The sequence below is a fragment of the Bacteroidales bacterium genome (assembly GCA_017521245.1).
GTDB lineage: Bacteria > Bacteroidota > Bacteroidia > Bacteroidales > G3-4614 > Caccoplasma_A.
In genome coordinates this window covers 57,672-109,233 of sequence record JAFXDI010000048.1, presented here as the reverse complement: position 1 = coordinate 109,233, position 51,562 = coordinate 57,672, and the positions used below count along the sequence as shown (strand labels likewise).

The window sequence follows — 51,562 nt, the reverse complement described above, 5'->3', positions numbered from 1 at the left end:
GTGGGTAGCACCGTACAACCAAAAACTAATAACTGCGGAGAGAGCATTTTTTTGACGGACACAGCATGCTGTGTCCCTACTTGTCTGGTTGCAGAGTTTTGCACATCAGCTTATCTGATTATAAACGTCTTAATGTAGGGACGTACCATGGTACGTCCGAAAAATAATGAATGATAAATAGATGTTAGAGTCTTTCTTGCTAACAACTAAGGTGCGTGGGTAGCACCGTACAACTAAAAACTACCCGTAGGGTGGCGTTAGCCAACAACTAACAACCGGTAATAAGATAAACCGTGTAGGCAATATAACCGAGAGTAAGAACAGCACCTTCCCAGCGGTTAATTATATTTTTTCCACCAAATCGGCTTACAATATAAACCATTAACGAGGTTGCAATAAGTACGTAATAATCAATAAAACTGAAGCCGTTTAATGATATTGGAGTAATAGTAGCACTGCAACCCAATATAAAGAATATATTCAGAATGTTACTTCCTAAAACATTACCCAAAGCTATGCTTGCATTTCCTTTGCGGGCAGCATTTACCGAAACTGCCAACTCAGGCAACGAACTTCCTGCCGATACAATTGTAATACCAATTACTGCCTCCGAAAGCCCAAGCATACGGGCAACATCTGTTGCTCCGCTAACAAATAGTTTGCCTCCAAATATAAGAGAGGCCAAACCAACAATAATATAAAAAACTATTTTCCAATTTGACACACTCTTTATATCCTCGTTACTCTCTTCGCTATCATTTGAAATACTAAAAGTATATCTGATAAATACGGCAAGAAAGCATAAAAGAATTAAACCGCTGTAACGAGAAATCTCTTCATTTTCGCCACCTCCAATAAGCATTGAGCCTGATACCAAAATCAGAACAATAGAAGCCAATAGATTAAAAGGTAACTCACGCGACAACATCTTTGCACTAAACTTAATTGGAGTTATCATTGCTGTAACTCCCAATATAAGCATGGAGTTAAAAATATTGCTGCCAATTACATTACCCAAAGCAATACCCGAACTCCCTTTTATAGCAGAACTAACACTAATAACCAATTCGGGCAACGATGTACCCAAAGCCACAATGGTTAAACCAATAACGAGTTCGCTGATATTAAATTTTCTTGCAAGTGCAGCAGCACCCTTTACAAGAGCATCAGCACCATACAAAACAAGAGTAATTCCTGCTATAAATCCAATAATTGAAAGAATCATTTTTTATTGTAAATTAGTATTAATAAAAATTTTTTTTGCGGTAGTTTTCTACTGCAAAGATAGTGCAAATCGGATAAAAATATTACCTTCGTAAGGCAAAAGGTAAAACAAAATGGCAAAAAGGATAGGGTTATTATCAGATACACACGGATATTGGGACACTCGCTACGAAAAACATTTTGCCGAGTGTGATGAGATATGGCATTGTGGCGATATAGGAGCGGTTGAAGTGCTTGATAAATTAGAGGCACTAAAACCTGTTCGTGCTGTATATGGCAATATTGATGGACAAGATATTCGATTACGAACAGCCAAACATCAAAAATTTGAAATAGAGAATACATCAGTATGGATAACCCATATTGGCGGTTATCCGGGACGCTATGCAAAGGATGTTCTGCCCGATATATTTCGACATCCACCCAAACTCTTTATATCAGGACATTCTCATATTCTAAAAGTAATGTTTGATAAAACTCTTAATCTATTGCATATCAATCCTGGAGCGGCAGGAGTATATGGATTTCATAAAGTAAGAACATTAGTAAGGTTTACAATAGACAACGGAGAGTTTAAAGATTTGGAGGTAATAGAACTCGAAGAGAAATAAAAACTTCTAAAAATAGTAACGATGATAAAGATAAAATACTAATCTTCATTATCGTTATTTTTTCTCTCTCTCCGTTTAATAGTATATCTTAATGCAAAAATAAAAGCCAGACTAATACCAATAAGCGAAAAGTATTCAAAATAGTTACCATAAACTATTATTAAATCTCTTGCCCAATATGCCATTAGAGCGATATATATAACAAGAATAAGAGTAATTATATCGTATAATTTAATCATAAATAATCTCTTATATGCTTTAACAAAACAAAAAAGAGAGTCGAAATGTTTTTCAACTCTCTTTCCTCTATATATAGTATTCTCGTTTACATATTTTGAAGTTTTTCATAAATCCTTAGGGTAGCCCATGCATCTGTTGCAGCATAACGTTTTTGAGCATCTGTTAAAACATCAGCCTCCCAATTTGAAAGACGTTGAGTCTTGGAAATCTTCTTACCAAACAATATTGCATATATCTTTTGTAAACTCTTCTCTCCAATTCCATAATTGCATATAATAGTTTGTATATCAATAAATCCTTTTGGAGTAAAGTTTGCTATATTCTTAAGCATCATAAAATCATCTTTGAGCGACAACCCCACTTTAGTGATATTTTCATTCTCAAAGAAAGCAACAATCTCAGGCGTAAAGCCAATGTTTTTTAGTCTGAATAAAAAGCATGTATCGTTTGTAGATACCTGAAGTAAAGATATTTTATTTCTTTTCCCTTTCTTAAAAGAGGGTTTGCTTTCAGTATCAATACCAACAACATTGAAATCCGAAAGATATGCGATAGCCTTTTTTGCCTCTTCGTTTGATTGAATAACAATTATTCTCCCCTCAAAAAACTCTTTATCAAAGAGAGCAACATCCTCTTTTGAAATGAAAATAAGATTCTCTTCCTCTTCGGTGGTTGACGCTTTAATATTGTTGCTATCAATACTCATTATCGTACTCATCGTTATTGTAGTCCATACCAAACTCTTCACTATCCATATCCTCATTAGAGTTATATAGTAGTAAGTGTAAAGGGCGTAGTACATTAACCAATTTTTGCCCCCAGTACTCTCTAAAAGCCTCTAAACAATCGCTTAGTGCAACCCTTGAGTTATCCTCATTACCCAAACGATATATCTCTAGGAAGTCTCTGATAGGTTGCCAAATGTCAGCTAAATCTTCCGAGATAAATGCGGTAATAGGGGTATCACTATATTGCATACCCTCCATAAATACCTCTAAGTATGTATCGTTATGCCCGAGTAACTGTTCAATACCACCTCTGACACCATTATACATATCTTCGCTGACAAAGCGTTCGGGGTAATCAACAAAACACTCTTCGGGAGTAATAAGAGAAGCTTTAATATATAGTAAAGGTAAAATCTTTGAAGCCTTATTAATAAAATCAACTCTCTCATTTTGGTTTGCACCCTCAACTAAGGCACAATATTCAACGCAAACAGTAACAAATTCTACACTGTTTTTGCCATAAACATATTCATCCATATTGCTACAATATCAAATAAATAAATTCTTCTCAACAATATAATCACTAACCTCCTTAGTTGTGTACGATAACATAGGCTTCCCGCACTTAAAACTATCTCTTATCATTGTTGAAGAGATACCTATCTCAGGAGTATTACATAGAGTAACCCCATTTGGCAGACTATCTTTGTCAATATCATATCCCGGTCGCGGATAAATTATAATTTTAAAATTTTCGAGAATAAAGTCATACTCTCTCCATTTATTAAAAATAACCCAATTATCTGCCCCAATAATCAACGAAAAGTTATGTTCCGGATAACACTTGCATAACTCTCTTAAAGTATTGGCGGTGTAAGAGGGGATAGGTAATGACAATTCAATGTCGCAATATTTAATCTTGTCAAAATGCTCTATTGCGCGCTCCACCATCTCAATACGGTGTTTTTCATCCAATAGGTCGGAGTCTGCTTTCAAAGGATTTTTAGGCGTAACACTAATCCACAATTCGTCAATGTTTGTGTTATTACAAATATATTCAGCAATAACCAAATGGCCTATATGGATAGGATTAAACGAGCCACCAAAGAAACCAATCTCCATTTCTGTTACTTTTCAATAAACTCTTTAATTATACTTAGTGCTTCGCTTTTAGCGCTCTCCAAATCATCGTTGATGACAATCTTGTCAAACTTCTCTGCAAAACTCATCTCATACTCAGCCTTGTCCAAACGCTTCTCAATTGTCTCTATTGAGTCAGTGTTTCTGCCAATAAGTCTTTTTCTAAGTTCCTCAACACTTGGAGGCATTATAAACATTGAAAGGGCTTCATCCCCAAAAATGGATTTAATATTAACTCCTCCAACAACATCAACATCAAAAACAACATTTTTGCCCTCCTCTCTAATTCGTTCAACTTCGCTTTTAAGAGTACCATAAAAGTTATCTTTGTATACCTCTTCGTACTCAATAAAGTCTCCGTTTGCAATTTTTGTTCTAAACTCATCGGGAGTCAAAAAATAGTATTCAACACCATTCTTTTCACTACCACGAGGTAGGCGAGAAGTAGCAGAAATTGAGAATGCCAAGTCTAAATTGCATTCCAATAAATAGTTTATTATAGTAGATTTTCCTGAGCCTGAAGGAGCAGAAAATATAATTAGTTTACCTCTTTTCATAAAAATAAAATCAATCTGTTATAGCACATTAAGAACTTGCTCTTTAATTTGCTCTAATTCATCTTTCATTTGAACAACAATGCGTTGAAGTTCTGCGTTGTTGGCTTTTGAACCCATAGTGTTAATTTCGCGTCCAAGTTCTTGAGCAATAAAGCCAAGTTTTTTACCTTGACCTTGACGAGCGTCCATAGTCTCCTTAAAGTATTTCAAATGGTTGTCAAGGCGAGTCTTCTCTTCGTTAATGTCAAGTTTCTCAATGTAGAATATAAGTTCTTGCTCAAAGCGGTTTTTATCATAATCAACCTCTTTGATTTTCTCTAAGTTTTCAATAAGTCTTGCCTTAATCTTTTCAATACGCTCTTTCTCGTAAGGCTCAACGCTGTTGAGTAATTCTCTTATGTTATTTAATTTGCTTTCAAAGATTGATTGTAACATAACACCCTCTTGTTCTCTGAACTTGCAAAGAGCATCAATTGCCTCAAGCACCCCGCTCATAATAGCCTTTTCCTCTTCTTCGTTAACCTCTTTAACTTCAGTGGTTATAGCCTCAGGCATACGCAAAAGAATTTCAAACCAATTTTCAGGGATAGTAGCCCCAATCTCATTGGCGGCATCAACAATCTGTTCTTTATATTTTTTTATAACAGGAATATTAACGCAAGCACCATTTGCAGATGAGATATTTTCAACTCTCATTGTAAGTTCAACTTTACCGCGTTCAATATGTTGAGCAATTTCACTTCTAATACGGCTATCAATAGAGAAGTAAACAGAAGGGATTCTTACTGATAAATCCAACTGTTTGCTATTTAGCGATTTAATCTCTATGGTAATATCGCGAGAGGGAAGTTTAACAACACTCTTCCCATATCCTGTCATTGAATATAACATAATATTATTTTAAAGTTTAAAAAATTATCTTGCGAAGATACAAATATATCTCGTAAAAATAGTGCTAAATTAACAATAAACTGTTATTAGAAGGTCCATTTTAGAGCAATCTTGAAAAAATTCTATTAAAATCCACACTTTTTTATTATCTTCGCAAAATAATCAGAAACAAGTTAGTTGCTTCGCAACAATTAGAAATTAATAATTAGGAAACTATTTAATTCTTTATTACCAACAACTCAATATGCCTTGTATAATAAATATTGAAACATCAACAAAGGTCTGCTCTGTTGCAGTAACTTGCGACGGAATGGTTGCATTTAATCAAGAACATCACGAAGGTCCATCACATGCATCACTTTTAGGAGGCTATGTTAATGAGGCATTAGAGTTTATAAAGAGTAACAATCTAAAATTAGATGCGGTTGCGGTGAGCGGAGGACCGGGTTCATATACAGGACTGCGTATAGGAGTGTCAATGGCAAAGGGTTTGTGTTTTGGTTATGATGTTCCGTTAATAGCTCTTGATACAACCGAGATAATGGCGTGTTCGGTACTCTTTAATCCTAAAATTGATGAAGAGGCACTCCTTTGTCCAATGATTGATGCTCGCCGAATGGAGGTATATTCTGCCATATACGATAGAGCATTACAACCAGTATTGCCAATAGCCGCCAATATAATTGATGAAAATAGTTTTTCAGAAATATTAAAAGAACGCAAGGTTGTTTTCTTTGGCGACGGAGCAGATAAATGCAAAGAGATAATAAAAAATGAGAATGCGATATTCCTGTCAGGGGTAGTACCATTAGCAAAATCAATGTTGGCACTATCAGAGAGAGCATTGCGAAATCAAGATTTTAAAGATACAGCCTATTATCAACCCTTCTATTTAAAAGAGTTTCAGGCAACAACGCCCAAAAATAAAGTATTAAATAATATATCAAACAAATAATGTTGGAGTATAATACACAGTTAAAAAAATTACTACTGCCAGAGTATGGTAGAAATATACAGAAAATGGTAGAGTATTGCATCACTATTGAGGATCGCGAGGAGCGAACACGTTGTGCAGATTCAATCATAGCAACAATGGGAAATCTTTTTCCGCATCTGCGTGATGTAGAAGACTTTAAACATAAATTGTGGGATCATATAGCAATTATGTCAGACTTTAAACTCGATATTGATTATCCCTATGAAGTATTACGTCCCGATAACTTATATACTCGTCCCAAGCAATTAGAGTATGGTCAATCGGAAATAAAGTATCGCCATTATGGTAAGATAATAGAGATGATGTTGGAGAAATGCAAAGAGTATCCCAAAGGAAGCGAAGAGCAAAAGCAGATGCTCTCTGTAATGGCAAACGTAATGAAAAAGACTCTCTACAATACATCAAAAGAGGCTATAGAGGATGATAAAATATTAAAAGATATAAAGGAGTATATCCCAGAAGTAGCAGAAGAACTTACTCTTGAAGATTTAAATCTAAGATCAATCAAAGAGTTGCAAACTCGAAAAACAACTACAAACAATACCGCTCGCAATACACGTTTTAATAAAAAATAGATAATATGTCATCTTTCATTATAGAAGGCGGATGCCGTTTAAATGGAACTATAACGCCCAAGGGAGCAAAAAACGAAGCCTTACAAGTAATATGTGCAACACTTCTTACCGATGAGGAGGTAACAATAACAAACATTCCAAACATACGAGATGTAAATAACCTTATAGACCTTTTGGCAGATATGGGTGTAAAGGTTACTCGAATGGGAGAGGGGGCATATACATTCAAGGCTGATAATATCAATCTGGCATATCTTGACAGCGAAGCATTTATAAAAAAATGTTCATCATTACGAGGATCAGTAATGATAGTAGGACCATTGGTGGCACGTTTCGGGAAGGCAATAGTTGCCAAACCTGGAGGAGATAAGATAGGTCGTCGTAGATTAGATACTCACTTCTTAGGCATACAAAGACTTGGAGCAAACTTCTCATATAACGATGAGAAACACATATATGAGATAACATCCAAAGGGTTAAAAGGGTGTTATATGCTTTTAGATGAAGCATCGGTAACAGGAACTGCCAATATACTTATGGCAGCAGTTTTGGCAAAAGGAGTAACAACTATCTATAATGCAGCATGTGAACCCTATTTACAACAACTCTCAAAGATGCTGAATCGAATGGGAGCAAAAATCGAAGGAGTAGGCTCAAACCTATTAACCATAACAGGAGTAGAAAAGTTAGGAGGTTGCACTCATAAACTACTCCCTGATATGATTGAGATAGGAAGTTTCATAGGAATGGCGGCGATGACAGGCTCTGAAATACGCATAAAAGATGTCTCAATTAATGATTTGGGAATAATCCCAGATGCCTTCCGCCGATTAGGAATAACCATAAAAGAGGAGGGTGATGATTTATATATCCCTCAACACGACCACTACGAAATAGAGACATTTATGGATGGCTCAATAATGACCTTTGCTGATGCTCCATGGCCGGGATTAACACCAGACCTTATGAGTGTTATATTGGTAGTAGCCACACAGGCAAAAGGCAGTGTGCTTATACATCAGAAAATGTTTGAGAGCCGATTGTTCTTTGTTGATAAACTAATAGATATGGGTGCTCAAATAATCCTCTGTGATCCACACCGAGCAGTAGTAATAGGTCAAGACAAACAACACCCTTTAAGAGCAACCTCAATGGTATCGCCCGATATCAGAGCAGGAATAGCATTGTTGATAGCAGCAATGTCGGCACAAGGAACAAGTAAAATAGACAACATAGATCAAATAGATAGAGGTTACGAATCTATTGATGAGAGATTAAACGCATTAGGAGCATCTATACAACGCATAAGCAATGATTAAACCGCAAGAGGTAATTAAAATAGGAAAGGTAACCAAAACTCATGGCGTTTCGGGAGAGTTATCGTGTACCTTTATAAACGATATATTCGGTGAAGATGATGCCCCTTATTTAGTAGCAGATATTGATGGCATATTTGTCCCTTTCTTTATTGAAGAGTATCGCTTTAAGAGTGATGTAACAGCCCTAATAAAGTTTGAAGATATAGATGATACCGACTCTGCAAGACTTCTATTAGGGAGGGAGCTCTTCTTTCCTGTGAAATATATTACTGAGTCTGAGCCCCTAAATTACGGAGAAGGTATCTTGGGATATAAAATATACTCTACGGGTAAACTTGTAGGAATAATAGAGGGAGTTGATGACTCTACCCAAAATATTCTTTTTTCTGTAAAAACAGAGAGCGGGGAAGAGTTGTTAATTCCTGCGGTAGATGATTTTGTTGAGAACATTGATGATGAAAAAAAGGAAATTCAAATGAACCTTCCCGAAGGTCTTTTGGATATCTAAAAAAATAAATGTTTTTCTCGTAAAAAAACCATAATGTTGATCTTATATAAATCTCCTTTTGATCAGCATTAAGAGCGAATTGTCTCTAAACCACTTCATGTAAAAATTAACCTTTACAAAGATGCAAGAAGATATAAAAATAGAGATATCATCAGTTGATACAGATAATGAATTGATGTTACCATTTGAGGATGCCGGGATAAAAGCCGGATTCCCCTCTCCTGCACAAGACTATATGAATGCAAGTATCGATTTAAATCGTGAGTTGATACGCCATAAGGAGACAACCTTTTATGCACGAGTATCGGGTAATTCATTAATTGATGCAGGAATAGGAGATGGCGATATAATAGTAATAGACAAATCGTTAGAGGCAACAACAGGAGACTATGTAGTAGCCTTTATTGATGGAGAGTTTACTCTCAAAGAGTTCCGCCTCGATGAAGAAAACAAATGTGCGTGGTTAATACCATACAATAAAGACTTTTCACCCATAAAGGTAACACAAGAGAATGATTTTATGATATGGGGAATAGTAACCTATGTCATAAAAAAGATGACCAAGCACTTTTAACTAAAACTATTATGTAGGTGTGACGTTAGCCGATAACTAACAACTAAAAACAAACAACTCTAAATGATAGCTTTAGCCGATTGCAATAACTTTTTTTGTTCGTGTGAGAGGGTGTTTCAACCGCAACTTCGCACCACGCCTGTTGTAGTATTGTCAAACAACGATGGATGTGTAATAGCACGAAGCAATGAGAGTAAAGCATTAGGAATAAAAATGGGACAGCCATTCTATCAAGTAAAAGAGTTGATAGAGAAAAACGGAGTAGCAGTATTCAGTAGTAACTATACCCTGTATAGCGATATGAGTAGCAGAGTAATGTCGCTACTTTCAACCTACTCTCCTAAAATAGATATATACTCTATTGATGAAGCGTTTCTTGATTTTTCGGGAATGATGCAAGGGGATGAGTTAAAACACTATGCAGAGAATATGGTAAGTCAAATAACCAGAGGAACGGGTATACCTATATCATTAGGAATAGCATCAACAAAAACACTCGCAAAGGTAGCCTCAAAATTTGCTAAAAAATATAAGGCATATAATGGGGTGTGTATGATTGATACTGATGAAAAACGACAGAAAGCACTGAAATTAATTGATGTTTCAGATGTATGGGGAATAGGACGTAAAGCATCAAAAAAATTAGAGTATTACGGAGTAAAAACAGCATGGGATCTTGTTTCAAAATCACAAAGTTGGGTGCGTAACATATTAACCATAACAGGCGAAAGAGTTTGGAGAGAGTTGCAAGGCGAAAGTTGTATTGAGGTTGAAGAGTTGCCACATAAAAAGTCGATATGTACCAGTAGAAGTTTTCCTGATAGCGGACTAAAGGAGCTGGCCGATGTAGAGGAGGCAGTTGCAAACTTTGCAGCACAATGTTCTCGCAAATTGCGTGAGCAACATACAGTATGTAGCTCAGTTACAATATTTGCTTATACAAGTCGATTTAGAACAGATGTATTGCAAAATACCATTCATAAAACAATAACACTTCAAGTTCCAACAAATAATCTGCAAGAGTTGGTGTCACTATCAGTCGGGGCAATTCGTAGTGAGTGGCAAAAAGGGGAGTACCTATATAAAAAAGCAGGAGTAATAGTATGGAACATTACTCCCGATAGTGCAATACAAGGTGCATTGTTTGATGAAATTGATCGTACCAAACAAAAAACACTATCAAAAGCCATAGATGAGATTAATAAAAAGAATGGCTACAATACCATTCGTGTAGCTGTACAGGGATATAACAAAAATTGGCATATAAAAAGTGAGCATATATCAAAACAATATACAACAAATATAAATGATATAATTGAAGTAAAGATATAATAATTATATTGTTACAATAAAAAAAAGAGAAGATAAATTGCTTTATCTTCTCTTCTGAAACTTTTGAGCCTCTTGTCGGATTCGAACCAACGACCCCGAGATTACAAATCACGTGCTCTGGCCAACTGAGCTAAAGAGGCAAAAATATTTCAAATTAAAAAACTCTTGTAGAGTTTGTTGTTTATTGGGGCAATCGTTATTGCGCCTTTTTTGAGCCTCTTGTCGGATTCGAACCAACGACCCCGAGATTACAAATCACGTGCTCTGGCCAACTGAGCTAAAGAGGCAAATGGGTAAGCAAACTTCATCGCGTCGCTACAACCGGCTACCCTTGCTGCGGTCAAGCCCTGGGGGGGTTCGCAAGGAGCTGACCGTGGAGGACTTACCCGACTGCAAAAGTAGAACAATTTCTTAAATCTCGCAACATTTTAATCAATTTTTATTTAATAAATTTATATCTATCTCATTTATAGGGTAATAAATTTTGAATATTTTATCTCTAATATTTTTTGTTTGCTATTTAACTGGTAAATATCTCTCCTTTTTTGCTCTTTATGATAATAATATAGTAATATTTTAAACTAAAAATAGTAACTTTGCAAGATATGTAATATGGTTAAATATTAGAACTATTATTAAAAAATGGAACAAAACCAAACAAAAGGATTAAATCAATATGCAATGGAGTATGGTTTATACTTCGGACTTATTTTAATAATTAAATTTGTATTAACCTCATTCTCTCAAACATCTTCAATATTAAATATGTTATCTATGGCATTAGTGGTTGCTGTGCCAATAGTAGTATATTTTTTAGTTAAATCATATAGAGATAAAACTGGTACTGTAATTTTTGGTAAGTTGTGGTTCTTTGGTATTGCACTATATTTTTATTCAGCACTTATAAGCGGTATATTTGAATATGTATATTATCAATATATAAATCCCGAATATCTTTATACAATGCAAGAGTCTATATCAACCCTTGCAAAAGAGTTACTAAGTGCTAACAATGCTCAATCTATTGACGATTTAGATGCACTTATTGGAGAAAATGGGATAATGTCGTCAATACAAATAGTCTATAATGGTATATTAGGAATGTTGATGTTAGGATCAATATATTCGTTGATACTTGCACTTTTATTACGTCGTTCACAAGCAGTAAAATAAATTTAATAAATAAATATAATTATGGATATTTCGGTAGTAGTACCCTTATATAACGAAGCAGAGTCGCTTCCCGAATTACACTCTTGGATAAAGAGAGTAATGGCAGAAAATAATTTTACATACGAAATTATATTTGTAAGTGATGGTAGTACAGACAACTCTTGGGATGTTATAGAAAAGTTGTCGCAAGAAGATAATGCAGTTAAGGGAATAAAATTCCGCAGAAATTACGGAAAGTCTCCAGCACTTCATATGGGATTTGAGAAAGTTCAAGGCAATGTGGTAATCACAATGGATGCCGATTTACAAGACTCTCCCGATGAAATACCTGAGTTGTATAGAATGATAACAGAAGAAGGGTACGATTTGGTGTCAGGATGGAAACAAAAACGCTATGATCCCAAATCGAAAACAATTCCAACAAAACTATTTAATGCAACAGCACGAAAAGTCACAGGAATTAAGTTACATGATTTTAATTGTGGACTGAAAGCATACCGAAAAGAGGTTGTTAAGTCGATTGAGGTTTATGGTGATATGCACCGCTATATGCCATATTTGGCAAAGAATGCAGGTTTTACTAAAATAGGAGAGAAGGTTGTAAAACATCAAGCACGAAAATATGGAGTAACAAAGTTTGGTTTAGATCGCTTTGTTAATGGCTACTTGGATCTTCTAACACTATGGTTCTTTAATAAATTTGCAGTAAAACCAATGCACTTTTTTGGCTTGTTGGGAAGTTTAATGTTTATATTAGGATTTCTATCTGTAATTGTAGTAGGAGCAAATAAACTTATATCAATGTGGATAGGTTCTTCGTACAGATTGGTAACCGAGTCGCCATACTTCTATTTGGCATTAACAGCAATGATTATAGGAACTCTGCTTTTCTTGGCAGGATTTATAGGAGAGTTAATAGCCCGAAATTCACAAGAACGCAACAGATATAATATTGAAAAAGAGATTTAATATGAATATTCAAGAGTTTATAAAATTAGCCCAAGAACGTTCTTCAATCCGAAAATATACAAATAAAGAGGTCTCTTGTGAGGTTATAAATCAAATAATAGAGTCTGCTCGAATAGCTCCATCGGCTGTAAATTTCCAGCCTTGGAAATTTATAATAGTAAAAGGAGAGAAGTCAAAACAAATAGTAAGAGAGTCATACAATAGAGAGTGGTTTGCAACAGCTCCTTTATATATAATAGCTTGTGGAAACCATGAAGAGGCGTGGCATCGTTCATTTGATGGAAAAGATCATACCGATATTGATATAGCCATAGCGGTAGAACATATATGTTTAGGTGCAACATCAGCAGGTCTTGGGACGTGTTGGGTATGTAATTTTGATGCATCAAAACTAAAAACAGATTTGTCATTACCCGAGAACTTGGAGCCAATAGCTATAATCCCTCTGGGATATCCTGAGGGAGATGGCGATGTTCGTCCAAAAAAACGTAAAACAACAGAGGAGATTGTTCAATGGTTAGAGGATTAACATACCTGCCAAAGATATTAATTGTACTCATTATATCACTTATCTTTTTCTCATGTGGCGATAAGTATTGTAATGAGAGCGGTATAGGTATGCCATTGGTTGGAGTATATGCTTTAGGAACACCCCCTATTGAAGCAGAGATAAACTCTGTAACCATTTATGGCGTAGATCAAGTAAAAGACTCTATATTATATAATAATGTATCAGGGTTAAGTTCATTCTATACACCATTAAGTATAACCCACGATATGGTAAAGTATGTTATTCGTTACGATGATCCAAACGTAGGATTACAATTTAAATACGATACATTAACATATACATATAGCAAAAAACTCGAATTTGAGACACCCGAGTGTGGGGCAATGTATATGTTTAAAATAGAAGAGTTTAAATACACAACCCACTCGATAGCGTATGCCGAACTTGTAACTCCGGAGGTGAATAATTTAGAATCACAAACAGTAAAAATATATTATGTTGCAGAAGATTAAAATAATATTGTTTTTGCTTGTGATAATACCATTCGGCGTTCAAGCAAAGAAAAATGTAATAGTTAATGAGCAGGGAGATACAATAAAGTATCTCCATCCTAAGTTTAACGGAATAACTTTAGGCGTTGACATTTTTTCTCCTGTTGCCAATCTGATAGGTCAGAAATATGGAAACTATGAAATGAGTATTGATGCAGGTTTCTATAATAGATTTTATCCCATATATGAATTTGGATTATCGTATGCTAATGAAACCCCTGATGGTGCAAACTATACATACAAAGTCTCGCCATCATTTTATAATAGAGTAGGACTAAACTATAATATACTATATAATAAAGATATACCGGGACTATTATTTGTAGGATTAAGATATGGATTCTCATTTGCAAATTACGAGGTTACAAATATAAAAGTCTCGGCACCCTATTGGGAGGAGACTCTAACAGGTCTTTCAATACCTAAAACAACATCAATAGCGCACTGGGGTGAGTTATTGTTGGGATTGCAAGTGAAGCTGTATAAAGGGTTGATGATGGGGTGGTCTGTTAGATATAAACTACTATTTGCAGCATCACAAAAAGGTGACGCACGTCAGTGGATGATACCGGGATTTGGTAAGAGTAATAGTCCACTTGGTTTTAATTTTACAATAAACTACCGATTCTCGCCTAAAGAGAAAAATAAAATAAAAGAATGAAGGCATCTCTAATAGTATATATAAAAAACAATGCTAAAACATTACCGCTACTTGTTGAGGCATTAAAACAGCAAACAGAAAAAGATTTTGAGGTAATATTTGCTCAAGATGGATGCAATGAGCAAGTCATTAAAATTTTGAGAGAAATTGAAGAGGAACAAACTCTTTCAATAACTCATCTTTTTCATGAAGAAGAGAGCTATAAAAGGGAAGCAATGCTCAATAGAGCAATAGTAGAGGCAAAATCAGACTACCTTATATTTATAGAGGAGGGGGCAATCCCTCATCATAAATTTATAGAAGAGCATATTCGTTTGTCAAGATACGGGAAGGTGGTTGCAGCAAAAACAGTAGAACTCTCCAATGAATTATCCTCAGATGTGACACTTCAAATGGTGTCATCAAAGAGAGTGCATACTTATATGCTTGGTAAAGCAATAAGAGGGAAAGTAAAAAATAGTACTGAATTATTTCGTATAACCAATGGCTTTATGCGTCACTTTATGCTTAGTGATGTTTGGCAGGGACTCTCATCTGCGAATTTTTCACTCTATAAAGAAGATATATTATCAGTAAATGGATTTGACGAAAGATTTGACGCAAAGACAGAGGAATCAGATTTTGATTTAGAGTTACGTTTAATGCGGCAAGGTATATTTACAAAAGAGGAACGACAAATTGCAACATTGTATAAAATATCTTCAGTTGAACCATTAAAAACAACACTTGTTGCAGCATCAATATTAGAAGAGTCAAATACAAAAAATCACTCATGGACCCCCTATGGAATAGAAAAGCGAGAAATATTAAGCAGTGAAGAAGATTAAATATATGTGTGAATAAAATATAAAATGAGGTATGTTGATGAAAATCAGATATCTCATTTTTTTTGTATTAAAAAATCTTTATTGGTGAGAAAAAATAAGTTCAAAAAATAAAGAGTTTATTCCAAAAGAATAGTCTAAAAATTTGTAATTAAAATTAGATTGTATTACTTTTGCAAAGTATATATGGCAAAAACTATGCTTTTTTCATAAGTTAAAAGTGCCAAAAAGTCAAATAATTGCATTAAAGTGTAGCAAATTGTAATTAAAAGATAAAAATATAAAGTAAAAATACATATATATGAGTAATCTATCATTATTAGTTGTAGTATTCCTAACAGGAGTTTCGTTGGTTGCGGCAGCATTAGCGATAGCAAAACTTTTGGCTCCTCGCACATTTAATCCTCAAAAAGGAGAACCCTATGAGTGTGGAATTCCAACACGAGGAGGTTCGTGGATGCAGTTTAGAGTAGGATACTATTTGTTTGCAATTCTGTTTTTAATGTTTGATGTTGAGACTGTCTTCTTGTTCCCATGGGCAATAAAAGTAAGAGATATGGGACCTGAGGCATTAATAAGTGTTTCGTTCTTTTTCGGAGTACTTATTTTAGGATTGGCATACGCTTGGAAGAAAGGAGCTTTAGAATGGAAGTAAAAGTAGATTTGAAGTCGATGAAGCATGAGAACTTCAAAGACAATGAATATATCGAGCAATTAGTAAAAGAGTTGCGCGAAGGAGGAACAAACGTAATAGTTGGAGTTCTTGATGATGTAATCAATTGGGGACGTTCTAACTCACTATGGCCGCTAACATTTGCCACCAGTTGTTGCGGAATAGAATTTATGTCAGTAGGTGCCGCGTCCAATGATATGGCACGATTTGGGTTCGAAGTAACCCGTGCCAGTCCCCGTCAAGCAGACTTCATTATGGTGGCAGGAACAATAGTTCACAAAATGGCTCCGGTTTTAAAACGTCTATATGATCAAATGGCTTCACCCAAATATGTAATTGCGGTAGGAGGATGTGCAATATCAGGCGGACCTTTTAAAAATTCATACCATGTAGTAAAAGGAGTAAATGAGGTAATTCCGGTAGATGTATATGTTCCAGGATGTCCTCCACGTCCTGAGGCAATGTTGTACGGAATGATGCAATTACAAAGAAAAGTAAAAGTAGAACGTTTCTTTGGTGGTGCGAATAAAAAAGAGAAAACCCCTGAAAAAGAAGATAAATAAAACCTATGTCAAGCATATACGAAAAAATAAAAGCAATAGTCCCTGATGTAACAATCGAGGAGAACGGACTTTCGATGATTGTAGTCCCATCGAAAGCAATGCCATTAGTTGCAACTTATTTAAGCGAAAAAGAGTCATTCGACTCGTTAGTGGCTTTAATCGGAAACGATTGGGGCGAGTCTTTAGGAGTAGTCTATATAGTAGATTCAACAAAGACAAACGAGCGAGTAGTCCTAAAAACATCTACAACAGATAAAGAGAATCCAACACTATATAGTGTAGCAAACGTTTGGCAATCTGCAGATTTGAACGAACGCGAGGTTTATGATTTCTTTGGAATACGTTTCATAGGACACCCTGATATGCGTAGAATTTTCTTGCGCGAGGATTGGAAAGGCTATCCATTAAGAAAAGATTATGACGCTTCGCCCGAAGCAAACCCCGTACCCGAAACAAACGAGTATAATGCCGATACAACAATCTCGCTTCAAGAGCAAGAAGATGGTACAATAAAAGAGGAAGAGAGAGTAATATTCTCACCCGAAGATTATGTCGTAAATATAGGTCCTCAACACCCGGCAACACATGGTGTTATGCGTTTTAGAACAGCAATAGAGGGCGAAACTATAAAGAAAATTGATCCCGTATGCGGATATATTCACCGAGGAATAGAAAAATTGGCAGAGGGATTAACCTACCCACAAACACTTCACTTTACCGATCGTTTAGATTATCTGTCGGCACATCAAAATCGTCACGCACTATGTATGTGTATCGAAGAGGCGATGGGTATTGAGGTTCCAGAAAGAGCAAAATATATTCGTACAATAATGGATGAGTTGTCAAGAATTGGTTCACACCTTCTTTTATACTCAACACTATGTATGGACTTAGGATCTATCACAGCTTTCATATATGGATTCCGCGATAGAGATAAAGTGCTTGATATATTTGATGATACGTGTGGTGGACGTTTGATTATGAACTATAACAAAATTGGAGGAGTTATGGCAGACATACATCCCGATTTTGTTACAAAAGTTAAGAACTTCATCAAATATATGCCTAAAGGATTAGAAGAGTATCATGCGCTATTCTCAGGTAATGTAATTGCAAAGAACCGTATGGTTGGAGTAGGAGTATTATCAAAAGAAGACGCAATCAAATACGGAATCTTCGGACCAACAGGAAGGGCATCAGGATGGGCAAATGACGTTCGTAAATTAGAACCCTATGGAGTATATGACAAAGTAGATTTTGAACAAGTAGTCCTTCCCGAAGGAGATACATACGCTCGTTATATGATAAGATTAAAAGAGATAGAGCAATCAATGCACATAATTGAGCAACTAATTGACAACATTCCAGAAGGCGATTACGCAGCAAAAACTAAACCTATCATAAAATTACCCGAAGGAAACTTCTTTAAACGAGTAGAAGGTGCTCGTGGAGCATTTGGTGTATATATCGAAAGTAAAGGCGACAAAACACCATATCGTATGAAGTTTGTTTCACAAGGATTAAACTTAATAGGTGCAGTAGATCACATTACACGAGGCACAAAAATAGCCGATTTGATAGCAATTGGCGGATCGTTAGATTATGTAATTCCAGATATTGACAGATAAAAAAGGATAAATTATGTTTGACTTTTCAACCATAACAAATTGGATAGATGAACTACTGCAAAGTTGTATGGCTCCTTGGGCAGTAGTATTGGTAGAAGGATTAATAATAGGAATATTACTTCTACTCTTATATGCTCTAATAGCATTGGCATTGATATATGCTGAACGTAAAATATGTGCATTCTTTCAATGCCGTTACGGACCAAATCGTGTAGGACCATTAGGTTTAATGCAACCTATTGCCGATATGTTTAAAATGTTGATTAAAGAGATTATATCAATAAAAGATAGTGATAAATTCCTTTACGGATTAGCACCATTCTTAGTAATTTTATCATCAATGTTAACATTTGGTTGTATGCCATTCGGTAAAGGCTTGCTAACACTCGACTTTAATATTGGAGTATTCTTTATTATGGCAGTATCGTCAATAGGAGTTTTAGGAATACTACTTGCTGGATGGTCAAGCAACAACAAATTTACGCTAATTGGAGCAATGCGAAGCGGTGCTCAAATGATAAGTTATGAGTTGTCAATAGGTCTTTCAATACTATCAGTAGTAGTATATGCAGGAACAATGCAAACTTCGCAATTGATTTCAGCACAAGAGAGTGCGTGGTTCTTATTCTCTGGACATATTCCAATGGTAATCGCATTCTTGATATATCTCATTGCGGGAACAGCAGAGACAAATCGTGGACCATTTGACTTGCCAGAGGCAGAATCAGAGTTAACAGCAGGATACCATACTGAGTATTCAGGAATGCACTTTGGATTCTACTATTTAGCAGAATATTTGAATATGTTTATAGTCTCAGGAATAGCATCATTACTATTCTTGGGAGGATGGATGCCTCTACACATATCAGGATGGGAAACATTCAACACAGTAATGGATTATATACCATCTGTAATATGGTTCTTTATGAAGACCGCAGTAATTATGTTTATAATAATGTGGTTTAAGTGGACATTCCCACGATTGAGAATTGACCAACTAATTAAATTTGAGTGGAAATATCTATTACCAATAGGTCTATTCAATCTATTATTAGTAACACTAATGACAGTTTTCGGTTGGCATTTTTAATATAGAAAATAATTAAAAGATATAATATGAAAGACGAATATGGCTATATCTCGCAGGTAATCGGACCGGTAGTCGATGTAACTTTTGATGTAGAAAAGAGTGAATTACCACCTATATACACAGCATTAAAAGTAGAGCGAGCAAATAATACCGATCTATTACTTGAGGTTGAGCAACATATAGGAGAGAACACAGTTCGATGCGTGGCGATGGATACCACAGATGGTTTGGAGAGAGGATTAAAAGTATTAAATATGCGTCGTCCTCTATCAATGCCAATGGGACCACAAGTAAAAGGTCGTCTATTGAATGTGATGGGAGATGCAATTGATCATCTTCCAGAATTATCATACGAAGAGACAGTTCCTATTCACCGCCCAGCACCTAAATTTGAGGATTTATCAATAAGTTCAGAGTTCCTATTTACAGGAATTAAAGTAATTGACTTATTGGAACCATATAGTAAAGGAGGAAAAATCGGATTGTTCGGAGGAGCAGGAGTTGGAAAAACTGTGCTTATCATGGAGATGATTAACAACATCGCCAAAGGACACGATGGATTCTCTGTATTTGCCGGAGTAGGAGAGCGTACTCGTGAAGGAAATGATCTTCTACGTGAGATGCTTGAATCAGGCGTAATCAAATATGGTGATGAGTTCATGAAAGAGATGGAAAAAGGTAACTGGGACGTATCAAAAGTTGATATGAATGAGTTACAAAAATCTCAAGCAACACTTGTGTTCGGACAAATGAACGAGCCTCCAGGAGCACGTCTTCGTGTAGCGCTATCAGGATTGACAGTTGCAGAGCAATTCCGCGATTCAGACGGAGGAGGTAAAGAGGTGTTGCTATTCATTGATAACATATTCCGTTTCACTCAAGCAGGATCAGAGGTATCAGCACTATTAGGACGTATGCCATCAGCAGTAGGATACCAACCCACATTAGCATCAGAGATGGGTATCTTGCAAGAGCGTATTACATCAACAAAATCAGGTTCAATCACATCGGTACAAGCAATCTATGTTCCTGCCGATGACCTTACCGACCCTGCACCAGCAACAACATTTAGTTTCCTTGATGCAACAACAGTATTAAGCCGTAAAATATCAGAGTTAGGAATCTATCCTGCGGTAGATCCATTGGAGTCAACATCACGTATATTGGATCCACTGATAGTAGGAGAAGAGCACTATAATACAGCACAAGCCGTAAAACAACTATTGCAAAAATATAACGACTTACAAGACGTTATAGCAATTATGGGTGTTGAAGAGTTATCAGAGGAGGATAAATTGATAGTTGCACGTGCTCGTAAAGCACAACGTTTCTTATCACAACCATTCCACGTAGCAGAACAATTTACAGGACTCCCCGGAGTAATGGTGCCTCTATCAGAAACAATTCGTGGATTTAAGATGATTTTGTCAGGAGAGGTAGATCAATATCCTGAGCAAGCATTCTTGAATGTAGGAACAATTGATGAAGCAATAGCCAAAGGAGAAAAAATGCTCAAAGAGGCTGCAGAAAAATAGAGATAACAACAATGAAACTCCAAATAATATCGACCGATGGCATAATATTCTCAGGAGAGGTAACAAAAGTAACCCTTCCTGGAACATTAGGTTCTTTCACAATATTAGAAAATCACGCATCGTTGCTATCAACGCTGACACAAGGAGAGTTAGAGTACGAGAGTGATGGAAAATTATCGACCGTAAAAATAAACGGAGGATTTATTGACGTTAACAACAATAATGTATCGGTATGTATAAGTTAACTATTATAAATAAAAGGTTCATAATATTACTTGTAATGTTGTTGGCTTTGCCATTAACAACAATACAAGCATCATCACACGCTGATGATGAGGAAGGCCTCAACGTAAAAGAGTTAATCTTCCACCACCTTTTAGACTCATACGAGTGGGAATTACCATGTACCGATGCAAAATTACCCTTACCCATAATTGTCCGTGACTATCAAGGTGAGTGGCATATCTTCAGTTCTGCAAGATTGGCACATGGAGCAGAATATGAAGGCTTCACAATAACACACGAAGGAGACAATTCAGGCAAAGTAGTTGGAATAGATGCCCAAGGTAAAGAGTATCGTCCGTTAGATTTTTCCATAACTAAGAACGTGTCTGAGATAATGTTGGCAACAGTAATAATACTTACCCTATTACTATCATTAGCACGTTGGTATAAGAAGAATCCAAACAAAGCCCCACGCAAGTTATTTGGGGGTGTAGAGTTATTAATAGAGATGGTATATGTAGAAGTAATAAAACCAATATTAGGTGCAGATGCAAAACGTTTTGCACCCTATCTATTAACAATATTCTTCTTCATATTCACTATTAACCTAATAGGAATGATAACAGTATTCCCGGGAGGCGCAAACCTATCAGGAAATATAGCAGTTACATTAGTATTGGCACTCTTAACATTTTTAGTAGTAAACATCTTTGGAACAAAACACTATTGGAAAGATCTGTTCTGGCCCGAAGTGCCAATGTTTATGAAGTTCCCATTACCCATTATGCCGGTAATTGAGGTATTTGGAGCATTAACAAAACCAGTAGCATTGATGATACGTCTTTTTGCCAATATGATGGGAGGCCACATGATTACCTTAGTATTAATATCTTTGATATTCATATTTGCAGCATTAGGACAAGCCGTACAAACAGGAACAGCAGTATTTTCAATACTATTTGCCCTATTTATGGGAGTGCTTCACCTCTTAATATGTTTAATACAGGCATATGTATTTACAATGCTATCAACCATATTTATAGGATTGGCTCAAATACACGGACATAAAGAAGAACACAAAGAGAAAAAATAATAATATTAATAATCATAAAAAATAAAGAACTATGTTAGAAATGATTTTATTACAAGCTGCAGCAGCAGGTTTAGCAAAAGTAGGTGCATGTATTGGTGCAAGTATAGTAGCAATAGGTGCTGGTTTAGGAATTGGTAAAATTGGTGCTTCAGCAATGGAGTCAATCGCAAGACAACCAGAGTCAGCAAACGACATTCGTGCAAATATGATTGTAATCGCAGCACTAATTGAGGGTGTAGCACTATTCGCAATCATTGTATGTCTATTAACAATATTTATCTAATAATAAAAAATTCAGATGGAACTGTTTAAACCCGAACTCGGACTTTCGTTCTGGCTATTAATCCTGTTCGCACTACTCTTTATAGTTGCGGCCAAATATGTTTGGCCCATAATATTAAAGAGTGTAGATGATCGTGCCGATTTAATAGACAAAGGAGTAGGGTATGCTCAAGAAGCACAAAAACAACTTGAGAGTGCAACAGAAAATGCTCAAAAATTGCTGAATGATGCACATCGTCAACAAGTTGAGATACTTCAAGAGGCCGCTCAGATGAAAACCCGAATAATCGAAGAGGCAAGGAGTGCAGCCAGTGTCGAAGCCAAAAAGGTAATGGACGCGGCAGCTCAATCAATAGAGCAATCACGCCGAGCAGCAGAGGAGCAGTTCCGTGCCGAAGTTAGCGGTTTTGCATTGCAGATAGCCGAGAAACTTGTACGCAAGGAGCTGTCCGATGACAAAAAACAAAAAGAGATAATAGATGAGATGTTGAAACAAATAGAGAAACAAAACTAAAAATAACTATGAGTGAAGGAGTAATACCTGGCAGATACGCAACAGCACTATACAAATATGTGTCGGACAAAGGACTATCTTCAAAGCTATATACAATAGCCAAAGAGGTAGAGAGGGCATATGCATCTACTCCTGAGTTGCGTAAAACACTCATAAATCCTGTTGTCTCAGTCTCAGACAAAATCTCAATAATGAATGCCATTGTTGGTAAAGAAACTGACAAACACTATCAAACCTTTGTAAAATTTGTAATTGAGAGCAAAAGAGAAGAGTATCTAAGGGAGATATTTTTAAAGTATTCACAACTCTATCGCAAGAAAAACAATATCTCATTAGTAGAGGTAACAACAGCAGTAGAGTTGGATGATAAAACCTTAGAGAAAATCACATCTCTAATATCGCAAAAAGTAACAGGCGAGGTAGAGGCAATCTATAAAGTAGATCCCTCTATAATAGGAGGATTTATAATAAAAATCGATTCTCAGCAATTAGATTCATCAATTGACAGAGAATTAAAGAATATGCGTTTAAAATTAGTAAACAGCAGCAAAGTATGATAAAACCAAGTGAAGTATCAGATATCTTGCGACGTCAACTTGAAGAAGTAGATAATCGTGTCAATTTTGAAGAGGTTGGAACAGTCCTCAGTGTGGGAGACGGAGTAGCCCATGTATTTGGATTAGACAACGTACACGCCAGCGAACTAGTAGAGTTTGAAAATGGAGTACGAGGAGTTGCCATGAACCTCGAAGACAGCAATGTCGGAGTAATTTTGATGGGCGAGACTTCAAAAGTTGAAGAGAATATGACCGTTCGTCGTACTGGTTTAATTGCATCAATCCCAGTAGGAGAAGCTCTATTAGGCAGGGTAATAAACACATTAGGTGAGCCAATTGACGGAAAAGGAGCAATAGAAGGAGAGTTAATACCAATGCCACTTGACCGCAAAGCACCCGGAGTAATATACCGTCAACCAGTAAAAGAACCATTGCAAACAGGAATAAAGGCAGTTGATGCAATGATTCCTATCGGACGAGGACAACGCGAGCTTATCATTGGTGACCGCCAAACAGGAAAAACAACCATTGCCGTAGATACAATAATTAACCAACGTAAAAATTACGAGGCAGGAGAGCCTGTATACTGTATATACGTAGCAATCGGACAAAAAGCATCATCAGTTGCGGCATTAGTAAATACACTAAAAGAGCATGGAGCAATGGACTACACAATTGTTTTGGCAGCCAATGCTTCAGATCCCGCATCAATGAGATATTATGCACCCTTTGCAGGAGCCGCAATAGGAGAGTTCTTTAGAGACACAGGTCGCCATGCGTTAGTAGTATATGATGATTTATCAAAACAAGCGGTATCATATCGTGAGATATCATTGATATTACGCCGTCCATCAGGACGAGAGGCATATCCGGGAGACATCTTCTATCTACACTCAAGATTGTTGGAGAGAGCAGCAAAAATCATTGATAATGAGGAGGTAGTAAAAACAATGAACGATGTTCCTGATTCAATGCGTCCAATGTTAAAAGGAGGAGGATCATTAACAGCCCTTCCAGTAATTGAGACACAAGCAGGAGACGTATCAGCATATATTCCAACAAACGTAATTTCAATTACTGACGGACAGATATTCCTTGAGACAAACCTATTCCACCAAGGACAACGTCCTGCAATTAACGTAGGTATATCAGTATCACGTGTAGGAGGAAATGCACAAGTAAAGGCAATGAAAAAAATTGCTGGAACATTAAAAATAGCTCAAGCACAATATCGTGAGTTGGAGGCATTTACAAAGTTCGGAGGAGATGTTGACCCAGTTACAGCAATGGTAATTGACCGAGGACGTAAGAACAGTCAATTGTTGATACAACCTCAATATTCACCAATGCCAGTGGGAGAGGAGATTGCAATAATATATTGTGGAATTAAAGGTCTGTTAAAAGATGTAGCAGTAGAGAATATTAAAGAGTTTGAAAAATCATTCTTAGAACTATTGCGAACTAAACATCAAGCTGATATTTTAGATCAACTTCAAGTAGGAAAACTTGATGAGGAGATCGAAGAGAAATTACGCATAGTAGCAGAAAGCGTAGCAAGCAGATTTTAAAAACAGATAAGATGGCAACAATAAGGGAGATAAAAGGAAGGATAACCTCAACCAAGTCATCAGAGAAGATAACAGGTGCAATGAAGATGATATCTTCTGCCAAACTACGTAAGGCAGAAGGAGCACTTCGTATGATGCATCCGTACCGTAACCAATTAAGTTCGGTAATATCACATCTTCTCTCATCTGACGGAGATTATCCATCACCCCTTACCGAAATACGTTCGGTATCTCGATTTGCATTTGTGATAATAGGTTCAGAGGAGGGATTATGTGGAGCATACAATGTATATCTCTTTAAAAAACTATTAGAGAGAATGGAGTATGTACGTAATACCTATGGAGAGGAGTGTCAGATAACACTCTATCCTTTAGGGAAAAAGATGACCTCAATATTGTCAAAAATGCAAGGAGTAGAGGTAAAAAAATCAGAATACCTCACAGCAAAGAGCCCTTCAACAGTAATACGAGAGTTTACTGATGATTTAATATCGAACTATTTATCAAAGAATTACGATGAAGTTGAGGTGATATACCCCAAATTTAAATCTATGGCATCTCAACCGGTCGAAACACGCACTCTATTGCCAATTGATTCAACTCAATTGTCAACAGAGCAAGAAACAAGTGGACATCAAAATCCATACATATACGAACCAACAAAACAAGAGATATTCTTGTCAATATTGCCACTATTTGTGCGAGTAGATATGCAAGATGCAATATATAACGGAAGAGCATCAGAACAGGCAGCACGAGTAATAGCAATGCAGTCGGCGAGTGATAACGCTAAGAAACTGTTGGAGGAGTTACAATTGGATTACAACAAATTGCGTCAACAAGGAATTACAAACGAATTATTAGATATAGTAGGAGGATCAATGCATTAATAGATTATGAAGAGTTTAGTAGAGTACATAAAATCTATTTTCAAAGGTCTATGGACACTTTTGATAGGTATGAAAATAACACTAAAAGAGTTTTTCACACCTAAGATTACACAATGTTATCCCGAGAATAGAGAAACATTGAAGATTGCCGACAGATTTAGAGCAACACTTGTAATGGTACATGATGAGAACGGAAAAAACAAATGTACTGCATGTGGATTATGTTCAATGAACTGCCCAAATCAAACCATCAAAATAACCTCTCATGTTGAAGAGACCGAAGATGGTAAAAAGAAAAAAGTATTAGATACCTATATGTATGATATAGGCAGTTGTACATTCTGTCAATTATGTGTAGAAGGTTGCCCTACAAAAGCAATAGAGTTTACAAACGATTTTGAACAAGCAGTATTTACACGTTCAAAATTAGTAAAGCAATTAAATAAAAAATAAAACACGATAATATGGAAAACATTGGTAGCGAAGTAATCTTTTACATCATCGCAGCAGTAATGACAATATTCTCTGTGATGGCGGTTACTACAAAACATTTGTTACGTTCTGCAACTTACCTGTTGTTTGTATTATTTGGCACAGCGGCTCTCTATTTTCAACTTGAGTATGAATTTTTAGGAGCAGTACAAGTAGCGGTATATGCAGGAGGTATAGTCGTACTCTTTGTCTTTTCAATACTATTAACACAAGGGTTAGGACAAAACAAAGAGTCAATTAAAAAAAGTAAGTTGATAATGGCATTATCTGCAGCCGTCTTAGGACTAATTGTTTGCGGATATTCATTATTTACACACGTCTTTCCCAATTCGCGATATGCACTTGGCGAAGATATAACAATGAAACGAGTAGGAGAGGATTTATTAGGTTCAGGACAATACCAATATGTATTACCCTTTGAGTTAATAAGTGTACTCTTGTTAGCATGTATAATCGGAGGCATTATGATAGCCCGTAAAAGATAAAAACTATGGAAATACCTTATATATATTACTTAGTAGTAAGCGGTGTTATGTTCTTTGCAGGAGTATATGGATTCATAGCACGACGCAATATGTTGGCTGTCCTCATATCATTAGAGTTGATGCTGAATGCAGTAGATATAAACTTTGCTGTATTTAACCGATATTTATATCCCTCACAACTTGAAGGATTCTTCTTTACCCTATTTGCAATAGCAATAGCAGCAGCAGAAACAGCCATAGCAATTGCCATAATAATAAATATTTATCGAAACATCAAAAACATCAAGTCTGATAACTTAGATAAGATGAAAAACTAAAAGATAAGAGGACATGGATTTTTCATATTCAATTGTAATACTTGCGTTACCATTATTTATGTTCCTAACATTAGCGTTAGGCGGAAATAAAATGTCGCAAAAATTTGCTGGAATCCTTGGAACATTAGGATTGGCAACAATAGCAGTATTGTCATATATGGTAGCATTCCAATACTTTGGAATGGAGAGAGTAGATGGTGTTCGTCAAGCACTAATACCATATAACTTTGAGTGGTTAGGTTTTACCGAAAAACTGACAATCAATTTAGGAATATTGCTTGATCCTATATCAGTAATGATGCTTGTAGTAATAACCACAGTATCATTAATGGTACACATATATAGTATGGGATATATGCACGGTGAGAAAGGATTTCAACGTTACTATGCGTTCTTATCGCTTTTCTCATTCTCAATGTTAGGATTGGTAGTAGCAACAAACATATTCCAAATGTATATCTTTTGGGAGTTGGTAGGAGTATCATCATATCTGTTAATCGGATTCTACTACACAAAACCCTCAGCAGTATCAGCATCTAAAAAAGCGTTCATTGTAACACGTTTTGCTGACTTAGGATTCCTAATAGGAATACTATTACTATCATTCTATACTGAGACATTCTCATTTGATCAACTAACAGCCGACGGAGGATTCTTCTTAACCACAACATCAGGAGCAACATTCATGGGATGTTCAGTAGCATCATGGGCAATGGCATTGATATTTATGGGAGGAGCAGGAAAATCAGCAATGTTCCCACTACATATATGGTTGCCCGATGCAATGGAAGGACCAACACCAGTATCAGCATTGATACACGCAGCAACTATGGTAGTAGCAGGAGTATATCTTGTAGCACGTCTGTTCCCTGTATATCTATCAGTACCCGATGTATTAGAACTAATAACATGGGTAGGAGCAATAACAGCACTATATGCAGCAATAGTAGCGTGTGTACAAAGCGACATAAAACGCGTACTCGCATTCTCAACCATATCACAAATAGCCTTTATGATAGTAGCCTTAGGAGTATGTACATCAATGGTACCATCAGAGGGAGGATTAGGTTATATGGCATCAATGTTCCACCTATTCACACACGCAATGTTTAAAGCGTTGTTATTCTTGGGAGCAGGAGCAGTAATCCATGCAGTACACTCAAACGAAATGAGTCATATGGGAGGATTAAGAAAATATCTGCCCATTACACACATAACATTCCTGATAGCATGTTTGGCAATAGCAGGAATACCTCCATTCTCAGGATTCTTCAGTAAAGATGAAATCCTTGCCGCAGCATTCAATAAGAGCATGTTCTGGGGAGTATGGATGACAATAGTAGCAGCAATCACAGCATTCTATATGTTCCGTCTATACTTTGGAATATTCTGGGGAAAAGAGGCAAAACATGAACACACCCCACACGAGTCACCAGCAACGATGACTATACCCCTAATAATATTAGCAGTTATTACATGTGTAGCAGGATTTATACCATTTGGAGAATTTGTAACCTCAAACGGCGAATCATACCACATACACCTTGATATGACAGTAGCAATAACAAGTGTAGTATGTGCAGTAGTAGCAATACTATTAGCAACATGGTTATTTGCAAAACCCAACAGCAAACCAGAGAAGATGCAGGCAGCATTACCACGTTTGCACAAATGGGCATACAACCGTTTCTATATGGATAACGTATATCAATTTATAACACACAAAATCATTTTTGCAAAAATATCAAAACCAATAGCATGGTTTGATCGTCATATAATTGACGGAACAATGGATATGTTTGCAACAGTAACAAATTCTGTGTCTGAGAAGATAAAAGACTTCCAATCAGGAAAATTACAAATGTATGTGTGGGTATATATCGTAGGAGCCATGATATTAGCAGCGGCAGCAATATATACATTGTGTATTAAGTAGGAAAAAAGAAAAAAACAAACAATATGAGCATTTTATCAATATTCGTAATCATTCCCATATTAATGTTGGGAGGTCTGTTTCTTTCAAAGAATATGAAACAGATACGAACAGTAGCAACCGTAGGTTCGGCGCTACAACTAATAGCAGCCATAGCCTTAGTTGTTCTATTCTGTGGTAAGAGAGCAGCAGGAGATACAGCAGAAATGTTGTTTATGGCAGACCACGTATGGTTTCAAGCATTAAACATACACTATGCAGTAGGAGTTGACGGAGTATCAGTAGCCATGATATTACTATCAGCAATAATTGTATTTGCAGGAGTATTTGCATCATGGAAAATTGATCCACTGCCAAAAGAGTTCTTCATGTGGTTAATACTATTATCAATAGGAGTATATGGCTTCTTCATCTCAATAGACCTATTCACAATGTTTATGTTCTACGAGGTAGCCTTGATACCAATGTACTTGTTGATAGGAATCTGGGGAAGTGGAAAGAAATACTATTCAGCAATGAAACTAACACTGATGTTGATGGGAGGATCAGCACTACTATTGTTAGGAATATTAGGAATATATTTCAACTCATCAGCAGATGGCAATCTGACAATGAACATTTTGGAGATAGCGAAGAACAATGCGATACCTCATTCATTACAAAACATACTATTCCCATTAACATTTGTAGGATTTGGAGTATTAGGAGCAATGTTCCCCTTCCATACATGGTCACCTGACGGACACGCATCAGCCCCCACAGCAGTATCAATGCTACACGCAGGAGTATTGATGAAGTTAGGAGGATACGGATGTTTCAGAGTAGCAATGTACTTGATGCCATATGCAACACAAGAGTTATCATGGATATTCTTGATACTAACAGGAATAAGCGTATTCTATGGAGCATATAGCGCATGTGTACAAACCGACCTTAAATACATTAACGCCTACTCATCAGTAAGCCACTGTGGATTGGTGTTGTTTGCACTCCTAATGTGGAACACCACAGCAATGACAGGAGCAATAATGCAAATGCTATCACACGGATTAATGACAGCACTATTCTTTGCATTAATCGGAATGATATATGGTCGTACACACACACGTGATATTCGAGAGATGGGCGGACTAATGAAAATAATGCCATTCCTGTCAGTATGTTATGTAATAGCAGGTTTGGCATCATTAGGATTACCCGGATTAAGTGGATTTGTTGCAGAGATGACAATCTTTGTAGGAGCATTTGACCATGCAGATACATTCCGCCGAGTATTCACAATATTAGCATGTACATCAATAGTAATAACAGCGGTATATATCTTACGAGTAGTCGGAAAAATACTATATGGACCCGTACAAGACAAACACCATTTAGAGTTAACCGATGCAGTATGGTATGAGAAATTCTCAACAATAGTACTTATAATAGCAGTAGCCGGAATAGGAATATTCCCATTATGGGTATCAGACCTAATACGCGAAAGTATAAAAGTGATAAGTGAAAGAATAATACAATAATATAATAAGAAAGAACTTTTAATATGAGTTACGCAGAATTTTTAGGTATGGGAGCAGAATTGTCATTGATGGCAGTTATAATACTCCTATTCATATACGATACATTTGCCTCACAAAAATCAGGTAAATACCTACCCATAACAGCAGTATTACTACTTGCTATACAAACCCTATATCTTGCATTTGGAGGCATACAAGAAGCATCGTTGTTTGGAGGTATGTACTCAACAACAACAATGTCAAATGTAGCAAAAATAATATTGAACATAGGAACAATATTAGTATTTATCCAAGCAGCATCATGGGTAAAAGAGGATGATATGAAGATTCGTAGAGGAGAATACTATGTATTAACACTCATCACTCTATTAGGAATGTACTTTATGATGTCAGCCCAAAACTTCCTACTATTCTTTATAGGATTAGAGACAGCATCATTACCAATGACAGCATTAGTAGCAATAGAGAAATACAAAGAGAACTCATACGAGGCAGCAGCCAAATATCTCTTCTTTGCAGTATTCTCATCAGCATTAATGCTATTAGGATTATCATATATCTACGGCGCAGTTGGAAGTCTATACTATTCAACAATAGCAGCATCTTTCACTGTAACACCATTAACAATAATGGCCGTGGTGTTGTTCTTAGCAGGAATGGGCTTTAAACTATCATTAGTACCCTTCCACCTATGGACAGCCGATGTATATCAAGGAGCACCAACAGTAGTAACCTCTTATTTATCGGTAATCTCAAAAGGAGCTGCAGCGTATGCGTTGATGATAGCATTGATGACAGCCTTTGGACAAGAAGCATTAGGAATATGGATTAACGTATTATACATAGTAATCATACTAACAATCACAATCGGAAACCTATTTGCAATCCGTCAACAAAACATAAAACGTTTCCTTGCATTCTCATCAATTTCACAAGCAGGATACATAATGTTAGGAGTGATGGCATGCAACGATTTTGGAGCAACCTCATTACTATACTATGTATTAGTCTATATCTTCTCAAACATAGCAGCCTTTGCAGTAGCAGGAGCAATAGAGAGAGCAAGTGGAAAACTCAATATCAACGACTATGACGGATTATACAAAACAAATCCAAAGTTGAGTGTAGCAATGATGTTAGCAATGTTCTCATTGGCAGGAATACCACCATTTGCAGGATTCTTCAGTAAATTCTTCATCTTCTATTCAGCAATAGAGACAGGAATTGGAGCAATGTATGTATTAGTATTCATAGCATTATTAAATACAATCATATCACTATACTACTATCTTTTAGTAGTAAAAGCAATGTTCTTAAAAGAGAGCGAGAATCCAATAGCACCAATCAAATCAGACTGTTATACTAAAGCCGTAATATTTATAACAGGATTAGGAATTGTGTTGTTAGGATTAGTAAGTTGGATATATGATTATATCTTTAGTGCAGTAGCCTAATAATTTATAAAACTCTAACAAACGAAGGGTATATTTAAAAGATATTTAACATATCAACTAACTAAAAAGTTCTATCTTTGCAAATGAGATAGAACTTTTTTTTGAATAACAAAAACCAAACAAAAATGTCAATATATATAATATTTATAGCATTTGCATTATTTAGTTTTATAGTACAACAAGTATTAAAATCAAAATTTAGTAAATATTCGCAAATAGCTTTACCATCAGGTTTAACAGGACGAGAAGTAGCAGAGAAGATGCTACGCGATGCAGGAATACACGATGTGCAAGTAGTATCGGTACAAGGACAACTAACCGACCACTACAATCCAATGACAAAAACCGTGAACCTTAGCGAACCCGTATATAATAGTTGTAGTATAGCAGCGGCGGCAGTAGCAGCACACGAATGTGGACATGCTGTACAACACGCAATAAAATACCCCTTTTTAACAATGCGTTCAAAATTAGTACCAGTTGTAAGTTTCGCTTCAAGTTGGATGCAATGGGTGTTATTAGCAGGAATTCTTTTAATTCAAACAATGCCACAAATAATGCTTATAGGAATAATTCTATTTGCAACAACAACCCTATTTAGTTTCATAACATTACCCGTTGAGATAAATGCAAGTTCACGAGCATTAATGTGGTTAAGTGGAGCAGGAATAACAAACGTATCAACCTATCCCAAGGCAAAAGATGCACTAAAATGGGCAGCATACACATACGTTGTAGCAGCATTAGGCTCATTAGCAACATTAGTATATTACATATTAATATTTACATCGCGAAGAGATTAAAAGCGCAACCCTTTAATAAAACAAAAAATCAGTTACTTTAAAGTAACTGATTTTTTGTTTATTCAATAAATTATATAGAACCACAAAACTACATTATCATAATTTGCAGTATAAATAAAAATTATCCCTCAATATTTTGTCTATAATAAAGTCTTAACAAGTTACGGTCAATGATACAAATTTCTTTAGGCGAAAAATCAATAATACCCAATTCTTTTAACTCATCTAACATAGAATTAAACAACGACCTTTGCACGCCAAAGAACATATAAATATCTCGTAATTTAGCTTTAATAACAATGTCTGAAGAGTTGTAACATGTAAAATACAAAACCCAAAAAGCAAATTTAGCTCTTATATTATCAGACGCAATTTGATTATAAGCTTCAAAAGGAATTTGTGATTTTCGAGAAAGATCAATCAAATAGTTCAATAATACAACTCTATGCTCTTGCATAATAGATATAAAATCTTGGTTATCAATAACCAGAACACCAGTATTATCACAACAAGCATAAACTGAAACAGAATATTTATTATTACCCATTAAGCAATTTGAAGCAATATTGTTAGGAGCAGTAATTGTCTCAAAAAGTTTAATCTTAACCTTTTCATTAATATATTCTGAACGGACATTCCCCGAGATAATAAATTTTAAGCAATCACACACATCTCCAGCATTAATAATAGCCTCACCATTATTATACGATATAAATTCAAATTTATATTTCTCAATAATCTTATTAAAAGATTCAATGCTCAACCCTTTAAATAGAGGAATTTGCAAAATAGAATCATATATGCTCATAATCAAAAATAAATATATACGAACAAATGTAGTTAAAAAAAAGGATATTTAAATTAAAATGCGATAAAAATTAAAATATAAAGTTGTCATTAAAAAATATAATATTCAAACTAAAGCCACCAAATAGGCAGTAATAAAAAATAAGCATCATACAACAAAAAATGCAAATTAGTGTTCTTAATATAATAATATAGTATGGAGAAAAAAAGATTTTGAAAAAAACTGCTTACAAATAATAACTACTCATAATAATTATTATATTTGCAATAAATTAAAAACAATATAGAGTTATGGAATTTTTAACTTTCAATTTTAAAGATGTGTTAAGTGCGTTTTTCGTACTTTTTGCGGTGATTGATGTACCAGGGTTAATGCCAATTATAATTAATTACAAAAGACAAGGCAACCCTATAAATGCAACAAAAGCCTCTCTTTACTCATTAGCGGCATTTGTAACATTTTTGTTTGTGGGAGAAGCATTGTTAAATTTATTCAATGTAGATATTGCATCTTTTGCGGTTGCAGGTTCACTGGTAATTTTTGCACTAGCTTTTGAAATGATATTCGGAATAAAAATTTTTAAAACCGATGACACACCCAAAAGTTCAAGTGTATTTGTACCAATAGTATTTCCATTAATAGCAGGAGCAGGATCGTTCACAACCCTTCTTTCGTTAAGAGCCTTATACTCAACACAAGATATATTAGTATCACTTATAGCCAATGTAATAGTAATATTCTTAGCAATACGTTTAGTATCGTTCTTTGAAAAAGTGTTAGGAGAAGGAGGAATATACGTTTTACAACGCGTGTTTGGAATAATATTGTTAGCAATATCAGTAAGAATGTTTATGGAAAACATAACCCAAATGTTAGATAAACTATAAACAATAAGAGATTAAAGATAAATTTTCTTAAAAAAAATTTGCTTTTAACAAATTAAACTTCTATTTTCGTAAAAATAATTAAATACGCTATAATTTAGTGATAAAATAAATCAAAAAACAAGATCAACAATTATGAGCTATCTTAAGTTTGATAAAAGTTTGATGATAAATCTCGAGCAGTCATTACCGCGCGAGATTTTGAGGACTAATAAATCTGGAGCGTATCACTGTACTACACTAGTAGGCTGTAACACACGCAAACAACACGGATTATTAGTAATTCCCATACCTGAGATGGATGATGAAAATCATGTAATGTTATCTTCTCTCGATGCCACCGTAATACAACACGGAGCACCTTTCAATTTGGGAATCCACAAGTATCAAGGCAATGTATATAGTCCTAACGGACACAAATACATTCGCGAGTACAATTGTGATGATATCCCCAAAACTGTATATCGAGTAGGAGGAGTAGTTCTGAAACAAGAGAAAATATTCGTTTCTCACGAAAGCAGAATATTAATCAAATACACTCTTGTTGATGCACACTCTGAAACAACATTGCAGTTCCGTCCATTCTTGGCGTTCCGTAATGCAAACGATGTATGTATTGAGAACAATCAAATAAACAAAGAGTATAACGAGGTAGCAAACGGAATAAGTTGTTGTCTATACCAAGGATATCCCAACCTCTATATGCAATATAGCAAAAAGGTTGAGTTCGTAAGCGATCCCCATTGGTATAACGGAATAGAGTATGTAAAAGACCAAGAGAGAGGATACTCATATCGCGAAGATTTATTCGTACCGGGATACTTCCAAATGCCAATAAAAAAAGGAGAATCAATAATCTTCTCGGCAGGAATTGAAGAGGTAAAACCACGCAGTCTAACAGCAATGTTTGACAAAGAGTTGGAAGTACGTCCACACCGAACATCATTCTACAACTGTTTGAAAAACTCAGCACAACAATTCTACCTAAAACGCAATAACGAGAACTATATGCTTGTAGGATATCCATGGTTTAAAGTAAGAGCACGCGACCTCTTCATCTCAATACCGGGATGTTCACTATACATTGAAGATGAAGCAATGTATCACAAAATGATGGATACAGCTCTATCGGCATTAAAACGCTTCATGGCAACAGGCGAACTCGATAGCGTAATAAAAGGAATTGACCAACCCGATGTGCCACTATGGGCAATATGGGCAATACAACAATACGCACAAGCAGTATCTTTTGATGAATGTATCAAAAAATATGGCGAAACATTAGAAGAGATAATCCTATATATAATAGGAGGCGGACATCCAAACCTATTCGTACACGAGAACGGATTGATATATAGCGATGGACGAGAGAAATCAATCTCATGGATGACAACCCTTGCAGAGGGAGGCCGTCCGGCAACTCCAAGAACAGGATATTTGGTAGAGTTTAACGCATTATGGTATAACGCATTAAAATTCTGTCACTCAACCATCCACGATAAGAAAAAAGCTGCTGTACGCAATGCCATATCAGATCTAATAGAACAAGTAGATATCTCATTCAAGGAGACCTTCCTTAATGAGCATGGATACCTATATGACTATGTAGATGGAGGATATGGAGAGTTAAGCGTACGTCCAAATATGGTATTTGCAATCTCATTAGAGTATTCTCCACTAACACGCAAAGAGCGAAAAGGAGTATTGGATGTAATCACGCGAGAGTTGCTAACACCAAAAGGATTACGCACATTAAGTCCAAAGAGTTACGGATACCGTCCGGTATATTACGGACCACGCTATGACCGAGAGCAAGCCTATTACCAAGGACCTGCACGTCCATGGTTGATGGGAGCATACGCCGAAGCATATCTAAAAATATTCGGATTAAGTGGAGTCTCATTCATAGAGCGAATGTTGATTGGATTTGAAGAGGAGATGTCAAACAACTGTATCGGAACAATCTCTGAGTTATTTGACGGAAACCCACCATTCATCGGTCGCGGAGGAATCAGTTATGCTGTAAACGTAGCAGAGATATTGAGAGTATTAAACCTAATGAAAAATTATAATAACAACATATAGGTATGAAAGCATTAATGTTTGGATGGGAGTTTCCTCCCCATATTCTCGGAGGTCTCGGAACAGCAAGTTACGGACTAACAAAGGGAATGCACAAATGTGGCGATATGGATATCACATTTGTAATACCCAAACCTTGGGGCGATGAAGAGAAAGGCTTTGCCAATATCATAGGAGCCAACAACACCCCTGTTGTATGGCGCGATGTAGATTGGAATACAGTAGAAAATCAAATAGGCAATACTATGAATCCGCAAACCTATTACGATTTGCGTAACAATATATATGCCGATTTCAACTATATTCACACCAACAATCTTGGATGTATAGAGTTCTCCGGACGTTACGCCGACAACATATTAGAGGAGATAAACAACTACTCAATAGTTGCAGGAGTAATAGCACGAACAGTACCTTGCGATGTAATCCACTCACACGACTGGTTAACCTATCCCGCAGGAATACATGCAAAACAGATAACAGGCAAACCATTGGTAATACACGTACACGCAACAGACTTTGACCGTAGTCGTGGAAATGTAAACCCTGACGTATTCCGTATCGAAAAAGACGGAATGAACTATGCCGATCATATCATTACAGTAAGTAATCTGACACGTCAAACCGTAATAGAAAAATACGGAATATCTCCCGATAAAGTAACAACAGTACACAATGCCGTTGAGCCAATGAGTGAGGAGATTATGGCAATAGAGATGCCACGCAATCCCAAAGAAAAAGTAGTAACATTCCTTGGTCGTATAACAATGCAAAAAGGACCAGAGTACTTTGTTGAGGTAGCAGCACAAGTATTACGTAAAACAAACAACGTACGCTTTGTGATGGCAGGAAGTGGCGATATGATGAACAAGATGATACGACTTGCAGCAGAACGCGACATAGCCGATAAATTCCAATTCACAGGATTCTTACGAGGCAAACAAGTATATGAGATGCTTAAATCGAGCGATGTATATATGATGCCATCGGTATCAGAGCCCTTTGGAATATCGCCCCTTGAAGCAATGCAGGTAGGAGTACCATCAATTATCTCAAAACAATCGGGATGTGCTGAGATTTTGAACAATGTAGTAAAAACCGATTATTGGGATGTAGATGCAATGGCAGATGCCGTATATTCAATAATAACATATCCGGCAATGTACAACCACATGAAAGAAGAAGGAATACGCGAAGTAAACGAAATCAAGTGGGAGTACGCAGGACAAAAAGTGATAGATATATACCGCAAGGTAATGAAATGGTAAAACTTTAAAAACAGCAATAAAATGAGAACAATCTGTTTCTATTTTCAAATTCATCAACCATTCCGTTTGAAACGTTATCGTTTCTTTGATATTGGTAATGACCACTACTATTATGACGATTTCAACAACGAGGAGATAATCCGTCGAATAGCAGAGCGTTCATATTTACCCGCAAATCGTGCATTATTAGAGATGATAGAAGATTCGGGTAATAAGTTTAAAGTAGCATTCTCAATCTCAGGCGTAGCACTTGAGCAATTAGAGATGTATGTGCCGGAGTTTATTGACTCAATGCGAGACTTGGCAAAAACAGGATGCGTAGAGTTCCTGTCAGAAACATACGCACACTCATTAGCATCGTTAGTCGATCCCGAAGAGTTTATCAACCAAGTAAAAGCACACGATGATAAAATAGAGTTGTTATTCGGACAACGACCCAAAGTATTCCGTAACACCGAGTTGATATATTCAGATGAGATAGCGGCTATGGTAGCATCAATGGGCTTCAAAGGAATCATCACAGAGGGAGCAAGACACATATTAGGATGGAAGAGTCCAAACTACCTATACACACCGGCAACAGCACCAAAAGTAAAATTGATGCTTAAAAACTATAAATTGAGTGACGATATAACATTCCGATTCTCAAATTACGAGTGGAACGAATATCCATTAACAGCCGATAAGTTTATGGGATGGATAGGCTCATTGCCCGAAGGCGAGGAGGTAGTAAACCTATTTATGACATACGACACATTAGGCGAACTACAATCAGCCGAAACAGGAATCTTCGGATTTATGAAAGCACTACCACGCTTTGCGGCAGATAAAGGCATCACATTCTCAACACCATCAGAGGTAATATCAAAACTAAAACCAGTAGATGTAATCTCGGTAAACGATCCAATCTCTTGGGCAGACGAAGAGCGAGACACATCAGCATGGTTAGGAAACATATTACAAAAAGAAGCATTTGAGAAACTATACTCAGTAGCAGAAAGAGTACGCTTGTGTTCTGACACACGTCTAAAACAAGACTGGAACTATCTACAAGCATCAGATCACTTCTACTATATGTGTACAAAACACTTTGCAGACGGAGCAGTGCACAGTCACTATAGCCCATACGATTCAGCATACGAGGCATTTACCAACTATATGAACGTATTAAGCGACTTTATAGTACGAGTAGAAGAGCAATTCCCCGATTCAATTGAGAACGAAGAGTTGAATGCACTGATCACAACAATTCGTAACCAGGCAGCTGAGATTGAGGTGTTGAAAAAAGAGTTAGCAAGTGCAAAAGCAAATGCTGGAGTAATAGAAGAAGAAAAGCCTGCAAAAAAAGCACCTGTAAAGAAAGCAACAAAAAAAGCAGCACCTAAAGCAGAAGTTGAGGCTTCGGTAGAGGAGAAACCGGCAAAAAAAGCCCCAGCAAAAAAGGCAACAAAAAAAGCCTCTAAATAATTAGATGCAACATAATAAATTTAGAAAGGACTGTTCCGAGTGGGGGACAGTCCTTTCTAATTGCTAAAAATTCAAAACTAAATCTTAAACACTATACACGTGTATCAGTTTTAATAACAGGTTTTTGGCATCCGCAACCATCCCTGTTGCACGAAGCAAAACCAATAACAATTATTGTACAAACAATAAAAAATATAAACTTTTTCATAAACGTTCAAATTATATGCACGAAGGTACAATAACTTTTTTGAATAACACAGCAAAGAAAATAACAAAAACATAAAAAAACAAAATAATATAATAACTCTCCATAATTTTTATTAATTTAGCAGAGTAAAACAAAAAACAAAACAGATATGGCACAAAACGAAGAACTATTTTACGATGACGAAGACGCAGTAAAATACATCCGCAAAAACTTAGACGCAGAACTAACAAAAGAGATATCAGACGATGATATATACTATGTAGTAGACCTGATATACGACTTCTACGAAAGCAAAGGTTTTATGAGTGAAGAAGATGAAAACGCCGAGATAACCATAGCCGATGATGAAATAATAGACTATGCAGTATCAATGGCAAAAAAAGACACACTCTGCAAACTAACACCAGAGCAAATCGAGGCAATCATCGAAGGCGAACTCTCATATTGCGAGTCAATAGGAATGTTTAAATAGCCATAAAGTATATATGTTAAAACACAACCAATATATACTATTAATACTAACACTCCTATTATTCGTATCACCACAAGCAGAATCGCAACTGTTAAAACGCGAAAAGAAGAGTGGAGTACAATTATCGCTAAGGGATAAAACAATGTCCCATATCGAAATACAAACGCTCACACTTGATGAAAACATAAATGTACCCATTATAGAGTCACCATTAGCACATCGCAAAATACGCGAGTATATGGCAGAGCAAGAGAAAACCTTGCAAAAACTCAAACAATATGGAGTGTCACAAGTAGAATTACAACGCGGAGGGGAGGTTATAAAACTAACAATCCCGGTTGATAAATTATTCTATCCAAACGATACAACACTCTTCAATAAAGCAGATTTGTTGCTGCGTCCCATAGCCCGATACGGTTCAGATATAGGAATGTATCATATACTAATAGTAGTACATAGCGATAACACAGGAAGCATAGAGTATAACCTGAACCTAACCACGAAAAGAGCCGAGCAATTGCACAATAAGATAAAGCAGTTAGGTTTAAAAACCGATGAAGTAGTAGTCTATGGAATGGGAGGAGAAGAACCGCTAACCGACAATCTCACAATGGAGAAACGCAAAAAGAATAGAAGAGTAGACATCTATTTAGTACCGGGAGAGGAGATGATAAAACTATCACTACGAGGCCGGTTAGAGGTAAAATAGTATTCAAAAAACATAAAAAGATAACGTATAGTCATGCGTTATCTTTTTTATATAAAAACCTATTTGAAAATATTCTTAAAATTAATACCTTTGTAATAGTAAGGATAAAGCAATTATTAACCATATAAATTACGAAAGATGGAGATTAAACTACCAATAAAAAAAGGAGAAACCACTGATAAAACAATATCAGGAGTAATGAATATGGTTATCGTAGGAGCCAACGGAGCCGGAAAAAGCCGATTTGGCAAAGAGATAGAGCAACGGTATTACACCAATACCTTCCGAATCTCGGCACTAAAAACCGTAATGCCCATTGATGAAACCGCCGAGGTAAAAGAAAACTCCATAACAGGAGAGTATAACAAATACTTTAAAGAGAATAAACAACTCACACTCAAAACCGAGTTTGAGCAACTCTTTGCATTACTAATCAGGGAGGAGATGCAAAACCTCATAGATTATAAAAATGCAATATCACAAGGCAAGAATGTAACGCTAAAAACCTCAACATTAGACAAAACACAAGTAATGTGGGAGAAGATATTTCCACATCACAAAATAATTCGCAGCAATGGAAAATTGGAGATAGTATCCGACACCTCGCCCAATAACTACAACGCAATGCAGATGAGTCATGGTGAAAAAGTAGTACTCTATCTCATAGCCGCCTCACTCATAGCACGCCCAAACTCAATAATCATAGTAGATGAGCCGGAGATGCACCTGCACCCCTCAATGACCTCATCCTTGTGGAACGACATAGAGAGTCAGCGACCAGACTGTTGTTTTATCTACCTTACACACGACCTAAACTTTGCCGTATCGCGTAGTGGAAAACGCATCTGGGTAAAAAGTTACGATGCCGAAACCAACAGTTTCGATTACGATTTCATTGAAAATAGCGACACCCTACCCGAAGAGATATACCTTGAACTCTTAGGCGGACGCAAACCCGTACTATTTGTCGAAGGCGACACAACATCAAGCATTGACAATAGACTGTACCCATTAGTCTTTACCGAGTACACCGTAAAACCATTAGGCGGATGCAGTAAAGTAATAGAGGTGACACGAGCCTTCTCCGAGATGAAAAACTTTCATATGCTGGAGTCGCGAGGAATCATTGACCGAGATCGTCGCACCTCGCACGAAGTAGAATATCTGCGGAGCAAAAACATCTATGTACCCAACGTAGCCGAAGTAGAAAACCTATTACTCATTGAGCCGGTAGTACGCTCAGTAGCACGATGCACAGGCAACAACGAAGAGCAAGTCTTTACAGCCGTAAAACAAGGAGTAATCAAGTTCTTTAAGGCATCAATTGAGGAACAAGCATTAATCCATACCCGTCATCGCATACGCAATGGCATAGAGTTTCGCATCGATACCCGAGCAAACACAATCGAAGAGTTTGCACATCACATCGAGCATCTAACCGATGAGATAGACTCACGCTTTACCTACACCAAATTAGTAGATAAATTCAACCGATTTGTACGAGAAGAAAACTACCCTGCCATACTAAAATTCTTTAATCAAAAAGCAATGATAGCACAAAGCAAGGTGACAACACTTTGCGGATTCTCCACACCCGACCAATACATAAACTATATACTATTCATCCTACGAAGAGGAGGAGCAGAGGCAGAAAAGATAAGAGAAGGCATAAAAGCCTGTTTTAACCTCGATGCACCAGCAAAAATAAAACCACGAAAAAAGAAAAAATGATAAAACTCTGGATATCGGCGGCACGCCCCCGAACACTACCCACATCCATAGCACCAGTAATATTAGCAACAACCTACTCATGGCAGCAAGGCAAAGCCGATTGGTGGGTATTTACAATATGTATGCTATTTGCACTTGCAGCACAAATAGCATCAAACTTTGCAAACGACTATTTCGATTATAAAAACGGAAGCGACAAACCCAACCGGGTAGGGCCACGCCGAGCCGTAGCATCGGGCGACATAGCTCCCCGCACCATGCTCACAGCAACCATAATAACCCTAGCCATAGCAGCCATATTAGGGTGTATGTTAATACCCATAGGCGGATGGCAGTTAGTAGTATTAGGAGCAATAATAATACTCTTTGCCCTCGCATACTCAGCAGGCCCCTATCCCTTATCATATCACGGCTTAGGCGAAGTAACCGTATTCATATTCTTTGGCATAGTACCAGTAACAGCAACCTATTGGTTACAAACCTCAACAATAGAGATGCCGGTAATAATAGGAGCAGCCGCCATGGGCTTACTATCATCAAACATCCTATTAGTAAACAACTATCGCGATTATCAAACCGACAAACAAGACGGCAAACGCACCTCAGTAGTAATCTTAGGACGCCGATTTGCCATAATAACCTATCTTGTAAACGGAATATTAGCAACCACAATACTCGCCACCACATACACAGGAGCAATATTTGCCATACTCTTCTTGGCACTACACCTAAAAACATGGCGAGGACTAATAAAAACCCAAGGACAAGCCCTTAATGCCTATATAGGACTAACAGCCCGAAACCAACTAATATTCACACTACTATATTTAGCCGTAGCACTAATAGAAGCAACCATAAAATAACAATGGAAAATAACCCCTTTGCAATCAACTTCAAAACAAAAGCATTAACCTTTCTGCTGGTAGAAGCAGTAATGTTCATCATAGCATCGGCATTAGTAGCAATAGCATCAAAACTACTTACACTGCCCGAACGCCCCCAAATGATGATAATGCTAACCATACAAGGCATAGTATTGTTTATAGCCTCGCCCCTGATAACAGCAAGGCTACTAACGCGCAAACCCTTCAAATACCTATCACTAACCACATTACCAACCCTCAAACAAATAGTGTGGGTAACAATAGCAATGATAGTAATGACACCAGCCCTCAACCTCATAGTATCGTGGAACGAGTCAATGCACTTACCCGAGTTTATGTCGGGCATAGAGGAGTGGATGAGAGCAAACGAAGACGCAGCAGCCGAGTCAACCAAAAAACTTCTCTCTCTGCAAACCCTAACGGAGTTAATCATAACCCTGCTAATAGTCGGCTTAATGACAGGAGTAGGCGAGGAGTTAACCTTCCGAGGCGTAATGCAAAAACTAATAGAAGACAAGTGGCAAAATCACCACATAGCAATATGGTTAACCGCAATAATATTCAGTGCCATACACCTGCAATTCTTCGGATTCTTTCCCCGAATGTTATTAGGAGCATTTTTCGGATACCTGTTAGTATGGTCAAAAAGCATCTGGCTACCAATCTATGCACATACCCTAAACAACAGTATGGCAGTAATAGCAGCCTATATGCTCAATATAAACCTCACCAGCGAAGAGATAGATAAAATAGGAACAACAGAAGGCGGTTCACTGTGGACAGCCGCTATAAGTCTGCTACTCTTTATATACTGTGTAATAAAACTAAGAAAAGAAAAAACAAAACAATTACTAATAATATAAATCAATAACAAAGAGAAGATGAAAGCACTTAAACAAATTGTTGCCATAACATTAATGATGGCAATATTCGTATTAGCACTACCATCGTGCGGAGGAGAAGATGATGACTTTTGCAAAGTATCAGTAACAACAACACAAGGAGGAATAGCAACCGCTTCCGAAACCGAAGTAATGCCGGGTTGGGAAGTAACCTTAACAGCAACCCCCGAGAATGGATACCGTTTTGTAAGTTGGATGGTATCAGGTATGGAAGTATCAACCGAGAACCCTTATACAACAGTAATAACAGAGAATACCCAATTTAAAGCCATATTTGAGAGAGAAAATGGAGCAGGAGACGATCAAGTAGATGAAATCCTCCCAGATGAAGGAATAACAGAAGAACAAATATATACCATTGAGATAAAGCCCGAAGGAGCAGGAGAAGTCTCAAAAACAATATATGGTAATGCCCTTAATATGGTAGCCCAACCAAACGAAGGATACCGCTTTGTAAACTACACCATTAATGGCGAAGTAGTAAGCACAGAATCAATATACTCTATCAATATAACAGACTTTACCGAGATAGTAGCAAATTTTGAAGAAGAGAATATAGTACCCCCTCAACCCGAAACAATGGTTGCAGTAGATTTAGGACTCTCAGTAAAATGGGCAATATGTAACTTGGGAGCAGAAACCCCATACGAGAGTGGAAACTACTATGCGTGGGGAGAGATAGAGACTAAAGAAGATCACAATTATTGGGAAAACTATCTATGGAGTAATGGAAGCGAAACCACAATAACAAAATATTGTACAAATATAGAAGAAGGAATCCTCGATAATAAAACAGCCCTTGAATTAGAAGATGACGCAGCACACGTAGCGCTTGGAGGTAATTGGCGTATGCCCACAGTCGAAGAATTTAATGAGTTACTTCGTGAGTGTGTATGGTACTGGGTAGAGCTTAATGGAGTACAAGGATATAAAGTAATAAGTTTTAAAACCGAGAAATCAATATTCCTGCCAGCCGTTGGAATAAAATCACGAGAGAATATATCAGGGGTAGGAACATTAAGTTCATACTGGACAAATACATTATCAACTCGCTCTTACGAAGCAAAACGACTATTTATATATAATGGTAACGAAGATGAATTAGGAGTGTGGCCATATTATCGTTGGATAGGATGCCCAATCCGTCCAGTATATGCGGAGTAAAAAAGATAAATTAAGAGAAACAAATATATGGTTGCTCACGTGAGCAACCCTTTATTCATATTATAAACCAATTAGACTAATCTGACTAATTAGAGCAATTATTAACAAATCTGTGAGTAAGCAAGTTCAACAAACGAAAGTTTGTTAACTAACACTAATACTAAGGAATAAAGCACTCCAAAAGTTTAGCCTTACCCTCAATCTTAACACAACAAGTAGTTGCAGGAACAAGGATAGTCTCTCCTTGTTTCATAGTTGTAACATTACCCTCGCAGTCAGTTAATGTAGCGTTACCACCCATACAGATAAATATTGAGAATGAGTCGCGGTCGCTCAATTTGTAATCAACCACGCCATCAATATCCAATACACTTGTTGAGAAGTATTCGCACTCTGCAAGTTTAACACCCTCATTTAATTTGGGAGTATATTCTGTTTTAAGGTCGCTATAAAGTTTGTAGTCGATAGCATCCTTTGCAAGTTCAGTGTGTAGTTCTCTGCCATTACCATTTTTATCTTTACGGTTGTAGTCGTAAATACGGTAAGTAATATTTGAGTTTTGTTGAATCTCTGCAATGAAAATTCCTTTGCCAATAGCGTGAACACGTCCTGCAGGTAAGAAGAAAACATCGCCACTCTTAACCTCGTGGAATTGAAGAACATCTGTGATCGTATTATTTTCTATACGCTCAACATACTCTTCGGGTGTAATCTCTTGTGAAAAACCAGAGTATAGTCCAGCACCTTCGGCAGCCGAGATAACATACCACATCTCTGTTTTACCAAATGAGTTGTGACGCTCTTTAGCAAGAGTATCATCGGGGTGAACTTGTATTGAAAGATAATCTCTTGCATCAATAAATTTAATTAGCAAGGGGAAATCTTTTCCAAAACGCTCAACAACATGTTTACCTAAAAGAGCAACGCCCTCTTTCTCCATAACCTCAGTTAGGGTAGCACCTTTGTACTCGCCATCGGCAACAACCGAAACATTACCCTCAACTTGAGAAATCTCCCAACTCTCGCCAATGCCCTCTAATTTAGGAGAAACATCTTTGAATTTACAAATCTCGTTACCACCCCAAATAACGGGTTTAAGAATGTCTTCAAATTTTAATGGTTTCATAGTTATATATTTAGTTAATAATTAGCGGATAAGTAATAACATTGTCGCTATACACAATCTCTAATGTGTATATGCCTCTTTCAAGGTTAGGAATATTGTTATGTTCCTTGCCCTTGCCATAATATACGTAACCCGAATTGGGCGACAATATGCTTACACTTTTGCACAAATTTACTCTATCTGCTGGAATTACAATCTTTTCTCCCTCAAAAAAATGCAATGGGGGATGATATTGTTGTGCAGCCTCACTCTCATGGTAGTAGTCATTAGTAGCAGTTACAGCATAGTATAATCCAGTTGAGTAATCTTTATAACTCTTTTCTGTGTATCGAGCCTCAATAATATTCTCTGCCAAATTGGTGTCAACAGGGTAACTATCCGATGCATATACAGTGTAGTACTTGGCATCACCCTCGCACTCCCATGATATTGTTTTAGAACCATCCTCTGCAACTGTAATGTTCAAATCGTATGGTAGAACATCACACCCCTTTTTATAATTCTTCAATGCAGGAAATAGTGCAGGAGTATTATAGGTATCTCCTTTAAGAGTAGTGCTTACACCTTTTAAATTATCTTCAAGTTGCAAAGTTCTGTAAAACGAACTTCCAGCAATACCCATATCTCTGCTAACATATATTTGAGGCATAAAGTCACGTAAACTCCAATTGCCACTGCTTTTATCCAAACGATAAACTCCCAATCCTGCAACAATAGGGTAGCCATTACTGTTTCTTACCCAATCTTTTACAAAGGGGAAAAACGACACATCAGGGTAATACATCATAGGAGCAACAAAATCTTGTTTGCCTGCTCTTAGCCAAGCAGCAACATCTTGGTATGCTGCCTCCATACCACTCCAACCCATCGAAGAGAAATATTTGTGATTATCGCGTTTACCCAACACAGCACTACTAACCATAACTTTTGGGTTTATCTTTTTTACTGCATCATATATTGAGTAAACAATACTGTTGATATTGTTTATTCTCCACTCCTTTAAACTCTCTCCATTATTAGCATACTTTTTATATGTTTTTGAATCGGGGAAATCGTGAGCCCTGTCGGGGTATCTTATATAGTCAAGATGAATACCGTCAACACTATATTTTTGGGCAATCTCGCTAACAATGTCTATCAAGTAAAAACAGGTCTCAGGCTCTCCCGGATTAAGATACCACTCTCCGTTATACTTGGTACATATCTCAGGTTTACGTTTAGGTAACGCCTTATTCCCTTGCATCTTAATAGCCTTGTCGCTGCCAATGTTCATACACACCACCCAAGCGTGGCATTGCAACCCTCTTTTGTGGCACTCATCAATGGCAAATGCAAGAGGATCATATAGCGGTTTTTTACCACGAGTGCCAGTCATTATAGCACTATATGGTTCAATATCCGACTCATACAAAACATCGCTCCTTAAACGAGCCTGAAAAAATACGGTGTTCATATTTAACTCTTGCACCATATCTAAAATTTTGCATAAATCCCTTTTTTGCTTTTCGCAACCCTCTAACGATGTTGCTTGATTTTTTGGCCAATCCAAACCATAGTTAGTTGTTAGCCATATAGCACGTATTTCGTTTTTAGGATTTTGAGCATTACCTTTTATAAAAAAAGCAGAGGTCAAAAGTATTAAACACAAAACCCTCAAAAAGTAGTTTTTCATCATAAAATTATTTATATTGCGAAGATACAAATTTTTTAGCAAAAAATGATTGCATTTTAATAAACTCTGTATTAATTTTACACAGATTAATGTAGGTATAGCTTATCTATATAAAAAGAGAAACATTAACTACAAAATATTAACTTATGGCAAAGAACAGATTAGTAGGAGATTATCCTGTAATTGGTATCCGCCCCACTATTGACGGACGTAGAGGAGAGTTGAAAGTGAGAGAGTCTCTCGAGGAGCAAACTATGAACATGGCAAAATCAGCAGCCAAGTTGTTCGAAGAGAATTTGCGTTACAGCAACGGAGAACCTGTAAAAGTTGTAATAGCAGATACAACAATAGGTCGTGTTGGAGAGGCAGCTGCTTGTGCTGAGAAATTTAAAAAAGCAGGAGTAGAGATAACCCTTACAGTAACACCATGCTGGTGCTATGGAGCAGAGACAATGGATATGGATCCCTTAACAATAAAAGGTGTATGGGGATTTAATGGAACAGAGCGTCCAGGAGCAGTGTATCTTGCATCAGTATTGGCAACACATACACAAAAAGGACGTCCGGCATTTGGAATCTATGGACACGATGTTCAAAATGCTGACGATACTGAGATACCAGCAGATGTTAAAGAGAAACTATTACGTTTTGGTCGTGCAGCTGTTGCAGCAGCATCAATGCGTGGTAAATCATATCTACAAATAGGTTCAATCTGTATGGGTATTGGTGGTTCAATAATTGATCCTGCCTTTATAGAGGAGTATCTTGGAATGCGTGTTGAGAGCGTTGATGAGGTTGAGGTAATTCGCCGAATGGAACGTGGTATCTACAATAAAGAAGAGTACGAAAAAGCACTTGCTTGGACAAAAGCAAAATGTAAAGAGGGCTTTGATAAAAACCCAGATAACCTTCAAAAAACACGCGAAGAGAAAGATGCAGATTGGGAGTTTGTGGTTAAGATGATGGTTATTATCAAAGACTTGATGAACGGAAATCAAAACCTTCCTGAAGGATGCGAAGAGGAGAAAGTTGGACACAATGCAATAGCAGCAGGATTCCAAGGACAACGTCAATGGACCGACTTCTATCCAAACTGCGACTTCCCTGAGGCACTATTGAATACTTCATTCGACTGGGACGGAGCACGTGAGCCATACATCTTGGCAACTGAAAACGACGTATTAAACGGAATAGGAATGTTGTTTATGAAACTTCTTACAAACCGTGCCCAAATATTTGCTGACGTTCGTACATATTGGAGTCCCGAAGCAATCAAAAAAGCAACAGGATATGATGTTGAAGGTAAAGCAAAAGATTCAGACGGAATAATTCACCTTATCAACTCTGGAGCAGCATGTCTTGACGCATGTGGAATGGCAAAAGATGAAGAGGGTAATCCTGTAATGAAAGAGTGGTGGAATGTAACAGAAGCAGACCAAGAGGCTATCTTAAATGCTACAACATGGAACCCTGCCGATTTAGGATACTTCCGTGGAGGAGGTTACTCATCACGTTTCATAACAGAGGAGCAAATGCCTGTAACAATGATACGTTTGAACTTGGCAAAAGGTCTTGGACCCACATTGCAAATTGCAGAAGGTTGGACAGTAAAACTTCCTGGAGAGGTATCAGATATCCTATGGAAACGCACCGACTACACTTGGCCTTGTACATGGTTTGCACCACGTTGCACAGGCGAGGGTGCATTCAAAACAGCATACGATGTTATGAATAACTGGGGAGCAAATCACGGAGCAATCTCATACGGTCACATAGGAGCAGACCTTATTACTCTATGCTCAATCCTACGCATACCTGTGTCAATGCACAACGTACCTGAAGATAAAATCTTCCGTCCATCAGCATGGAACGCATTTGGAATGGATAAAGAGGGACAGGATTATCGTGCTTGTGCTGCGTACGGACCAATGTATAAATAATAACGGTTTGTCAATTCTAACAAATCAAACTATAAATAGAGTGTGTCAATTTTCTTGACACACTCCCTAAAAAAGATATATCATGACAAGAAGATTTGTTTTAAACGAAACATCTTATTTTGGAGCAGGCTCGCGCGAAGCAATAGCAGAAGAGGTTGCTCGTAAGGGATTAAACAAAGCCCTAATAGTAACTGATAGCAGTTTGGTAAAATTCGGAGTAGTTGCTAAAGTATCTGAAGTATTGGAGAAAGCAGGAGTACCTTTTGAGATATTCGATGAGGTAAAGCCAAACCCAACAGTTGCAAACGTTAAGAGCGGATTAAAAGCGTATGCAGAATCAGGAGCAGACTTTATTCTTGCAATAGGAGGAGGCTCATCAATTGATACTGCAAAAGCAATAGGTATCATAACCAATAACCCCGAGTTCTCTGATGTGGTATCATTAGAGGGTGTTGCTCCAACAAAAAAACGTTCAGTTCCCATTATTGCAGTACCAACAACAGCAGGAACAGCAGCAGAGGTAACAATTAACTATGTTATTACCGATGAAGAGAATAAAAAGAAAATGGTATGTGTTGATCCTAACGATATACCATTGGTTGCTGTAATTGATGCCGAGTTAATGTACTCTTTACCCAAAGGGTTGACTGCTGCAACAGGAATGGATGCTCTAACACATGCTATTGAGGGATTAATAACTAAAGGAGCATGGGAATTGAGTGATATGTTTGAGATTAAAGCAATTGAAATTATTGCAGAAAACCTTCCTATTGCAGTTGAAGAACCCACTAATGCAAAAGCACGTGAGGCAATGGCACTTGGTCAATATGTAGCAGGAATGGCATTCTCAAATGTAGGTCTTGGAGTAGTACACGGAATGGCTCACCCAATGGGAGCAATATTTGACATACCTCATGGAGTGGCAAATGCAGTTTTACTACCCACAATTATGGAGTATAACAAACCCGCAGCCAAAGAGAAATATATTGAGATTGCAAAAGCAATGAAAGTGTATAAAGATGGTATGACAACTGATGAGGCAGCCGATGCAGCAGTAGAGGCAGTAAAAGCGTTGTCGATAAAAGTGGGTATACCACAAACTCTAACTGAGTTGGGTATAACTGAAAAAGATATTGACGCTTTGGCGGCATCAGCAATAGCCGATGTATGTACACCAGGCAACCCTCGCGATATAGATGAAGCAACAATAAAAGAACTTTATAAGAAAATACTATAAT

General features: G+C 36.9%; 54 protein-coding genes and 2 tRNA genes. 44 read left to right on the top strand and 12 right to left on the bottom strand.

The genetic code is table 11. From position 1 onward, the window contains the following. Nucleotides 1-268 precede the first annotated feature (268 nt). Nucleotides 269-1,225 carry a calcium/sodium antiporter gene (locus IKK64_07350; protein MBR4119874.1) on the bottom strand — a complete coding sequence of 319 codons (957 nt, stop codon included), beginning with the start codon at nt 1,223-1,225 and terminating at the stop codon, nt 269-271. Nucleotides 1,226-1,337: 112 nt separating this feature from the next. Between IKK64_07350 and IKK64_07345 the strand changes: the two genes are divergently transcribed. Beyond that, nucleotides 1,338-1,835 (top strand): metallophosphoesterase family protein, encoded by a 498-nt coding sequence (locus IKK64_07345; protein MBR4119873.1) that lies wholly within the window; start codon nt 1,338-1,340, stop codon nt 1,833-1,835. A gap of 38 nt (nt 1,836-1,873) precedes the next feature. On the opposite strand, the gene IKK64_07340 is transcribed toward IKK64_07345, so the two are convergent. From IKK64_07340 to IKK64_07315, 6 genes are all read right to left on the bottom strand, one after another. Further along, a complete protein-coding gene (locus IKK64_07340) occupies nt 1,874-2,074 on the bottom strand; it encodes a hypothetical protein (GenBank protein ID MBR4119872.1) in 201 nt (66 codons plus the stop codon). Between the two features lie 86 nt (nt 2,075-2,160). Then, nucleotides 2,161-2,781: a 3'-5' exonuclease domain-containing protein 2 gene (locus IKK64_07335; protein MBR4119871.1), complete on the bottom strand. Its 621-nt coding sequence runs from the start codon at nt 2,779-2,781 to the stop codon at nt 2,161-2,163. Then, nucleotides 2,771-3,340, bottom strand: a complete 570-nt coding sequence (locus IKK64_07330) for a DUF5063 domain-containing protein (protein MBR4119870.1) — start codon at nt 3,338-3,340, stop codon at nt 2,771-2,773. Before IKK64_07330 ends, IKK64_07335 begins: the two co-directional genes overlap by 11 nt. A 12-nt stretch (nt 3,341-3,352) precedes the next feature. Next, nucleotides 3,353-3,925 carry a nicotinate-nucleotide adenylyltransferase gene (locus IKK64_07325; GenBank protein MBR4119869.1) on the bottom strand — a complete coding sequence of 191 codons (573 nt, stop codon included), beginning with the start codon at nt 3,923-3,925 and terminating at the stop codon, nt 3,353-3,355. Nucleotides 3,926-3,930: 5 nt separating this feature from the next. Beyond that, the gene (gene gmk, locus IKK64_07320; GenBank protein MBR4119868.1) at nt 3,931-4,500 is read right to left on the bottom strand and encodes a guanylate kinase; all 570 of its coding nucleotides are present in this window, start codon (nt 4,498-4,500) and stop codon (nt 3,931-3,933) included. Between the two features lie 18 nt (nt 4,501-4,518). After that, nucleotides 4,519-5,391, bottom strand: coding sequence for a YicC family protein (locus IKK64_07315; GenBank protein MBR4119867.1), 873 nt, complete (start codon nt 5,389-5,391; stop codon nt 4,519-4,521). 244 nt (nt 5,392-5,635) lie between these two features. On the opposite strand from IKK64_07315, the gene tsaB reads away from it, so the two are divergent. The 6 genes from tsaB to IKK64_07285 all read left to right on the top strand — a co-directional run bounded on the left by tsaB (nt 5,636) and on the right by IKK64_07285 (nt 10,696). After that, nucleotides 5,636-6,346 (top strand): tRNA (adenosine(37)-N6)-threonylcarbamoyltransferase complex dimerization subunit type 1 TsaB, encoded by a 711-nt coding sequence (gene tsaB, locus IKK64_07310; GenBank protein MBR4119866.1) that lies wholly within the window; start codon nt 5,636-5,638, stop codon nt 6,344-6,346. Continuing rightward, complete coding sequence (locus IKK64_07305; GenBank protein ID MBR4119865.1) at nt 6,346-6,963, top strand: DUF4290 domain-containing protein; 618 nt, start codon at nt 6,346-6,348, stop codon at nt 6,961-6,963. Before tsaB ends, IKK64_07305 begins: the two co-directional genes overlap by 1 nt. A gap of 5 nt (nt 6,964-6,968) precedes the next feature. Beyond that, on the top strand, nt 6,969-8,282 hold the full coding sequence (gene murA / locus IKK64_07300) for a UDP-N-acetylglucosamine 1-carboxyvinyltransferase (protein ID MBR4119864.1): 1,314 nt from the start codon (nt 6,969-6,971) through the stop codon (nt 8,280-8,282). Further along, nucleotides 8,275-8,790, top strand: a complete 516-nt coding sequence (gene rimM, locus IKK64_07295; GenBank protein MBR4119863.1) for a 16S rRNA processing protein RimM — start codon at nt 8,275-8,277, stop codon at nt 8,788-8,790. The genes murA and rimM overlap by 8 nt, the downstream gene beginning before the upstream one ends. Nucleotides 8,791-8,911: 121 nt before the next feature. Then, nucleotides 8,912-9,364: a translesion error-prone DNA polymerase V autoproteolytic subunit gene (umuD, locus tag IKK64_07290; protein ID MBR4119862.1), complete on the top strand. Its 453-nt coding sequence runs from the start codon at nt 8,912-8,914 to the stop codon at nt 9,362-9,364. A 63-nt stretch (nt 9,365-9,427) separates the two neighbouring features. Continuing rightward, nucleotides 9,428-10,696, top strand: coding sequence for a Y-family DNA polymerase (locus IKK64_07285; GenBank protein MBR4119861.1), 1,269 nt, complete (start codon nt 9,428-9,430; stop codon nt 10,694-10,696). A gap of 66 nt (nt 10,697-10,762) precedes the next feature. Here IKK64_07285 and IKK64_07280 read toward each other — a convergent pair. Both IKK64_07280 and IKK64_07275 read right to left on the bottom strand, forming a co-directional pair. Continuing rightward, nucleotides 10,763-10,836 (bottom strand) — tRNA-Thr (locus IKK64_07280). A gap of 73 nt (nt 10,837-10,909) precedes the next feature. Continuing rightward, a tRNA-Thr gene (locus IKK64_07275) sits at nt 10,910-10,983 on the bottom strand. Nucleotides 10,984-11,338: 355 nt separating this feature from the next. Between IKK64_07275 and IKK64_07270 the strand changes: the two genes are divergently transcribed. The 25 genes from IKK64_07270 (at nt 11,339) to IKK64_07150 (ending at nt 33,007) form a co-directional block, all read left to right on the top strand. Next, complete coding sequence (locus tag IKK64_07270) at nt 11,339-11,869, top strand: DUF4199 domain-containing protein (GenBank protein ID MBR4119860.1); 531 nt, start codon at nt 11,339-11,341, stop codon at nt 11,867-11,869. A gap of 21 nt (nt 11,870-11,890) precedes the next feature. Further along, nucleotides 11,891-12,838: a glycosyltransferase gene (locus tag IKK64_07265; GenBank protein ID MBR4119859.1), complete on the top strand. Its 948-nt coding sequence runs from the start codon at nt 11,891-11,893 to the stop codon at nt 12,836-12,838. A gap of 1 nt (nt 12,839) precedes the next feature. Continuing rightward, nucleotides 12,840-13,367 carry a nitroreductase family protein gene (locus IKK64_07260; protein MBR4119858.1) on the top strand — a complete coding sequence of 176 codons (528 nt, stop codon included), beginning with the start codon at nt 12,840-12,842 and terminating at the stop codon, nt 13,365-13,367. After that, entirely contained in the window at nt 13,352-13,861 is a 510-nt protein-coding gene (locus IKK64_07255; protein ID MBR4119857.1) for a hypothetical protein, read from the top strand. Before IKK64_07260 ends, IKK64_07255 begins: the two co-directional genes overlap by 16 nt. Continuing rightward, nucleotides 13,845-14,561 carry a hypothetical protein gene (locus IKK64_07250; GenBank protein ID MBR4119856.1) on the top strand — a complete coding sequence of 239 codons (717 nt, stop codon included), beginning with the start codon at nt 13,845-13,847 and terminating at the stop codon, nt 14,559-14,561. Before IKK64_07255 ends, IKK64_07250 begins: the two co-directional genes overlap by 17 nt. Next, on the top strand, nt 14,558-15,388 hold the full coding sequence (locus IKK64_07245) for a glycosyltransferase (protein ID MBR4119855.1): 831 nt from the start codon (nt 14,558-14,560) through the stop codon (nt 15,386-15,388). Before IKK64_07250 ends, IKK64_07245 begins: the two co-directional genes overlap by 4 nt. Nucleotides 15,389-15,686: 298 nt before the next feature. Beyond that, nucleotides 15,687-16,040, top strand: coding sequence for an NADH-quinone oxidoreductase subunit A (locus IKK64_07240; protein ID MBR4119854.1), 354 nt, complete (start codon nt 15,687-15,689; stop codon nt 16,038-16,040). Beyond that, on the top strand, nt 16,031-16,621 hold the full coding sequence (locus IKK64_07235; GenBank protein MBR4119853.1) for an NADH-quinone oxidoreductase subunit B: 591 nt from the start codon (nt 16,031-16,033) through the stop codon (nt 16,619-16,621). The genes IKK64_07240 and IKK64_07235 overlap by 10 nt, the downstream gene beginning before the upstream one ends. A gap of 5 nt (nt 16,622-16,626) precedes the next feature. Beyond that, on the top strand, nt 16,627-18,249 hold the full coding sequence (locus IKK64_07230; GenBank protein ID MBR4119852.1) for an NADH-quinone oxidoreductase subunit D: 1,623 nt from the start codon (nt 16,627-16,629) through the stop codon (nt 18,247-18,249). A 13-nt stretch (nt 18,250-18,262) separates the two neighbouring features. Then, the gene (nuoH, locus tag IKK64_07225; protein ID MBR4119851.1) at nt 18,263-19,339 is read left to right on the top strand and encodes an NADH-quinone oxidoreductase subunit NuoH; all 1,077 of its coding nucleotides are present in this window, start codon (nt 18,263-18,265) and stop codon (nt 19,337-19,339) included. A gap of 26 nt (nt 19,340-19,365) precedes the next feature. Further along, complete coding sequence (locus IKK64_07220; protein MBR4119850.1) at nt 19,366-20,874, top strand: F0F1 ATP synthase subunit beta; 1,509 nt, start codon at nt 19,366-19,368, stop codon at nt 20,872-20,874. A gap of 11 nt (nt 20,875-20,885) precedes the next feature. Continuing rightward, on the top strand, nt 20,886-21,119 hold the full coding sequence (gene atpC / locus IKK64_07215) for an ATP synthase F1 subunit epsilon (GenBank protein ID MBR4119849.1): 234 nt from the start codon (nt 20,886-20,888) through the stop codon (nt 21,117-21,119). Further along, a complete protein-coding gene (gene atpB, locus IKK64_07210; GenBank protein ID MBR4119848.1) occupies nt 21,107-22,192 on the top strand; it encodes a F0F1 ATP synthase subunit A in 1,086 nt (361 codons plus the stop codon). The genes atpC and atpB overlap by 13 nt, the downstream gene beginning before the upstream one ends. A gap of 31 nt (nt 22,193-22,223) precedes the next feature. Next, on the top strand, nt 22,224-22,475 hold the full coding sequence (atpE, locus tag IKK64_07205) for an ATP synthase F0 subunit C (protein ID MBR4119847.1): 252 nt from the start codon (nt 22,224-22,226) through the stop codon (nt 22,473-22,475). A 15-nt stretch (nt 22,476-22,490) separates the two neighbouring features. Further along, entirely contained in the window at nt 22,491-22,988 is a 498-nt protein-coding gene (gene atpF, locus IKK64_07200; protein ID MBR4119846.1) for a F0F1 ATP synthase subunit B, read from the top strand. 8 nt (nt 22,989-22,996) lie between these two features. Continuing rightward, the gene (locus IKK64_07195; GenBank protein ID MBR4119845.1) at nt 22,997-23,545 is read left to right on the top strand and encodes a F0F1 ATP synthase subunit delta; all 549 of its coding nucleotides are present in this window, start codon (nt 22,997-22,999) and stop codon (nt 23,543-23,545) included. Next, complete coding sequence (gene atpA / locus IKK64_07190; GenBank protein MBR4119844.1) at nt 23,542-25,113, top strand: F0F1 ATP synthase subunit alpha; 1,572 nt, start codon at nt 23,542-23,544, stop codon at nt 25,111-25,113. The genes IKK64_07195 and atpA overlap by 4 nt, the downstream gene beginning before the upstream one ends. 11 nt (nt 25,114-25,124) lie before the next feature. After that, nucleotides 25,125-26,003 (top strand): ATP synthase F1 subunit gamma, encoded by an 879-nt coding sequence (gene atpG, locus IKK64_07185; protein ID MBR4119843.1) that lies wholly within the window; start codon nt 25,125-25,127, stop codon nt 26,001-26,003. A 6-nt stretch (nt 26,004-26,009) separates the two neighbouring features. Then, on the top strand, nt 26,010-26,456 hold the full coding sequence (locus IKK64_07180; protein ID MBR4119842.1) for an NADH-quinone oxidoreductase subunit I: 447 nt from the start codon (nt 26,010-26,012) through the stop codon (nt 26,454-26,456). 11 nt (nt 26,457-26,467) lie between these two features. Next, nucleotides 26,468-26,980 (top strand): NADH-quinone oxidoreductase subunit J, encoded by a 513-nt coding sequence (locus tag IKK64_07175; GenBank protein ID MBR4119841.1) that lies wholly within the window; start codon nt 26,468-26,470, stop codon nt 26,978-26,980. A 5-nt stretch (nt 26,981-26,985) separates the two neighbouring features. Further along, complete coding sequence (gene nuoK / locus IKK64_07170) at nt 26,986-27,297, top strand: NADH-quinone oxidoreductase subunit NuoK (GenBank protein ID MBR4119840.1); 312 nt, start codon at nt 26,986-26,988, stop codon at nt 27,295-27,297. Between the two features lie 13 nt (nt 27,298-27,310). Continuing rightward, nucleotides 27,311-29,233 carry an NADH-quinone oxidoreductase subunit L gene (gene nuoL, locus IKK64_07165; GenBank protein MBR4119839.1) on the top strand — a complete coding sequence of 641 codons (1,923 nt, stop codon included), beginning with the start codon at nt 27,311-27,313 and terminating at the stop codon, nt 29,231-29,233. 23 nt (nt 29,234-29,256) lie between these two features. Further along, complete coding sequence (locus IKK64_07160) at nt 29,257-30,750, top strand: NADH-quinone oxidoreductase subunit M (GenBank protein MBR4119838.1); 1,494 nt, start codon at nt 29,257-29,259, stop codon at nt 30,748-30,750. A 23-nt stretch (nt 30,751-30,773) separates the two neighbouring features. Continuing rightward, on the top strand, nt 30,774-32,204 hold the full coding sequence (locus IKK64_07155; protein MBR4119837.1) for an NADH-quinone oxidoreductase subunit N: 1,431 nt from the start codon (nt 30,774-30,776) through the stop codon (nt 32,202-32,204). Between the two features lie 125 nt (nt 32,205-32,329). Next, nucleotides 32,330-33,007 (top strand): zinc metallopeptidase, encoded by a 678-nt coding sequence (locus IKK64_07150; protein ID MBR4119836.1) that lies wholly within the window; start codon nt 32,330-32,332, stop codon nt 33,005-33,007. Nucleotides 33,008-33,128: 121 nt separating this feature from the next. Here the strand turns inward: IKK64_07150 and IKK64_07145 are convergent, their stop codons facing one another. Continuing rightward, entirely contained in the window at nt 33,129-33,815 is a 687-nt protein-coding gene (locus IKK64_07145) for a Crp/Fnr family transcriptional regulator (protein ID MBR4119835.1), read from the bottom strand. Nucleotides 33,816-34,105: 290 nt separating this feature from the next. On the opposite strand from IKK64_07145, the gene IKK64_07140 reads away from it, so the two are divergent. The 10 genes from IKK64_07140 to IKK64_07095 all read left to right on the top strand — a co-directional run bounded on the left by IKK64_07140 (nt 34,106) and on the right by IKK64_07095 (nt 45,586). Next, nucleotides 34,106-34,702 carry a MarC family protein gene (locus tag IKK64_07140; protein MBR4119834.1) on the top strand — a complete coding sequence of 199 codons (597 nt, stop codon included), beginning with the start codon at nt 34,106-34,108 and terminating at the stop codon, nt 34,700-34,702. Between the two features lie 132 nt (nt 34,703-34,834). Next, a complete protein-coding gene (locus tag IKK64_07135; GenBank protein ID MBR4119833.1) occupies nt 34,835-36,784 on the top strand; it encodes a glycogen debranching enzyme family protein in 1,950 nt (649 codons plus the stop codon). Nucleotides 36,785-36,786: 2 nt separating this feature from the next. Then, complete coding sequence (locus IKK64_07130) at nt 36,787-38,049, top strand: glycosyltransferase family 4 protein (GenBank protein MBR4119832.1); 1,263 nt, start codon at nt 36,787-36,789, stop codon at nt 38,047-38,049. Nucleotides 38,050-38,070: 21 nt separating this feature from the next. Further along, a complete protein-coding gene (locus tag IKK64_07125; GenBank protein ID MBR4119831.1) occupies nt 38,071-39,516 on the top strand; it encodes a glycoside hydrolase family 57 protein in 1,446 nt (481 codons plus the stop codon). Nucleotides 39,517-39,872: 356 nt separating this feature from the next. Further along, entirely contained in the window at nt 39,873-40,196 is a 324-nt protein-coding gene (locus IKK64_07120; protein ID MBR4119830.1) for a hypothetical protein, read from the top strand. A 13-nt stretch (nt 40,197-40,209) separates the two neighbouring features. Continuing rightward, on the top strand, nt 40,210-40,905 hold the full coding sequence (locus IKK64_07115; protein ID MBR4119829.1) for an OmpA family protein: 696 nt from the start codon (nt 40,210-40,212) through the stop codon (nt 40,903-40,905). A gap of 138 nt (nt 40,906-41,043) precedes the next feature. Continuing rightward, nucleotides 41,044-42,636, top strand: coding sequence for a DUF4435 domain-containing protein (locus tag IKK64_07110; protein ID MBR4119828.1), 1,593 nt, complete (start codon nt 41,044-41,046; stop codon nt 42,634-42,636). Beyond that, nucleotides 42,633-43,499, top strand: coding sequence for a 1,4-dihydroxy-2-naphthoate octaprenyltransferase (gene menA / locus IKK64_07105; GenBank protein ID MBR4119827.1), 867 nt, complete (start codon nt 42,633-42,635; stop codon nt 43,497-43,499). The genes IKK64_07110 and menA overlap by 4 nt, the downstream gene beginning before the upstream one ends. A gap of 2 nt (nt 43,500-43,501) precedes the next feature. Further along, on the top strand, nt 43,502-44,383 hold the full coding sequence (locus IKK64_07100; protein ID MBR4119826.1) for a CPBP family intramembrane metalloprotease: 882 nt from the start codon (nt 43,502-43,504) through the stop codon (nt 44,381-44,383). Between the two features lie 18 nt (nt 44,384-44,401). Then, nucleotides 44,402-45,586: a hypothetical protein gene (locus IKK64_07095; GenBank protein ID MBR4119825.1), complete on the top strand. Its 1,185-nt coding sequence runs from the start codon at nt 44,402-44,404 to the stop codon at nt 45,584-45,586. 160 nt (nt 45,587-45,746) lie between these two features. Here the strand turns inward: IKK64_07095 and IKK64_07090 are convergent, their stop codons facing one another. Together IKK64_07090 and IKK64_07085 are read right to left on the bottom strand one after the other, a co-directional pair. Beyond that, entirely contained in the window at nt 45,747-46,712 is a 966-nt protein-coding gene (locus IKK64_07090; protein MBR4119824.1) for a class I mannose-6-phosphate isomerase, read from the bottom strand. 10 nt (nt 46,713-46,722) lie between these two features. Next, nucleotides 46,723-48,387 (bottom strand): family 10 glycosylhydrolase, encoded by a 1,665-nt coding sequence (locus IKK64_07085; protein MBR4119823.1) that lies wholly within the window; start codon nt 48,385-48,387, stop codon nt 46,723-46,725. Between the two features lie 143 nt (nt 48,388-48,530). On the opposite strand from IKK64_07085, the gene IKK64_07080 reads away from it, so the two are divergent. Beyond that, a complete protein-coding gene (locus IKK64_07080) occupies nt 48,531-50,324 on the top strand; it encodes an L-fucose isomerase (GenBank protein ID MBR4119822.1) in 1,794 nt (597 codons plus the stop codon). A gap of 82 nt (nt 50,325-50,406) precedes the next feature. Beyond that, nucleotides 50,407-51,561, top strand: a complete 1,155-nt coding sequence (fucO, locus tag IKK64_07075; GenBank protein ID MBR4119821.1) for a lactaldehyde reductase — start codon at nt 50,407-50,409, stop codon at nt 51,559-51,561. The last annotated feature ends 1 nt before the right edge of the window (nt 51,562 follow it).

Excerpts from the sequence above, each read along its gene's own strand:
- IKK64_07350 (MBR4119874.1), bottom strand. The coding sequence starts at position 1,225 with ATGATTCTTTCAATTATTGGATTTATAGCAGGAATTACTCTTGTTTTG.
- IKK64_07345 (MBR4119873.1), top strand. The coding sequence starts at position 1,338 with ATGGCAAAAAGGATAGGGTTATTATCAGATACACACGGATATTGGGAC.
- IKK64_07340 (MBR4119872.1), bottom strand. The coding sequence starts at position 2,074 with ATGATTAAATTATACGATATAATTACTCTTATTCTTGTTATATATATC.
- IKK64_07335 (MBR4119871.1), bottom strand. The coding sequence starts at position 2,781 with ATGAGTATTGATAGCAACAATATTAAAGCGTCAACCACCGAAGAGGAA.
- IKK64_07330 (MBR4119870.1), bottom strand. The coding sequence starts at position 3,340 with ATGGATGAATATGTTTATGGCAAAAACAGTGTAGAATTTGTTACTGTT.
- IKK64_07325 (MBR4119869.1), bottom strand. The coding sequence starts at position 3,925 with ATGGAGATTGGTTTCTTTGGTGGCTCGTTTAATCCTATCCATATAGGC.
- gmk (MBR4119868.1), bottom strand. The coding sequence starts at position 4,500 with ATGAAAAGAGGTAAACTAATTATATTTTCTGCTCCTTCAGGCTCAGGA.
- IKK64_07315 (MBR4119867.1), bottom strand. The coding sequence starts at position 5,391 with ATGTTATATTCAATGACAGGATATGGGAAGAGTGTTGTTAAACTTCCC.
- tsaB (MBR4119866.1), top strand. The coding sequence starts at position 5,636 with ATGCCTTGTATAATAAATATTGAAACATCAACAAAGGTCTGCTCTGTT.
- IKK64_07305 (MBR4119865.1), top strand. The coding sequence starts at position 6,346 with ATGTTGGAGTATAATACACAGTTAAAAAAATTACTACTGCCAGAGTAT.
- murA (MBR4119864.1), top strand. The coding sequence starts at position 6,969 with ATGTCATCTTTCATTATAGAAGGCGGATGCCGTTTAAATGGAACTATA.
- rimM (MBR4119863.1), top strand. The coding sequence starts at position 8,275 with ATGATTAAACCGCAAGAGGTAATTAAAATAGGAAAGGTAACCAAAACT.
- umuD (MBR4119862.1), top strand. The coding sequence starts at position 8,912 with ATGCAAGAAGATATAAAAATAGAGATATCATCAGTTGATACAGATAAT.
- IKK64_07285 (MBR4119861.1), top strand. The coding sequence starts at position 9,428 with ATGATAGCTTTAGCCGATTGCAATAACTTTTTTTGTTCGTGTGAGAGG.
- IKK64_07270 (MBR4119860.1), top strand. The coding sequence starts at position 11,339 with ATGGAACAAAACCAAACAAAAGGATTAAATCAATATGCAATGGAGTAT.
- IKK64_07265 (MBR4119859.1), top strand. The coding sequence starts at position 11,891 with ATGGATATTTCGGTAGTAGTACCCTTATATAACGAAGCAGAGTCGCTT.
- IKK64_07260 (MBR4119858.1), top strand. The coding sequence starts at position 12,840 with ATGAATATTCAAGAGTTTATAAAATTAGCCCAAGAACGTTCTTCAATC.
- IKK64_07255 (MBR4119857.1), top strand. The coding sequence starts at position 13,352 with ATGGTTAGAGGATTAACATACCTGCCAAAGATATTAATTGTACTCATT.
- IKK64_07250 (MBR4119856.1), top strand. The coding sequence starts at position 13,845 with ATGTTGCAGAAGATTAAAATAATATTGTTTTTGCTTGTGATAATACCA.
- IKK64_07245 (MBR4119855.1), top strand. The coding sequence starts at position 14,558 with ATGAAGGCATCTCTAATAGTATATATAAAAAACAATGCTAAAACATTA.
- IKK64_07240 (MBR4119854.1), top strand. The coding sequence starts at position 15,687 with ATGAGTAATCTATCATTATTAGTTGTAGTATTCCTAACAGGAGTTTCG.
- IKK64_07235 (MBR4119853.1), top strand. The coding sequence starts at position 16,031 with ATGGAAGTAAAAGTAGATTTGAAGTCGATGAAGCATGAGAACTTCAAA.
- IKK64_07230 (MBR4119852.1), top strand. The coding sequence starts at position 16,627 with ATGTCAAGCATATACGAAAAAATAAAAGCAATAGTCCCTGATGTAACA.
- nuoH (MBR4119851.1), top strand. The coding sequence starts at position 18,263 with ATGTTTGACTTTTCAACCATAACAAATTGGATAGATGAACTACTGCAA.
- IKK64_07220 (MBR4119850.1), top strand. The coding sequence starts at position 19,366 with ATGAAAGACGAATATGGCTATATCTCGCAGGTAATCGGACCGGTAGTC.
- atpC (MBR4119849.1), top strand. The coding sequence starts at position 20,886 with ATGAAACTCCAAATAATATCGACCGATGGCATAATATTCTCAGGAGAG.
- atpB (MBR4119848.1), top strand. The coding sequence starts at position 21,107 with ATGTATAAGTTAACTATTATAAATAAAAGGTTCATAATATTACTTGTA.
- atpE (MBR4119847.1), top strand. The coding sequence starts at position 22,224 with ATGTTAGAAATGATTTTATTACAAGCTGCAGCAGCAGGTTTAGCAAAA.
- atpF (MBR4119846.1), top strand. The coding sequence starts at position 22,491 with ATGGAACTGTTTAAACCCGAACTCGGACTTTCGTTCTGGCTATTAATC.
- IKK64_07195 (MBR4119845.1), top strand. The coding sequence starts at position 22,997 with ATGAGTGAAGGAGTAATACCTGGCAGATACGCAACAGCACTATACAAA.
- atpA (MBR4119844.1), top strand. The coding sequence starts at position 23,542 with ATGATAAAACCAAGTGAAGTATCAGATATCTTGCGACGTCAACTTGAA.
- atpG (MBR4119843.1), top strand. The coding sequence starts at position 25,125 with ATGGCAACAATAAGGGAGATAAAAGGAAGGATAACCTCAACCAAGTCA.
- IKK64_07180 (MBR4119842.1), top strand. The coding sequence starts at position 26,010 with ATGAAGAGTTTAGTAGAGTACATAAAATCTATTTTCAAAGGTCTATGG.
- IKK64_07175 (MBR4119841.1), top strand. The coding sequence starts at position 26,468 with ATGGAAAACATTGGTAGCGAAGTAATCTTTTACATCATCGCAGCAGTA.
- nuoK (MBR4119840.1), top strand. The coding sequence starts at position 26,986 with ATGGAAATACCTTATATATATTACTTAGTAGTAAGCGGTGTTATGTTC.
- nuoL (MBR4119839.1), top strand. The coding sequence starts at position 27,311 with ATGGATTTTTCATATTCAATTGTAATACTTGCGTTACCATTATTTATG.
- IKK64_07160 (MBR4119838.1), top strand. The coding sequence starts at position 29,257 with ATGAGCATTTTATCAATATTCGTAATCATTCCCATATTAATGTTGGGA.
- IKK64_07155 (MBR4119837.1), top strand. The coding sequence starts at position 30,774 with ATGAGTTACGCAGAATTTTTAGGTATGGGAGCAGAATTGTCATTGATG.
- IKK64_07150 (MBR4119836.1), top strand. The coding sequence starts at position 32,330 with ATGTCAATATATATAATATTTATAGCATTTGCATTATTTAGTTTTATA.
- IKK64_07145 (MBR4119835.1), bottom strand. The coding sequence starts at position 33,815 with ATGAGCATATATGATTCTATTTTGCAAATTCCTCTATTTAAAGGGTTG.
- IKK64_07140 (MBR4119834.1), top strand. The coding sequence starts at position 34,106 with ATGGAATTTTTAACTTTCAATTTTAAAGATGTGTTAAGTGCGTTTTTC.
- IKK64_07135 (MBR4119833.1), top strand. The coding sequence starts at position 34,835 with ATGAGCTATCTTAAGTTTGATAAAAGTTTGATGATAAATCTCGAGCAG.
- IKK64_07130 (MBR4119832.1), top strand. The coding sequence starts at position 36,787 with ATGAAAGCATTAATGTTTGGATGGGAGTTTCCTCCCCATATTCTCGGA.
- IKK64_07125 (MBR4119831.1), top strand. The coding sequence starts at position 38,071 with ATGAGAACAATCTGTTTCTATTTTCAAATTCATCAACCATTCCGTTTG.
- IKK64_07120 (MBR4119830.1), top strand. The coding sequence starts at position 39,873 with ATGGCACAAAACGAAGAACTATTTTACGATGACGAAGACGCAGTAAAA.
- IKK64_07115 (MBR4119829.1), top strand. The coding sequence starts at position 40,210 with ATGTTAAAACACAACCAATATATACTATTAATACTAACACTCCTATTA.
- IKK64_07110 (MBR4119828.1), top strand. The coding sequence starts at position 41,044 with ATGGAGATTAAACTACCAATAAAAAAAGGAGAAACCACTGATAAAACA.
- menA (MBR4119827.1), top strand. The coding sequence starts at position 42,633 with ATGATAAAACTCTGGATATCGGCGGCACGCCCCCGAACACTACCCACA.
- IKK64_07100 (MBR4119826.1), top strand. The coding sequence starts at position 43,502 with ATGGAAAATAACCCCTTTGCAATCAACTTCAAAACAAAAGCATTAACC.
- IKK64_07095 (MBR4119825.1), top strand. The coding sequence starts at position 44,402 with ATGAAAGCACTTAAACAAATTGTTGCCATAACATTAATGATGGCAATA.
- IKK64_07090 (MBR4119824.1), bottom strand. The coding sequence starts at position 46,712 with ATGAAACCATTAAAATTTGAAGACATTCTTAAACCCGTTATTTGGGGT.
- IKK64_07085 (MBR4119823.1), bottom strand. The coding sequence starts at position 48,387 with ATGATGAAAAACTACTTTTTGAGGGTTTTGTGTTTAATACTTTTGACC.
- IKK64_07080 (MBR4119822.1), top strand. The coding sequence starts at position 48,531 with ATGGCAAAGAACAGATTAGTAGGAGATTATCCTGTAATTGGTATCCGC.
- fucO (MBR4119821.1), top strand. The coding sequence starts at position 50,407 with ATGACAAGAAGATTTGTTTTAAACGAAACATCTTATTTTGGAGCAGGC.